The organism is Methylorubrum sp. POS3, from assembly GCF_043352485.1.
Lineage (GTDB): Bacteria > Pseudomonadota > Alphaproteobacteria > Rhizobiales > Beijerinckiaceae > Methylobacterium > Methylobacterium suomiense.
The window spans coordinates 3680692-3737326 of record NZ_JAPRBT010000001.1 but is presented as its reverse complement, the minus strand read 5'-3'; the positions used below and the strand labels follow the sequence as shown (position 1 = coordinate 3737326).

The 56635-nt window shown below is 69.9% G+C and carries 54 protein-coding genes and 1 pseudogene (1 of these 55 cut by a window edge); 33 read left to right on the top strand and 22 right to left on the bottom strand.

Annotated elements, in window-relative coordinates; all coding sequences use genetic code 11:
- Positions 1-342: the 5' portion of an Hsp20 family protein gene (locus OWC43_RS17280; protein ID WP_137829652.1), read on the bottom strand. 126 nt of this gene lie to the left of the window's left edge; only the first 342 of its 468 coding nucleotides appear in the window; it begins with the start codon at positions 340-342; the stop codon falls past the left edge of the window.
- A gap of 184 nt (positions 343-526) precedes the next feature.
- Here OWC43_RS17280 and OWC43_RS17275 point away from each other — a divergent pair, with 184 nt between their 5' ends.
- Positions 527-1513: an alpha/beta fold hydrolase gene (locus OWC43_RS17275; protein WP_393957558.1), complete on the top strand. Its 987-nt coding sequence runs from the start codon at positions 527-529 to the stop codon at positions 1511-1513.
- 53 nt (positions 1514-1566) lie between these two features.
- On the opposite strand, the gene hisN is transcribed toward OWC43_RS17275, so the two are convergent.
- The 11 genes from hisN to OWC43_RS17220 form a co-directional block, all read right to left on the bottom strand.
- The gene (gene hisN / locus OWC43_RS17270) at positions 1567-2364 is read right to left on the bottom strand and encodes a histidinol-phosphatase (RefSeq protein WP_137829654.1); all 798 of its coding nucleotides are present in this window, start codon (positions 2362-2364) and stop codon (positions 1567-1569) included.
- A 122-nt stretch (positions 2365-2486) separates the two neighbouring features.
- On the bottom strand, positions 2487-4559 hold the full coding sequence (locus OWC43_RS17265; RefSeq protein ID WP_393957557.1) for an AI-2E family transporter: 2073 nt from the start codon (positions 4557-4559) through the stop codon (positions 2487-2489).
- A 263-nt stretch (positions 4560-4822) separates the two neighbouring features.
- On the bottom strand, positions 4823-5590 hold the full coding sequence (locus tag OWC43_RS17260; protein ID WP_137829656.1) for a LamB/YcsF family protein: 768 nt from the start codon (positions 5588-5590) through the stop codon (positions 4823-4825).
- Positions 5587-5823 carry a hypothetical protein gene (locus OWC43_RS17255; RefSeq protein ID WP_393957556.1) on the bottom strand — a complete coding sequence of 79 codons (237 nt, stop codon included), beginning with the start codon at positions 5821-5823 and terminating at the stop codon, positions 5587-5589. The genes OWC43_RS17260 and OWC43_RS17255 overlap by 4 nt, the downstream gene beginning before the upstream one ends.
- Positions 5824-6065: 242 nt before the next feature.
- Entirely contained in the window at positions 6066-6527 is a 462-nt protein-coding gene (locus OWC43_RS17250; RefSeq protein ID WP_137829657.1) for a peptidylprolyl isomerase, read from the bottom strand.
- A gap of 3 nt (positions 6528-6530) precedes the next feature.
- Positions 6531-6962, bottom strand: a complete 432-nt coding sequence (locus OWC43_RS17245; RefSeq protein ID WP_393957555.1) for a hypothetical protein — start codon at positions 6960-6962, stop codon at positions 6531-6533.
- Between the two features lie 79 nt (positions 6963-7041).
- Positions 7042-7578, bottom strand: a complete 537-nt coding sequence (locus OWC43_RS17240; RefSeq protein WP_137829659.1) for a peptidylprolyl isomerase — start codon at positions 7576-7578, stop codon at positions 7042-7044.
- 26 nt (positions 7579-7604) lie between these two features.
- Positions 7605-8108: a pantetheine-phosphate adenylyltransferase gene (gene coaD / locus OWC43_RS17235; RefSeq protein WP_137829660.1), complete on the bottom strand. Its 504-nt coding sequence runs from the start codon at positions 8106-8108 to the stop codon at positions 7605-7607.
- Between the two features lie 198 nt (positions 8109-8306).
- Complete coding sequence (gyrA, locus tag OWC43_RS17230) at positions 8307-11033, bottom strand: DNA gyrase subunit A (protein ID WP_137829661.1); 2727 nt, start codon at positions 11031-11033, stop codon at positions 8307-8309.
- A gap of 315 nt (positions 11034-11348) precedes the next feature.
- On the bottom strand, positions 11349-11951 hold the full coding sequence (gene mobA / locus OWC43_RS17225; protein ID WP_393957553.1) for a molybdenum cofactor guanylyltransferase MobA: 603 nt from the start codon (positions 11949-11951) through the stop codon (positions 11349-11351).
- A 7-nt stretch (positions 11952-11958) separates the two neighbouring features.
- Positions 11959-13080, bottom strand: coding sequence for an Mrp/NBP35 family ATP-binding protein (locus tag OWC43_RS17220; RefSeq protein WP_238308116.1), 1122 nt, complete (start codon positions 13078-13080; stop codon positions 11959-11961).
- Positions 13081-13445: 365 nt separating this feature from the next.
- On the opposite strand from OWC43_RS17220, the gene OWC43_RS17215 reads away from it, so the two are divergent.
- Complete coding sequence (locus OWC43_RS17215) at positions 13446-13949, top strand: pyridoxamine 5'-phosphate oxidase family protein (protein ID WP_137831150.1); 504 nt, start codon at positions 13446-13448, stop codon at positions 13947-13949.
- 191 nt (positions 13950-14140) lie between these two features.
- The gene (pncB, locus tag OWC43_RS17210; protein WP_393957552.1) at positions 14141-15439 is read left to right on the top strand and encodes a nicotinate phosphoribosyltransferase; all 1299 of its coding nucleotides are present in this window, start codon (positions 14141-14143) and stop codon (positions 15437-15439) included.
- A 66-nt stretch (positions 15440-15505) separates the two neighbouring features.
- Here the strand turns inward: pncB and OWC43_RS17205 are convergent, their stop codons facing one another.
- On the bottom strand, positions 15506-15913 hold the full coding sequence (locus OWC43_RS17205; RefSeq protein WP_137831148.1) for a response regulator: 408 nt from the start codon (positions 15911-15913) through the stop codon (positions 15506-15508).
- Between the two features lie 374 nt (positions 15914-16287).
- On the opposite strand from OWC43_RS17205, the gene OWC43_RS17200 reads away from it, so the two are divergent.
- The 3 genes from OWC43_RS17200 to OWC43_RS17190 are packed head-to-tail and all read left to right on the top strand — an operon-like array spanning position 16288 to position 21699.
- On the top strand, positions 16288-17067 hold the full coding sequence (locus OWC43_RS17200; protein WP_393957551.1) for an ImuA family protein: 780 nt from the start codon (positions 16288-16290) through the stop codon (positions 17065-17067).
- Positions 16976-18490 carry a DUF6504 family protein gene (locus tag OWC43_RS17195; RefSeq protein ID WP_393957550.1) on the top strand — a complete coding sequence of 505 codons (1515 nt, stop codon included), beginning with the start codon at positions 16976-16978 and terminating at the stop codon, positions 18488-18490. The genes OWC43_RS17200 and OWC43_RS17195 overlap by 92 nt, the downstream gene beginning before the upstream one ends.
- Positions 18487-21699, top strand: coding sequence for an error-prone DNA polymerase (locus tag OWC43_RS17190; protein ID WP_393957549.1), 3213 nt, complete (start codon positions 18487-18489; stop codon positions 21697-21699). Before OWC43_RS17195 ends, OWC43_RS17190 begins: the two co-directional genes overlap by 4 nt.
- Positions 21700-21809: 110 nt before the next feature.
- Here the strand turns inward: OWC43_RS17190 and OWC43_RS17185 are convergent, their stop codons facing one another.
- Positions 21810-22736, bottom strand: a complete 927-nt coding sequence (locus OWC43_RS17185) for a LysR family transcriptional regulator (protein ID WP_393957548.1) — start codon at positions 22734-22736, stop codon at positions 21810-21812.
- Between the two features lie 310 nt (positions 22737-23046).
- On the opposite strand from OWC43_RS17185, the gene moxJ reads away from it, so the two are divergent.
- The 15 genes from moxJ to OWC43_RS17110 all read left to right on the top strand — a co-directional run bounded on the left by moxJ (position 23047) and on the right by OWC43_RS17110 (position 35541).
- Positions 23047-23928, top strand: a complete 882-nt coding sequence (gene moxJ, locus OWC43_RS17180) for a methanol oxidation system protein MoxJ (protein WP_393957547.1) — start codon at positions 23047-23049, stop codon at positions 23926-23928.
- A 99-nt stretch (positions 23929-24027) separates the two neighbouring features.
- Positions 24028-24624, top strand: coding sequence for a cytochrome c(L), periplasmic (moxG, locus tag OWC43_RS17175; protein ID WP_137831518.1), 597 nt, complete (start codon positions 24028-24030; stop codon positions 24622-24624).
- A gap of 91 nt (positions 24625-24715) precedes the next feature.
- The gene (locus OWC43_RS17170) at positions 24716-25009 is read left to right on the top strand and encodes a methanol dehydrogenase [cytochrome c] subunit (protein ID WP_137831517.1); all 294 of its coding nucleotides are present in this window, start codon (positions 24716-24718) and stop codon (positions 25007-25009) included.
- A gap of 83 nt (positions 25010-25092) precedes the next feature.
- Positions 25093-26124: an AAA family ATPase gene (locus tag OWC43_RS17165; protein WP_393957546.1), complete on the top strand. Its 1032-nt coding sequence runs from the start codon at positions 25093-25095 to the stop codon at positions 26122-26124.
- Positions 26121-26978 carry a DUF58 domain-containing protein gene (locus OWC43_RS17160; protein ID WP_393957545.1) on the top strand — a complete coding sequence of 286 codons (858 nt, stop codon included), beginning with the start codon at positions 26121-26123 and terminating at the stop codon, positions 26976-26978. Before OWC43_RS17165 ends, OWC43_RS17160 begins: the two co-directional genes overlap by 4 nt.
- Before the next feature lie 2 nt (positions 26979-26980).
- Positions 26981-27907, top strand: a complete 927-nt coding sequence (locus OWC43_RS17155; RefSeq protein ID WP_393957544.1) for a nonribosomal peptide synthetase MxaA — start codon at positions 26981-26983, stop codon at positions 27905-27907.
- Complete coding sequence (locus OWC43_RS17150) at positions 27908-28975, top strand: vWA domain-containing protein (protein ID WP_393957543.1); 1068 nt, start codon at positions 27908-27910, stop codon at positions 28973-28975. It abuts the gene before it with no gap.
- Positions 28972-29613, top strand: coding sequence for an MxaK protein (locus OWC43_RS17145; RefSeq protein ID WP_393957542.1), 642 nt, complete (start codon positions 28972-28974; stop codon positions 29611-29613). Before OWC43_RS17150 ends, OWC43_RS17145 begins: the two co-directional genes overlap by 4 nt.
- Positions 29614-29639: 26 nt before the next feature.
- Complete coding sequence (locus OWC43_RS17140; RefSeq protein ID WP_393957540.1) at positions 29640-30629, top strand: vWA domain-containing protein; 990 nt, start codon at positions 29640-29642, stop codon at positions 30627-30629.
- Between the two features lie 3 nt (positions 30630-30632).
- A complete protein-coding gene (locus tag OWC43_RS17135; protein ID WP_393957539.1) occupies positions 30633-31184 on the top strand; it encodes an SRPBCC family protein in 552 nt (183 codons plus the stop codon).
- Positions 31181-32158: a YncE family protein gene (locus OWC43_RS17130; protein WP_393957538.1), complete on the top strand. Its 978-nt coding sequence runs from the start codon at positions 31181-31183 to the stop codon at positions 32156-32158. Before OWC43_RS17135 ends, OWC43_RS17130 begins: the two co-directional genes overlap by 4 nt.
- A complete protein-coding gene (locus OWC43_RS17125) occupies positions 32155-32646 on the top strand; it encodes an MxaH protein (protein WP_393957537.1) in 492 nt (163 codons plus the stop codon). Before OWC43_RS17130 ends, OWC43_RS17125 begins: the two co-directional genes overlap by 4 nt.
- Positions 32647-32831: 185 nt before the next feature.
- A complete protein-coding gene (locus OWC43_RS17120) occupies positions 32832-33497 on the top strand; it encodes a response regulator (RefSeq protein ID WP_393958582.1) in 666 nt (221 codons plus the stop codon).
- A gap of 167 nt (positions 33498-33664) precedes the next feature.
- On the top strand, positions 33665-34213 hold the full coding sequence (locus OWC43_RS17115) for a hypothetical protein (protein ID WP_393957536.1): 549 nt from the start codon (positions 33665-33667) through the stop codon (positions 34211-34213).
- Between the two features lie 95 nt (positions 34214-34308).
- Entirely contained in the window at positions 34309-35541 is a 1233-nt protein-coding gene (locus OWC43_RS17110) for an MFS transporter (protein ID WP_393958581.1), read from the top strand.
- 201 nt (positions 35542-35742) lie between these two features.
- Here the strand turns inward: OWC43_RS17110 and OWC43_RS17105 are convergent, their stop codons facing one another.
- The 7 genes from OWC43_RS17105 to mdcA form a co-directional block, all read right to left on the bottom strand.
- Positions 35743-36660 carry an acyltransferase domain-containing protein gene (locus OWC43_RS17105; RefSeq protein WP_393957535.1) on the bottom strand — a complete coding sequence of 306 codons (918 nt, stop codon included), beginning with the start codon at positions 36658-36660 and terminating at the stop codon, positions 35743-35745.
- Positions 36657-37514 carry a triphosphoribosyl-dephospho-CoA synthase MdcB gene (gene mdcB, locus OWC43_RS17100; protein ID WP_393957534.1) on the bottom strand — a complete coding sequence of 286 codons (858 nt, stop codon included), beginning with the start codon at positions 37512-37514 and terminating at the stop codon, positions 36657-36659. The genes OWC43_RS17105 and mdcB overlap by 4 nt, the downstream gene beginning before the upstream one ends.
- Positions 37511-38497 carry a malonate decarboxylase holo-[acyl-carrier-protein] synthase gene (mdcG, locus tag OWC43_RS17095; protein WP_393957533.1) on the bottom strand — a complete coding sequence of 329 codons (987 nt, stop codon included), beginning with the start codon at positions 38495-38497 and terminating at the stop codon, positions 37511-37513. Before mdcG ends, mdcB begins: the two co-directional genes overlap by 4 nt.
- 4 nt (positions 38498-38501) lie before the next feature.
- Positions 38502-39230 carry a biotin-independent malonate decarboxylase subunit gamma gene (gene mdcE, locus OWC43_RS17090; protein ID WP_393958580.1) on the bottom strand — a complete coding sequence of 243 codons (729 nt, stop codon included), beginning with the start codon at positions 39228-39230 and terminating at the stop codon, positions 38502-38504.
- 1 nt (position 39231) lies between these two features.
- The gene (locus tag OWC43_RS17085; protein ID WP_393957532.1) at positions 39232-40158 is read right to left on the bottom strand and encodes a biotin-independent malonate decarboxylase subunit beta; all 927 of its coding nucleotides are present in this window, start codon (positions 40156-40158) and stop codon (positions 39232-39234) included.
- Between the two features lies 1 nt (position 40159).
- Positions 40160-40468: a malonate decarboxylase acyl carrier protein gene (mdcC, locus tag OWC43_RS17080; protein ID WP_393957531.1), complete on the bottom strand. Its 309-nt coding sequence runs from the start codon at positions 40466-40468 to the stop codon at positions 40160-40162.
- A gap of 182 nt (positions 40469-40650) precedes the next feature.
- Complete coding sequence (gene mdcA / locus OWC43_RS17075; protein WP_393957530.1) at positions 40651-42297, bottom strand: malonate decarboxylase subunit alpha; 1647 nt, start codon at positions 42295-42297, stop codon at positions 40651-40653.
- Between the two features lie 151 nt (positions 42298-42448).
- Here mdcA and OWC43_RS17070 point away from each other — a divergent pair, with 151 nt between their 5' ends.
- From OWC43_RS17070 to OWC43_RS17040, 7 genes are all read left to right on the top strand, one after another.
- Positions 42449-43132: a GntR family transcriptional regulator gene (locus OWC43_RS17070; protein WP_137831807.1), complete on the top strand. Its 684-nt coding sequence runs from the start codon at positions 42449-42451 to the stop codon at positions 43130-43132.
- 349 nt (positions 43133-43481) lie between these two features.
- Entirely contained in the window at positions 43482-45134 is a 1653-nt protein-coding gene (locus tag OWC43_RS17065; RefSeq protein ID WP_393958579.1) for a porin, read from the top strand.
- A 195-nt stretch (positions 45135-45329) separates the two neighbouring features.
- Complete coding sequence (locus OWC43_RS17060) at positions 45330-46241, top strand: amino acid ABC transporter substrate-binding protein (RefSeq protein WP_137828601.1); 912 nt, start codon at positions 45330-45332, stop codon at positions 46239-46241.
- 27 nt (positions 46242-46268) lie between these two features.
- A complete protein-coding gene (locus OWC43_RS17055) occupies positions 46269-46991 on the top strand; it encodes an amino acid ABC transporter permease (protein ID WP_393957529.1) in 723 nt (240 codons plus the stop codon).
- Positions 46992-47684, top strand: a complete 693-nt coding sequence (locus OWC43_RS17050) for an amino acid ABC transporter permease (RefSeq protein WP_393957528.1) — start codon at positions 46992-46994, stop codon at positions 47682-47684.
- A 145-nt stretch (positions 47685-47829) separates the two neighbouring features.
- Positions 47830-48558, top strand: coding sequence for an amino acid ABC transporter ATP-binding protein (locus OWC43_RS17045; protein ID WP_393958578.1), 729 nt, complete (start codon positions 47830-47832; stop codon positions 48556-48558).
- Positions 48559-48729: 171 nt separating this feature from the next.
- Positions 48730-48960, top strand: a complete 231-nt coding sequence (locus OWC43_RS17040) for a DUF6894 family protein (protein ID WP_137828604.1) — start codon at positions 48730-48732, stop codon at positions 48958-48960.
- A 74-nt stretch (positions 48961-49034) separates the two neighbouring features.
- Here the strand turns inward: OWC43_RS17040 and OWC43_RS17035 are convergent, their stop codons facing one another.
- Positions 49035-49658, bottom strand: coding sequence for a TetR/AcrR family transcriptional regulator (locus OWC43_RS17035; protein WP_393957526.1), 624 nt, complete (start codon positions 49656-49658; stop codon positions 49035-49037).
- A 178-nt stretch (positions 49659-49836) separates the two neighbouring features.
- On the opposite strand from OWC43_RS17035, the gene OWC43_RS17030 reads away from it, so the two are divergent.
- From OWC43_RS17030 to OWC43_RS17010, 5 genes and pseudogenes are all read left to right on the top strand, one after another.
- Positions 49837-50988 (top strand): efflux RND transporter periplasmic adaptor subunit, encoded by a 1152-nt coding sequence (locus tag OWC43_RS17030; RefSeq protein WP_393957525.1) that lies wholly within the window; start codon positions 49837-49839, stop codon positions 50986-50988.
- Positions 50989-51026: 38 nt separating this feature from the next.
- A complete protein-coding gene (locus OWC43_RS17025) occupies positions 51027-52163 on the top strand; it encodes an efflux RND transporter periplasmic adaptor subunit (RefSeq protein ID WP_393958577.1) in 1137 nt (378 codons plus the stop codon).
- Positions 52164-52267: 104 nt separating this feature from the next.
- Complete coding sequence (locus OWC43_RS17020; RefSeq protein ID WP_393957524.1) at positions 52268-55324, top strand: efflux RND transporter permease subunit; 3057 nt, start codon at positions 52268-52270, stop codon at positions 55322-55324.
- A gap of 193 nt (positions 55325-55517) precedes the next feature.
- Positions 55518-56213: a DUF2490 domain-containing protein gene (locus OWC43_RS17015; protein WP_393957523.1), complete on the top strand. Its 696-nt coding sequence runs from the start codon at positions 55518-55520 to the stop codon at positions 56211-56213.
- Between the two features lie 246 nt (positions 56214-56459).
- Positions 56460-56635, top strand: a pseudogene (locus tag OWC43_RS17010) (MFS transporter); the annotation flags it as partial.

Here is a 56635-nt window from a genome sequence, read left to right as displayed (position 1 = left end):
CTCCAGCGAAGCACCCGTGACCTGCACGTGGTCGGCGAGTTGGAACCGGCGCTCGAAGGCGCGGGCGGCGATGCCCTGATGAAGGACTTCCGCCTTGCTCTCGCTCGGCTGACGCTCGCCCTTGATGGTGAGGGCGTTCTCCTTCACCTCGATCGAGAGGTCGGCCTCGGTGAAGCCGGCCACCGCGACCGTCACGCGATAGACGTTCTCGGCCGTGCGCTCGATATTGTAGGGCGGGTAGGTGGGGGCCTGCTCGGCGCTGACGAAACCGTCGAGAGCCGCGAACAAACGGTCGAAACCGACGGTGGAACGGTACAGGGGAGCCAGATCGAACTGACGCATCACATATCCTCCGAAAGAAGCAACATGCTGTGTATGGTCTGGTCCGCCCGAGGGCCGGACCTTCGCGCCGCCGTATCGGCCGGCGCATCCATGATATTGGGGGGTGCGCGGGGTCGTGCAAGAGCGTCGACCCGGCCATTTTGCGTCCCAAACGTCACGAAGACAGAGCGGGGATGAGCCGGCCGTGCTGACGCTGCGACCCACGCCCGACAATCCGGTTCCGCCCGGCGCGCGGCTCGTCCCGGTCGAAACCGCCGACGGCATCCCCCTGCGGGCGGCGACCTGGCGCCCCACCAGCCGCACCGTGAAGGGCACGGTCTGCCTGCTCCAGGGACGGGCCGAGTTCATCGAGAAGTATTACGAGACCATCGCCGAGCTGCGCGCCCGCGGCTTCTGCGTCGTGGCCTTCGATTGGCGTGGCCAGGGCGATTCCGGGCGTCAGGTGCGCGACGCCCACAAGGGCCATGTCCGCCGCTTCGACGATTACCGCCTCGATCTCGCGGCGGTCACTGAGCAGATCCTGGTTCCCTCCATGCCCGAGCCGCATTTCGGGCTTGCCCATTCCATGGGCGGCACGGTGGCGCTCACGGGAGCGGCGGAAGGCTGGCTGCCGTTCCGCCGCCTCGTGACCGTCGCGCCGATGCTGAAGATCCGGATGGTCCGCTGGCCGGCGGCCGCGTCGGTCCTGGCGCGCACCCTGCACCGGCTCGGGCTCGGACGCTGCTACACCCCGTTCGGCAAACCGACCTCGATCGCGACCATGCCGTTTGCCGGAAACCGCCTCTCGACCGATCCGTCCCGCTACGAGCGCAATGCCCAGGCGGCCCGCGTCGTCGGCGCGGGGGCGGTCGGCGGACCGACCATCGCATGGCTCGCCTCGGCCTTCCGGGCGATGCGCACCCTCAATCGGCCCGCCACGGTGCGACGCATCCGCTTACCCTGCCTCATCATCGCCGCCGGCGCCGACCCCGTGTGCAGCACGCCGGCCGTCGAGCGCTTCGCGGCCCGCCTCAAGACCGGACACCTCATCGTCCTGCCCGGTGCGCGACACGAGATCCTGACGGAATGCGACGCCCTGCGCACCGATTTCTGGGCCGCCTTCGACGCCTTCATTCCCGGACAGGCCGCGCCGACGGAAACGGCTGCGGAGCCGACCCGCGCGATGGCTTGAGGCAGGGCGCGACGCGACCACGGTGCTGATCGGGCGAGCGCGTCGCGAAAGGGTCAGGCGCTCGGGTTCAGGTGCTTCAAGGCGGCCTCGTGCAGGCGTGGGCTGCCCGCCGCCACGATCCGTCCCCCAGAGGTGGCCGGGCCGCCGTCCCAGGCGGTAACGACGCCGCCCGCCCCCTCGACGATGGGGATCAGCGCGACGATGTCGTAGGGCTTCAATCCGGCCTCCACCACGAGGTCGATCTGGCCCGCCGCCAGCATGCAATAGGCGTAGCAATCGGCACCGTAGCGCGACATGCGCACGCTGCCCTCGATCGACCGGTAGCGCTCGGATTCCTCCCCCTCGGCGAACAGGCGAGGATCGGTCGTGGCCAGGATCGCCGCCGACAGCGCGTCGCAGCGGCGCGTGTGGAGGGGACGCTCGCCGCGGGGGCTCCGCACGCTCGCGGTCTTGCCGTCGCCGAGGAAACGCTCGCCGAGATAGGGCTGGTGCATCAGGCCGCGCACCGCCGCGCCGTGATGGGTGAGGCCGATCAGGGTGCCCCAGGTCGGGAGGCCGGCGATGAAGGCGCGGGTGCCGTCGATGGGGTCGAGCACCCAGACGCATTCCGCATCCGTGCGCTCCGCGCCGAACTCCTCCCCCAGGATCCCATGGCTCGGCAGCTGATCCTTGATCATCCGACGCATCACCGCTTCCGCGGCCCGATCAGCCTCGGTGACGGGATCGAAGGCGTGGCCGGTGCCGTGGGACTTGTCGTCCAGTCCGAAATGCGCCCGGAAGAACGGCAGGATCGCCGCTCCGGACTGGGTGGCGAGGTCTTCCATGAACCGGGCGAGATCGACGACGCTCATCGAAGGGACAGCCTCCTGTTGCCCGATCCACGAAGCCGCCGGGAGGCGGCCCCGTCAACCCGGTGGCAGGGGCAAAGGCCGGGATCGGCGTCAAACGTGAAGCGTTCCGATCCCGCGCCCTGTCACGCCGGCTCCGGCATCGCCTGACGCGGCGGCGTGGCGGCCTCGCGACGCTCCGGCTCCCGCGTATCGCCGGCGTTGCGCGCCATGGTCAGGACCGTCTCGATGAGGTCGCGCAGGGAGGTGACGTGATCGTCGGCGCCGAGCTTGGCCCGCAGACTCTCGTCCGACAGAACCGGCTCGTCCAGGCGCCACAGCCCCGCCACCACCGGCACGGTGTCGAGCTTACGCCGCAGCCGGCTGACGAGGCGGCTCAGATGCGTCGGCTCACCCGAAAGGGCCAACGAGATCACGCAGACGGCCTGAGGCTCGCCGGGATCCCATGCGCCCAACCGCACGCGGGCGACCTCGGCGAAGGGCACTTGCCGGGTGCCGAAGCCGCGCTTGCGCAGGAGCTGGTCGGCGATGGCGGTGGCCGCACCGTCGAGGAAGCCGCGGCCCGAGACGAGGAGCACGGCCCCTTCGCGCCGCCACGCCTCGGGCAGATCGTCCGGGGACGGGTCGGGGATCGGCTCGGACGAGCAGGCGCTGTCCGCCTCCGCCGCCGGGATCAGCTTGGCGGATTTGGAAGCCGGCTCGGGCAGCCCGTCTTCCCGATCCTCGAGATCCTCGACCAGAGCGGTGATCGAGGCACGGATATCGGCCTTCTGGTCGGGGGTGAGCACACCGCGGGCGGCGTCGCGGGCGGCGAGTTCCAGGCCGCGGAGCACCACGTCGTCGTAATAGGCCGACAGCGAGCATTCCTGCAGGATCATCTCCGCATGCTCCTGCGCCTCTTCGGGATCGTCTGCGAGCATGCGCTGGTAGAAGTTCTCGACCGGCGTCAGCGCCGGACGGTTGCTGAACAGCACGTCGAGGAATTCGAGCCGGTCGACATGGCGACCGAGCACGACGAGACAGACGGTGAGCGGCGTCGAGAGCAGCAGGCCGACCGGCCCCCACAACCATGCCCAGAACAATGCCGAGATCAGCACCGAGAAGGGCGAGAGCCCAGTCGAGTGCCCGTAGACCAGGGGCTCGATCACGTGGCCGACGAGGGGCTCGATCACCGCGAACAGGATGAAGGTCGCCAGCACCATGCTCCAGCCGGGATCGACCGCGGCGGCCAGCGCCAGCGGCAGGATCGCCGAGAGGACTGCACCGATATACGGTACGAACCGCATCATCGCCGAGAAGATCGCCCACAGGACCGGGTTCGGCACCCCGATGATCCAGAGCCCGAGACCGATGACGACGCCGAAGGCGGTGTTGAGGGCGAGCTGGCCGAGGAAGTAGCGCGACAGGCGCCGCGCCGCATCGTCCATCGCCACCGTGGTGCGATGCAGGTCGCTCGATCCGGCGAGACGGATCAGGCGGTCGCGCAGATCCTCGCGCTGCATCAGGATGAAGAGCAGCACCACCACGACGATGCCGGCGGTGGCAAGCGGCTGCACCACCGGCGAGAGAACGGTGGAGGCGATCTCCAACGGGCTCGGCCGCCGTTCCTCGACCTGCACCAGCATGGGCTTGGCCGGTTCCGCCTCGGGCTGTCCGGTGCGGGCCGCCGGATCCTTGCGGGCCTGTTCACGGGCCTGCCGCTCGCGTGACTCCTGGGCGGCCTTGGCCCGGTCGGCCTCGTCCTTGCCCTCGTCCGAGCCACCCTGGTGGATCGCCCGGTTCATGTTGGCGATGTAATCCATCGTCCGGCCGAGCGAGCCCTCGCGCAGACCCTGGATCTTGCGCTCGATGGTGGTCTGGTAGCGCGGCACGTCCTGTACGAGTTCGGCGACCTGAACGCCGATCACGGTGGAGAGCGCCCCGATGATGCCGGTGGCGAACAGAACCGCCGCGAGCACGGCGACGACGCGACCGAGGCGCAGCCGGCGCAACAGGTTCACCAGCGGCCCGAGCACGAAGGACAGGAGCATCGCGATCGCGATGGGGATCAGCACCTCGCGGCCGAGATAGAGACCGGCGACGATGATCGCGACGACGACCATGGAGGCGGCGAGGGACGCTTGCGGCGTCTCCGCGGCGGCGACCCGCGTGGGACGCGGCGGAACGACGAAGCCGTCGCCGGAGGTAAGCTTCTTCATTTCGGCCCGGATGTCCCGACGCTGCTACGCTCGGCGACCTCCCGTGGGACGTCGCCGCTCAAGAAACCGTGATCAAGACGGTTTCGATCCCACGACCATGGCTTGCCGCGACGGTCTTCAGTCCCGTGTAGCCTCGATGGACAACGACCGCCTCGACCGCAAAAGTCCATGGGTCTCGCGAAGACTGTCGGTGGACGCTTCCGCGGGTGTCGTGCCGGATGCCCCGAACGTGCCTCGCCGCCAACCGGTGAGGTCGCGAAGCGTCACGTCACGGCGAAGGGTTTCAGAGAGAGGCCGGCCGCCTCGAGCGCGGTGCGCACGGCCCGCGCCATGACCATCGCCGCCGGATTGTCGCCGTGGACGCAGACGGTGTCGATTGCCACCGAAAACGCCCGGCCATCGGCCGCGAACACCGCCCCCTCCCCGACCATGCGGGCGACGCGGGCGGCAGCCGCCTCGGCATCGTGGATCACCGCCCCCGGCATCGCGCGGGGCAACAGGGTGCCGTCGGCCGCGTAGCCCCGGTCGGCGTAGATCTCGCGGGCGAGCCGCAGGCCGGCGCGCTCGCCGGCCCGCTCGGCGGGCAAGCCCGGCATCACGACGAGGATGAGGTCGCGATCAACGCCCCGGACGGCGCGGGCGAGGGCCTCGGCGACCGCGTCCTCCTCATTCGAGAGGTTGGCGAGCGCCCCATGCGCCTTCACGTGGGTGACGCGGGCCCCAGCGAGAGCCGCGCAGGCCTGGAAGGCACCGATCTGATAGGCGATGTCGCGCTCGATGCGGCGCGGGCTGTCCTGGATGCGCAGGCGGCCGAAGCCGCGCAGATCCCAGAAGCCCGGATGGGCCCCGATGGCGACACCGCGCGCCCGCGCCGCCGCCGCGGTCTCGACCATAATGTCGGGATCGCCCGCGTGGAAGCCGCAGGCGACGTTGGCCGAGGTGACGATGTCGAGGAGGCCCGCATCGTCGCCCATGCGCCAGGGCCCGAAACCCTCGCCGAGATCGGCGTTGAGGTCGATGCGGCCGTTCATTCGGCCACCCGCATGGATCTCGACGTCGATCCTGTGTCGGGAGCCCCGTCGCGCCGATCCTCAGAGCGCGTCGGATTCGCGGGACGGATCTTCAGCCGCATCACGACCCCAAAGCCCTCGCTCTCGTTGCCGATGTCGCGAGGGCGCTTCGCTTCCGACACCGAGCGGATCGAGGCCGGAGTCCGCTTCCGCGGGGCGATCCGATCGCTTTCGATCATGTTCAGCGTCACCACCGAAATTCTGGCCCGGTTTGCGAGCCCTCCTTGCGTCCATTCGCGGAGACCGCGGCCGGCGCGGATCTGGACGGGGGTGATCACAGTCGAGAGGTCCACGGATCGGAGATGCGCGAGACTGTCAGAATTATCACGTCCGCGATTGGCGACGAGAGGGTTTGGCGCGGCAGGCGACACAGGCCGCCGAACGAAAGAAAACGGCGCCGGGCAAGGGCCCGGCGCCGCTATCGCCGTAGGGGAAATCAGGCCGCCGCGACGGTGGCCTTCACGATCCGGTCGGGATCGCGAACGGGCTCGCCGCGCTTGATCGTGTCGACCACGTCCATGCCCTCGATCACCTTGCCCCACACGGTGTACTGGCGGTCGAGGAAGCGGGCGTCCGAGAAGCAGATGAAGAACTGCGAGTTCGCCGAATGCGGGAAGTTGGTGCGCGCCATCGAGCAGGTGCCGCGCACATGCGGCTCGGCATTGAACTCGGCGTTGAGGTCCGGCAGCTCCGAACCGCCCGAGCCGGTACCGGTCGGGTCGCCGGTCTGGGCCATGAAGCCGTCGATGACCCGGTGGAACGGCACGCCGTCGTAGAAGCCCTGGGCGGCGAGCGTCTTGATCCGCTCGACATGGTTCGGGGCGAGGTCGGGGCGCAGCCCGATCACGACGCGGCCCTTGGTCGTCTCCAGGACGATGGTCTCGTTGGTGTCTGCCATTGGTTAGATTCCCTGTCCTCTGGGTCCGTCGTAAATGAAGCGCAGCGCCAGGGGGCGCCCCGCGATGGCTCCGCCCAGAGCGGGCGTGAGCCGGACCGGCGTGCATCGGGCGATCGCGTCGAGCGTCGCCCGCACCAGGATGTCCCGGGCTCTCGTATCGCCCGGAATCTGCGAGAAGGTGATCCGCGGCGTGCCGATCACCGAGCCGTCCCGGCGGAGCGCGAGGCGCGCCGTGATCTCGGTGCGCTCGAACTTGGCCAAGCCCTCCGGCGCTTCCCAGCAGGCGGCGAGCGCCGGAAACAGATCCTTGAGGGTATCGACCGGCCTCGGCCCGGTCTCGCCCGCCAGCAGCGGCACCCGCAGCGTCCCCCGCAAGGTTTGCGGGAGGGTGCGCCAGGGTTCAAGCGTCCCGAACGCATCGGCCCCGCCCGGCACGAGCAGGAGAAGCGCCGCGACAGCCGGGGCGGCACGGCGTCTCTGGGCTCGGGCCGCTATCGCTCGCCTCCGATCTGGATCATTTGGCGAGCGTCATCTTCACGATCTTGTCCGGGTCCTGCACCGAGCCGTTGTTCGACTTGGAGCCCTTCTTGATCTTGTCGATCACGTCCATGCCGGAGGTGACGACGCCGACCACGGTGTAGTTGTTGTTGAGGAACTCGGCATCGCCCAGGCAGATGAAGAACTGCGAGTTGGCCGAGTTCGGATCGCCCGAACGGGCCATGCCGACGGTGCCGCGCTTGAACGGGGCGGAGGAGAACTCGGCCGGAATGTTGGGCAGGCTCGAGCCGCCGGTGCCGTTGCCCTTCGGGTCGCCGGTCTGCACCATGAAGCCGTCGATGACGCGGTGGAACTTCAAGCCGTCGTAGAAGCCCTGGGAGATCAGCGTCTTGAGCTGCTTCACGTGCTTGGGCGCAATCTCCGGGCGCAGCTCGATCGTGACCTTCCCATCCTTCGTCTCGAGGTTGACGGTGTTCTCGCCCGCCCGCGCGGGGGCGGCGAAGGCGAGGGTCGCGCTCAAGGCGAGGCCGAGGACGGCGTGGCGGCGGTTCATGCTGGGCTCAAGCTCCGTGGTCGGAATCAGGCTTTGGCGAAGCGGGCGGAGAGCCGCGCGGCGACGGCCGGCGGCACGAAAGGGGTCACGTCGCCACCCATAGCGGCAATCTGGCGGACCAGGGTGGCGGTGATCGGCCGCACGCCGGTGGAGGCGGGCAAGAAGACGGTCTGGACCTCGGGGGCCATGGCACCGTTCATGCCGGCGAGCTGCATCTCGTAGTCGAGATCGGTGCCGTCGCGGAGCCCCCGGATGAAGAGGCTCGCACCGTGGCGGCGCGCCGCCGAGACGGCGAGATCGTCGAAGGTGACGACCTCGAGTTCGGCGCCCTCGGCGGCTGCCAGAGGCCCGCAGCTCTCGCGCAGCAAACCGGCGCGCTCCTCGGCCGTGAACAGCGGCGCCTTGCCGGGATGCACGCCGATGGCGAGCACGAGGCGCGGCACCAGCCGACAGGCTTGGCGCACCACGTCGAGGTGGCCGTTGGTGACCGGATCGAAGGAGCCGGCATAAAGCGCGGTGCGGGTCGTCACGGGAAGGGGCCTAGAGCATTTTGCCCGCGAACGGAACCCGATGCCTCCTCGCGCTCCGTCATTCCGGGGCGCCGGAGGCGAACCCGGAACCTACGACTGGGCGCCCCGTCGTCGCCACCGCGCATCACGGGTGGCTCCCGGGTTCCGCTCCGCGGCCCCGGGATGACGACGCGTGAGGTGCGCCGAGAAGGATGCGGCTTACGCCCCCTCCTCGCCCCCTTCCTCTTCACCCTCGATATGCTCGACCGATACCACGCGCTCGGCCTTGTCGGTGTTGAACACCGTCACGCCCTGCGAGGCACGGCCGACGATGCGGATGTCGTCCACCGGCACGCGGATGAGCTGGCCGGCATTGGTCACCAGCATGATCTGATCGGAGGCCTCGACGGGGAAGGAGGCGACGAGGTTGCCGTTGCGGGCATTGACCCGCATCGCGGTGATCCCCTTTCCGCCGCGGCCCGAGGTCCGGTACTCGTAGGAGGACGAGCGCTTGCCGAAGCCGCGTTCGGAGAGGGTCAGCACGAATTGCTCGTGGGCGCTCATCTCGGTGTAGCGCTCCTGCGAGATCGCGGCCTCGGCCGTCGTCTCCTCGGCCTCGCTCGCCTCCTCGGCCTCGCCCGCATCGCCGATGACGGCGCGGCGCATCTTCAGGTAGCCGGCCCGCTCCTCCGGGCTCGCCTCGAAGGCGTTGAGGATCGCCATCGAGATGACGGTATCGTCCTTGGCCAAGTTGATGCCGCGCACGCCGGTCGAATCGCGGCCCTTGAAGACGCGGACGTCCTCGACCGGGAAGCGGATGCACTGACCGAGCGCGGTGGTAAGCAGAACGTTCTGCTCGGGCCGGCAGATCTCGACATGGACGATGTGATCGCCCGGATCGAGCTTCATGGCGATCTTGCCGTTGCGGTTCACGGTCGTGAAGTCCGACAGCTTGTTGCGGCGGACATTGCCGCTGGCCGTGGCGAACATCACGTCGAGGGTCTCCCAGGACGCCTCGTCCTCGGGCAGCGGCATGATGGTGGAAATGCGCTCGCCCTGGTTCTGCAGGTGCAGGATGTTGACGAGGGCCTTTCCGCGGGCGTTCGGCGCGGCGATGGGCAGGCGCCAGACCTTCTCCTTGTAGGCCTGACCCTGGTCGGAGAAGAACAGCACCGGGGTGTGCGTGTTCGCGACGAACAGGCGGGTGACGAAATCCTCGTCGCGGGTCGCCATGCCGCTGCGCCCTTTGCCGCCGCGCTTCTGCGAGCGGTAGGTCGAGAGCGGCACGCGCTTGACGTAGCCGGCATGGGACACGGTCACGACCATGTCCTCGCGGGCGATCAGATCCTCGTCCTCGACGCTCGAGTCGGAATCGACGATCTCGGTCTTGCGCGGCGTCGCGAACAGCTCGCGGACTTCGGCCAGCTCGCCCTTCACGATCGCCTGGATGCGGGCGCGGGAGCGCAGGATGTCGAGATAGTCGGCGATCTCGTCGGCGAGTTTCTTCAGTTCGTCGCCGATCTCGTCACGGCCGAGCGCGGTGAGGCGCTGCAGGCGCAGGTCGAGGATGGCGCGGGCCTGCGTCTCGGAGAGGCGGTAGGTCCCGTCCTCGGCCACGCGGTGGCGCGGATCGTCCACCAGCGCGATCAGCGGGGCGATGTCGTGGGCGGGCCAGTCGCGGGCCATCAGGGCCTCGCGCGCGGTGTTCGGGTCGGGCGAGGTGCGGATCAGCCGGATCACCTCGTCGATATTGGCGACCGCGATGGCGAGGCCGCACAAGACGTGGGCCCGCTCGCGGGCCTTGTTCAGCAGGAACTTGGTGCGCCGGGAGACGACCTCCTCGCGGAAGTCGTTGAAGGCCTGGAGCAGGTCCTTCAGGTTCATCAATTCGGGGCGCCCGCCGTTCAGCGCCACCATGTTGGCGCCGAACGAGGTCTGGAGCGGGGTGTAGCGGTAGAGCTGGTTCAGAACGACGTCGGCGATGGCGTCGCGTTTGAGCTCCACCACGATGCGCATGCCGTCGCGGTCGGATTCGTCGCGCAGGTCGGAGATGCCCTCCAGGCGCTTCTCCTTCACCAGTTCGGCGATCTTCTCGATGAGCGTGGCCTTGTTCACCTGATACGGGATCTCGGTGAAGATCAGCGCCTCGCGCTCCTTGCGCAGCTCTTCCACGTGCGAGCGGGCCCGCATGATGATCGAGCCGCGTCCGGTGGTGTAGGCCTGCCGCGTGCCGGAGCGCCCCAGGATCAGGCCGCCGGTCGGGAAATCCGGGCCGGGGACGATCTCGTTCAGGCCCTCGATGGTGAGGGCCGGATCGTCCATGAGCGCGATGCAGGCATCGATCAGCTCACCGAGGTTGTGCGGCGGGATGTTGGTCGCCATGCCGACGGCGATGCCGCCCGCGCCGTTGACCAGAAGGTTCGGGAATCGCGCGGGGAGGACCGACGGTTCTTCGCGGGAATCGTCGTAGTTGGGACCGAAATCGACGGTGTTCTTGTCGATGTCGGAGAGGAGCGAAATCGCGGGCTTGGCGAGACGCGACTCGGTGTACCGCATGGCCGCGGCCGGATCGCCGTCGACCGAGCCGAAATTGCCCTGCCCGTCGATGAGCATGAGGCGCATGGAGAAATCCTGCGCCATGCGCACCAGCGCATCGTAGATCGATTGGTCGCCGTGCGGATGGTAGAGACCGATTACGTCGCCGACGATGCGGGCCGACTTGACGTATTTGCGCTCCGGCAGGTGCCCGGATTCGAAGGCCGAGTAGAGGATGCGCCGATGCACCGGCTTCAGGCCGTCGCGCGCGTCCGGCAAGGCCCGGCTCACGATCACGCTCATGGCGTAATCGAGATAGGATCGGCGCATCTCGTCGGTGATGGAGACGGGCTTGATGTCGGTGGCCGGGGGCGGCGCGCCCGCGCCGGTCGGATCGTTGTCGTCTGCCAACGTCGCTCTCTCAGTTCTCGTTCAGTGGCCAGCGGGCGGGGGCAATGCCCTGGCCCGTCGTACCCGGTGTCCGCGCATCCCACCCGCGCCCTCATCCTGAGGCGCTGAGCGTCAGCTCAGCCTCGAAAGAGGGCTCCAGAACTCTCAGTGCTCCCTGGAGCCCTCCTTCGAGGCTGCTGCGCAGCACCTCAGGATGAGGGTGTGGGATAGGAGCGATCGACCGGTCTAAAGGCCGTCGTTTCAGTTACTTAAATATGAAGTGCGAGCCTTCCGCACAACAGCGGACCGGCCTCCGTCCCCGGTTTGACCGGTCGGTCACGACTGCGTGCCCAGAAACCGCTCCGCCGCCGCCAGATCGTCCGGCGCATTGAGGTTCAGGAACGGGTCGACCGGCTCGACCGGCCAGGAGACCACATCCGCCCCGTGGCGGTCGATGAAGCCGCCGACGCGCCGCTCGCCCGACACCAACCAGGCCCGCAGATCGTCGCGCAAGCGCACCGGCCAGAGCGCGCTGGTGAAGTGCCGCCGCTCTCCCGAAGCCGCGAGGGCGATCGGCCGTTCGCCGGCACGGATCAGGCGCGCCACGAAGTCGAGCGGCAGGAACGGCGCGTCGCCGGGTACGCTGACGACATGGGTCCGCCCCATCGCCGCCGCGGCATCGAGTCCGGCGAGGATGCCGGCGAGGGGCCCAGGATTGTCCGGAACCGTGTCGGGCAGGACCGGGCCGGCATAGGCGTGGCGGAACCGTACCGGATCACCGTTGGCGCTGAGGGCGAGGCCCCCGGGGCATTGCGGCCCCAACCGCTCGGCCACGCGCTCCAGCAGGGTTCGGCCGGCCAGCACTCTCAACGGCTTGTCGCCGCCGCCCATGCGCCGCGACAGGCCACCCGCGAGGATCAGCCCGAGGACATGGGTCACGCTTCGATCACTCGATGACGATCTTGGGCGCCGCGCGGCCGGCGGGCGCGCCGTTGAGGCCGGCCCAGAGCTTGTCCGCGATGGCGCGGTAGATCTTCGCCTGCGGCCCGTCCGGATCGGTCGCGACGACGGGACGTCCGGCATCGGAGGTCTCGCGGATCGCCATGGTGAGCGGGATCTCGCCGAGGAACGGCACCTCCAGGCGCTCCGCTTCCTGACGGGCACCGCCATGACCGAAGATCGCGGAGGCCGTGCCGCAATGCGGGCAGATGAAGGTCGCCATGTTCTCGATCACGCCGAGGATCGGCACCGACACCTTGCGGAACATCGTCACGCCGCGCCGCGCGTCGATCAGGGCGAGATCCTGCGGCGTCGAGACGATCACGGCGCCGGACAGGGGCGTTGCCTGGGCCATGGTGAGCTGTGCGTCGCCGGTGCCCGGCGGCATGTCGACCACCAGGATGTCGAGATCGCCCCAAGCCACATCCCGCAGCATCTGGGTGATCGCCGATTGTACCATCGGCCCGCGCCAGATCATCGCCGATTCCGGCTCGATCAGGAAGCCGATCGACATCGCCTTGAGCCCGAAGGCCTGCATCGGTTCGAGCACCCGCCCCTCGATCACCCGCGGCTTGCCCGACAGGCCCAGAAGCTTCGGCACGGAAGGGCCGTAGATGTCGGCATCGAGCAGACCGACCTTGAGCCCCTGGGCCCGCAGGGCGAGCGCAAGGTTGCAGGCGGTGGTGGACTTGCCGACCCCGCCCTTGCCCGAGGCCACCGCCACGATGTGGCGCACGCCCGGCAGGGAATTGCCCTGACGCGGCGGCACCGGGGCGGGGCCGGGCGAACGGGGTGCGCCGGGGCCGGGGGTGTTGGGGCCGCGCTCGGAGGTGAGGCTCGCCAGCACGCTCGACACGCCGGGAATGGCGAGCACCCGCCCCTCCGCCTCGCGGCGGACCGGCTCGAACCGTTCGGCCTCGCTCGGATCGATCGAGATCGAGAACATCACCCGGTTGCCGCCATCGATCACCACCTGGGAGAGGCGGCCGGAACCGGGAAGGGTGGTGGCGCCGTCATCGACCGCGACGGTCGAGAGCGCACTGAGCACGTCGTCGCGGGTGATGGCCAAGATTCGATGCTCCATCGGGCGGCGGTTTGTCGTAACCGTCCGTCCATCTAACCGCGCAATTCTGAAACACCAGCCCGAAGACGACCGGCGCCCTGCCCTCATCCGCCCGATTGGGTGTTTCCTCGGCACCAAGCGAGACACCCTGCCCGGCGATCCGCCGCCCGGGCTCGGACCCGATCGCAGGGGAAGTCGCCCCCGCCGCCGAGGCGGGCGCGATGCGTGAGCGTGGCGCAAGCCTCCTCGGCATCTCCCGCAAAGCCTGAACCAACACCGGCCTCGCTCGTTGTCGAGGCAATCGCCGGGACCGCGCGACGCCCGCGCCGTCTCGAAGCGCATCCTATTGTCTGAGTTGGAGAAGGCCACCCATGCACCAGGGCAACCATCGCGACCACGAGGGCGCGAAGAAGCTCTTCGAGCTGACCAAGGACGTCAAGGTCGCGATGCTGACCACAGCCGATCAGGACGGGACGTTGAACAGCCGCCCGATGTGGAACAACGACATCGACGAGAACGGCGACATCTGGTTCTTCACCAAGCTGCACTCGCCCAAGACGGCCGAGATCGGCCGGGACAATCAGGTCAACCTCGCCTACTCGGATCCGTCGAGCCAAACCTACGTCTCGATCGCCGGCAAGGCCGAGGTGATCCGCGACCAAGCGCTGATCGACGAGAAGTGGAAGGAGAGCCTCAAGACGTGGTTCCCCAACGGCAAGGACGATCCCGAGGTCGGCCTGATCCGCATCCATCCGGAACAGGGCGAGTATTGGGACAGCCCGTCCTCGACCATGGTCCACCTCTACGGCTACGTGAAGGCGACGCTTACCGGCGAGAGCCCGAAGACCGAGACCAAGAAGGTCAACCTCGCCTGATCTCTTCGATCGAGTGATCGACGCATCGCACGCCTCCGCCTCACGGCGGGGGCGTTCTCGTTTGAGAGACCGTGCGGTTCGGGCCCCGCGCGCGGCGTCGGAATGCCGGCAATGTGGGCTCGGCCGTTGATCGCCCCCCCGATCCGACCCAAGCTTGACTGATCGAATCAGACAGAAGACGGCCAAGATCCATGCTCGACCTCGCGACGCGGGTCTATAATCACAATTTCCGCATCGATCCGATCGTCCGCTCGCTCCTCGACACGGACTTTTACAAGCTCCTGATGGCGCAGATGATCTTCCGCCGTCACCGGGACGTGCGGACGAGCTTCGCGATCCAGAACCGGTCCGTGCGGGTGCGCGTCGCCGAGGAGATCGATCTCGGCGCCCTGCGCGAGCAGCTCGACCATGCCCGCACCCTGCGTCTGAGCCGCGGCGAATCCACCTGGCTGCGCGGCAACACCTTCTACGGCAAGCGCCAGATCCTCTCCTCGGAATTCATGGCGTGGTTCGAGGATTTCCGGCTACCCGAATACGAACTGGAATTGCGGGACGGCCAGGTGGCCCTGACCTTCCACGGCCCCTGGGTCGAGACAACGATGTGGGAGGTGCCCGCGCTCGCGATCCTCAATGAGATGCGCTCGCGGGCGGTCCTTCGCGATCTCGGCCGGTTCGAGCTGCAAGTGCTCTATGCCCGCGCCATGACCCGCGTCTGGGAGAAGATCGAGCGGCTGAAGCGCCTGCCCGACCTGTCCATCGCCGATTTCGGCACCCGGCGGCGCCACGGCTTCCTGTGGCAGGATTGGTGCGTCCAGGCCATGAACGAGGGCCTGGGCGATCAACGCTTCCTCGGCACCTCGAACTGTCTGATCGCCCAAAGGCGGGAGGTCGAAGCGGTCGGCACCAACGCCCACGAATTGCCCATGGTCTACGCGGCCCTCGCCGGCGACGACGACGACGCCTTGGCGCAGTCGCCCTATGCCGTTCTGGCGGACTGGCAGCAGGACTATGAGGGCAATCTGCTCGTCGTCCTGCCCGACACCTACGGGACGTCCGGCTTTCTCAAGAACGCCCCCGACTGGCTCACCGCCTGGACCGGCATCCGGATCGATTCGAAGGATCCGATCGAAGGGGGCGAGGAAGCCCTGGCCTTCTGGCGCGACAGGGGCTGCGACCCGCGCGAGAAGCTCGCGATCTTCTCGGACGGGCTCGATATCGACGAGATCGAGCGCATCCACGCCCATTTCCACGGCCGGATGCGGATCGGCTATGGCTGGGGCACGCGACTCACCAACGATTTCCGCGGTCTGGTGCCGGAGGGGCGGCTCGATCCGATTTCGGTGGTCTGCAAGGTCGCCTCGGTCGAGGGGCGCCCGACCGTGAAGCTCTCCGACAATCCGACCAAGGCGCAGGGACCGGCCGCGGAGGTCGCCCGCTACAAGCGCGTCTTCGGCGTGGGCGAGCAGGCGGCCCTGCCCGTCTCGGTGTGACCGCGTCAGCCCGCCAGCGGGAGGATGGGCGGGCGGGCGAACGCGGCAGGGATGATTCCGAGGTGACTACGCCTCACCCGACCGTTCGCGCAGGCCCGCGGCCTCCTCCAGCCAGGTCAGGATCTCGGGTGCGCGCCAGGGCTTCGGCATGAAGGTCGCGGTGACGCGCAGGTCGCTCGGCTGATCGCCCGCGTCGCCCGAGGTCAGCAGCATGCGGATGCGCGGCCAGGTCACGCCGATGATCCGGGCGAGTTCGAAACCGCCGATCGTGCCCGGCGTGCGCACATCGGAGAACACCACGTCGATCCTGTCGCCGCGCTGGCGCAGGATCTCGAGCGCGCGCTCGGCCGTCTCGGCCTCGATCACCTCGAAGCCCTTCTCCTCTAGGAGTTCGGCCGCGAGGAAGCGCTCGTCGGGCTCATCCTCGACGACGAGAATGACGGGCTTGGGGCCCGTGGGTCGTGCGTCACTCATGGCCCTGGCACAGTTGTGAGCCCGAACGGAGGCGCGGGACCGTCCCCGCACTGTTAGACTCCCCCGACCGGATCTCCGGCACCACGTTACGATAGATCGACGCGCGCGAAGATCTGTCGTTCAACGGCAACAGCAGGCAGATTTGTTGCACCTGCACTCCGCCCACATGCGTATTTGATGGGTGCATGCGTCGATTGCCCGCGCCGCGCGCAGGGCTTCGGGCGAGTCAGAAGACTGGCGACAAAGGTCAAGCCTGCGGCCGGAATAAAATCCGCATTTTCAACAGGGAGCATCGCGGCGGGACGGTTGACGGAGAACGGCTGCGCTGTGTTCACTGTTTGTTCTGAACACAGCTCCTTCCGCAGCCCCGGTCCATGCCCCCTCCCCGCTCCTCCGACCCGCCGGCTCCCGCGAAGAACGTCCTGGCCGAGCTGCGGCGGCTCACCGAGCCCGCCGTGGAGGCTCGGACGACGGATTCCGTGCTGCCGTTCGGAGCCGGAACCCTCGACCGGGCTTTGCCGGGGGGCGGCCTCGCGCTCGGCGCCCTCCATCAGATCCACGAGGGTGGGCCGCGGGGACGCTACGCCGCTTCCGCGGTGCTGTTCGCGGGCGGCATCCTGGCCCGGCTCGACGGGCCGGTTCTGTGGTGCCTGCACAGCCGCGACCTGTTCGCCCCGGCTCTCGCCCGCGTCGGGCTCCATCCCGACCGGGTGGTCTATTGCGAGACGTGGCGGGACACGGAGGTGCTGCCGGCCATGGAGGAGGGCCTGCGCCACCGAGGGCTGGCCGGCGTCGTCGGCGAGTTGACCCGCATGGCCCTCACCCCCTCCCGCCGCCTGCAGCTCGCCGCGGAAGGCTCGGGCGTCACCGCCCTGGTGCTGCACCGGGTCTGCGCGGGCGAGACGGTGGAGCCCGAACCCTCCGCCGCCCGCACCCGATGGCGGGTGAGCCCCGCTCCCTCCGGCTCCGGGGGAGATCGACATATGGGCCGCCCGCGGTGGCGGCTCGATCTGCAGCGCTGCCGCGGCGGCGCACCGGGCTCATGGATCGTGGAGGCCTGCGATGCGCAGGGTCGTCTCGCTGTGCCTACCGTCCTGGCCGACCGACAGGCTGCGCCGGAGCGCCCCGCCCTGCGACGCGCCGGCGGTCGATGAGCCCCTGGCGACGGTGCGGCAGGATGGCCCTCGGCGGGTGCTGGCCGGGATCGACGCGACCGCCCGTCGCCTGGGCTTGAGGCCCGGCATGGCCGCCGCTCAAGCCATGGCGATGGTGCCGGGCCTGCGCCTCGTCCCCGCCGAGCCGGAGGCCGACGCGGCGGGGCTGGTGCGGCTGGGGATCTGGTGCCTGCGCTACGCCCCTCTCGTCGCCCTCGATCCGCCCGACGGCATCCTGATCGACATCGCGGGTGCAGCCCATCTGCAGGGGGGCGAGGCGAATCTGCTCGCCGATCTCGCCGCACGTCTGGAGCGGACGGGGATGTCAGCCTGCCTCGCCCTCGCCGACACGCCCGGCGCTGCCTGGGCGGTCGCCCGGTTCGGGCCAGGCGGGATCGTGCCGCCCGGCGGAACCTCCGTTGCCCTGTTGGATCTGCCCGTCGCGGCCCTGCGCCTGCCGCCGGAGATCGTGGCGGCGCTCGCCGAGGTCGGCATCCTGCGGATCGGCGGGCTCATGGCCGCGCCCCGTGCGCCCCTGCGCCGGCGGTTCGGCCCGGAGCCGCTGCTGCGGCTCGACCGGGCGACCGGGGCCGAGCCGGAGCCCCTCGCGATCCTGGCCGCGCCCGAAGCGCCGCGGGCCGCCCTCCGCTTTCCCGACCCCGTCGGCAGCCCGGAGGTGCTGGGGCGGGTGGTCGGGGATCTCTGTACCCGGATCGTGCCCGATCTGGAGCGGATGGGCCTCGGCGCCCGACGCCTCGACCTCGTGTTCCGCCGGATCGACCGCCTCGATCAGGCGATCCGGATCGGCACCGCACGGCCGAGCCGCGACGCGGCCCACCTCGCTCGGCTCCTCACGGAGCGACTGCCGCAGATCGATCCCGGCTTCGGCATCGAGGAGATGACGCTGACGGCCTCGCGGGTCGAGCCTCTGGCCGAGCGGCAGCTCAGCGGCGCCGTCCTCGGGGGCGAACCGGAGGCCGTGGACCTCGCGGCTCTCGTCGACACGCTCCGCCTCCGCCTCGGCGCGGAGCGGATCTACCGGCTGGCCCCGGTCGAGAGCGACTGGCCCGAACGCGCGGTTCGGCGGGTACCGGCCCTGGCCGCGCCGCTCGGCGCCCTCTGGCCCGTCGACCTGCCCCGGCCCGCCCGCCTGCTCGCCGCGCCGGAGCCCGTGGCGGCGATGGCCGAGATACCCGACGCGCCGCCCCTGTTCTTCGTCTGGCGCGGCGCCCGCCACAAGATCACCCGAGCCGACGGTCCGGAGCGCATCCTCGGAGAATGGTGGATCGCCGACGGCGAGGCGGAGCGGATGCGCGACTATTACCGGGTCGAGACGGAGGCGGGCGAGCGCTTCTGGCTGTTTCGCGACGGGCCGATGGAGGCGAACGGACGCTGGTGGCTGCACGGGCTCGGCGAAGCGTGAGCATTCCCGAGCTTCAGGTCACGACCCATTTCTCGTTCCTGCGGGGGGCGTCGAGCCCGGAGGAACTCTTCGCCGCCGCCGCCCTGCTGGGGATCCCGGCCCTGGGCATCACCGATCACGGCTCCCTCGCCGGCATGGTCCGGGCCCATCAAGCGGCGCGGGCGACGGGCGTGCGCCTCGTCGTCGGCTGCCGGATCGATCTTGAGGATGCGCCCCCGCTTCTCGTCTATCCCGCCGACCGGGCGGCCTACGGACGGCTGTGCCGGTTGCTCAGCCTCGGCAAAACGCGGGGCGGCAAGGGCCGCTGCGTCCTGACCTGGCGCGACCTCGAAGAGTGGCAGGGGGAACCGCAAAGAGGGCTACAAGGGGGATTGCAAGGAGGACTCTTCGCGATCCTCCTCGCCGAGGCGCCGGGCCCGGGCCTGGCGCAAGACCTCGCGCGGCTCAAGGACCTGTTCGGCGGGCGCGCCTCCTGCGCCCTCACCCGCCGCTTCCGGCCCGACGACGCGGCGCGGCTCGACGCACTGGCCGCGGCGGCCCGGCAGGCGCGCATGCCCGTCGTCGTCACCGGCGACATCCTCTACCATGTCGCCGGGCGGCGGCGGCTTCAGGACGTGGCGACCTGTATCCGGCGCGGGGTCACGATCGAGCGGGCGGGCTTCCTCAAGGAACGGCACGCCGACCGCTTCCTCAAGGCGCCCCAAGAGACGGCGCGCCTCTTCGCCCGTTTTCCCGAGGCGCTCGCCCGCGCCGGAGAGATCGCCGAGGCCTGTCGCTTCTCCCTGGATGAGCTCAGCTACGAATACCCGACGGAGATCGGGCCGGATGGCCGATCCGCGCAGGAGCGGCTGGAATCCCTGACCTGGGCCGGTGCCGGGCGGCGCTGGCCGGAGGGAGTTCCGGCGGCCGTGGCGCGGCTGTTGCGCCACGAACTCGGACTGATCGATCGGCTCGGCTACGCCCCCTACTTCCTCACGGTCGAGTCGATCGTCGCCTTCGCCCAGTCCCGGCAGATCCTCTGTCAGGGGCGCGGCTCGGCGGCCAATTCGGCGGTCTGCTACTGTCTCGGGATCACCTCCATCGATCCGGTCCAGCAGAATCTGCTGTTCGAGCGCTTCGTCTCGGAGGCTCGGCGCGAGCCGCCCGACATCGATGTCGATTTCGAGCATGAGCGGCGCGAGGAGGTGATCCAGTGGATTTTCGCCACCTATGGCCGTCACCGCGCCGCGCTCACGGCGGTCGTCAGCCGTTTCCGCGCCCGCGGGGCTTTGCGCGAGGTCGGCAAAGTCCTGGGCCTGCCGGAAGAGGTGACCGGCGCCCTCAACCGCCTGACCTGGCCCTGGGGCGGCGAGGGCGCGGGCGAACGGGAATTGCAGGCGCTCGGCCTCGATCCGGGCGACCGGCGCCTGCGCCTGACCCTCGACATCGCCCGCGAGCTGATGGGCACGCCGCGCCATCTCTCGCAGCATCCCGGCGGCTTCGTCCTGACCCTCGACCGCCTCGACGAATTGGTGCCGGTCGAGCCCGCCGCGATGGAGAACCGGCAGGTCATCGAGTGGGACAAGGACGACATCGACGCCCTCAAGTTCATGAAGGTCGATGTCCTGGGCCTCGGCATGCTCGGCTGCCTGCGCCGCGCCTTCGATCTCCTGAAGACCGCCAAGGAGATTTCCCTCGACCTCGCCACGATCCCGCAGGACGATCCCGCCACCTACGCGATGATCCGGCGGGCCGACACGGTCGGCGTCTTCCAGATCGAGAGCCGTGCGCAGATGGCGATGCTGCCGCGCATGAAGCCGAGACAATTCTACGACCTCGTCATCGAGGTGGCCCTGGTGCGTCCCGGCCCGATCCAGGGCGACATGGTCCATCCCTATTTGCGCCGACGCGAGGGCCACGAGGCCGTCAGCTATCCGACCCCCGAACTGAAGGCGGTTCTCGGCAAGACGCTCGGCGTACCGCTGTTCCAGGAGCAGGCGATGCAGGTCGCCATGGTCGGAGCGGGGTTCTCGGCGGCCGAGGCCGACGAACTGCGCCGCTCGATGGCGACCTTCAAGATGACGGGGGGCGTCCACCGCTTCCAGGCGCGGCTGATCGAGGGGATGGTGGCCAACGGCTATGCCCGCGACTACGCCGAGCGGACCTTCCGCCAGCTCGAAGGCTTCGGCTCCTACGGCTTCCCGGAGAGCCACGCCGCCTCCTTCGCGCTGTTGGCCTACGCCTCGTCCTACCTGAAGTGCCATCACCCCGACGTGTTCTGTGCGGCGCTGCTCAACGCGCAGCCGATGGGCTTCTACGCCCCCGCCCAGATCGTCCGCGATGCCCGCGCCCACGGCGTCGCGATCCGGCCGGTCGACGTGAATGCCTCGGCCTGGGACTGCACCCTGGAGCGGGACGGTCCCGGCACCGAGCGGCGCGCGGTGCGGCTGGGTCTGCGCCTCGTGAGCGGCCTACCCGAACGCGACGGCGCGCGGCTCGTCGAGGCACGCGGCGGACAGCGCTTCGGCACCCTCGCCGAAGTGGCGGAGCGGACCGGATTGCCCACCGCCACGCTCGCCTGCCTCGTGCGGGCGGACGCGTTCCGCTCCCTCGGCCTCGGCCGGCGCGAAGCCGCCTGGGCGGTGCGCGCCCTTGTCCCGGCTCCACTGCCGCTCTTCGCCGCCCTGCGCGCGGAGACCGGCACCGCCGAGCCCGTGATCGCGGAGCCTCAGGTGGTGCTGGCACCGATGAGCGCGGGCGGCGAGGTCGTCGCCGATTATCGCTCCAAGGGCCTCAGCCTGAGAGCGCATCCGCTGAGCTTCCTGCGGACCGAATTGACCGCCTTCGGCGACCGGCCCTGCAACCGGCTCGACCACGCCCGGGACGGGTCCCGCCTCACGGTCGCCGGCCTCGTGCTGATGCGCCAGCGACCCGGCTCGGCCAAGGGCACGATGTTCCTGACGCTGGAAGACGAGACCGGCATCGCCAACCTGATCGTGCGGCCGGACCTGTTCGAACGCTGCCGCCGGACCGTGCTCGCCGCCCGGCTGATGGCCTGCCGTGGCCGGGTCCAGCGGGTCGGTGAGGTCGTCCACCTGATCGCCAGCGATCTCGCCGACCGGTCCGGCCTGCTCGATCGGATCGGCCAGGAACACCAGCCCGCCCCGCCGGAGCCGGTGCGTGGGGCCGGTCAGCGGGCGCTGCGGGTGCAGGCGCGCAACTTCCGTTGACACGCGGCATGACGATGACCGCCCGTTCCCTTCAGTCACAGGCGGTCACGCGCGATCGCGGTGCCTTCGGACCCGTGCTGCCGTGTACCGGCTCGCGCAGGGAGCCGCGCCTATCGAGCCGCCTCACGCCTCGGCATCTCTTCCGCCTCGGAGGAGCCGGTGAGACGCTTGACCGCGAACTCGATGAAGCTGCGCACTTTGGCCGGAAGCAACCGTGACGTCGTCACGATGTAGACCGGCGTCGGTCGAAGCGTCCAATCCGTCATGACTTGCTCGAGGACCCCGTTGGCGATGTCGGACTCGACGCAGGCGAGGCTTGCCGAGAACAGCCCATGCCCGGCCAGAGCGAAGGAGCGCATCAAGCTCGGGGAATTGCAGGCGATCTGGCCGGACACCGTGACGGAGCCCGTCTGATCCCCTCGGGTGAAGGCCCAGTTCGTCGGCGGCCCTGGGACGAGAACGTTGTGCTCGGTGAGGTCCTGCGGCCGCATCGGGCGGCCCCAATCTTCCAGGTAGCTGGGGGCTCCGAAGACGCCGTTCTCCAACTCCACCACCTTGCGCACGATCAACGAGGTCTCGCGGGGTGTCTCGACCGCAATGGCCAGGTCGTAGCGCTCCTCCATCAGGTCGACAGGCCCGTATCCCAGCCCGACCTGCAAACGGACATGTTCGTTGCCGTTGGCAAAATCGGAGATGATGCTGGCGAGATGTTGCTGCACCCAGAGGTCGGACGGCACGGCGATCCGGAGAAGGCCGCTCGGCCCCTTCGCCTCCGCCATGATGTCGTCGTAAGCCTGCTGCGCCTCATCGACGAGGCGCATGGCTTGGGCGAAATAGGCCTCGCCATAGGTGGTCAGCGTCAGCCGCCGCGTCGTGCGATCGAGCAGACGCAATCCGATGGCCGTCTCGAACACGGTGATGCGCCGCGACAGCGAGGAGACCGGCATACCCAGAACGAGTGCGGCTTGGCTAAAACTTCGCCTTTTGGCCACTTCGACGAAGAGGGCCATGTCCCGCAAGACTTGGGGATGGGGCATGCTTGAGCCATCCGCTCGGCGTGATCGTGTTCTCGCTCGACGGCAAGAGTCCCTACGACGATCCGAATGTCGGCGAGTGGAAGTCGGCCGCCAAGTAAGGCGAGCGACGCCCCCTCCCTCTCTCCTTCGGGGGAGAGGGACCTTCCCAGGACGGCGCGGCTCTCGTTCCCCCTCGGCGCCGCGCCGTTCCGGCCTCGCCTCCGACCATCGGGGGAACGGCCGAACGAGACCGGATCGCGGCAGCATAAGCCGGCACCGGAACCGTCCTTCGGGACGACGACCCCAAGAAGAATCCCAGAGGAAACGAACGATGCCGCTCGCGAACGGACGCCGCCGCGCGACCGCCCACGCTGTCGCCCTGGCCGCCCTCCTGGGTCTCGCCGGCCCCGCCCTGGCCCAGGATCAGAAGGCCGCCCAAACCCCCGCGAAATCCGATCCCGGCTCGCTGCGCATCTGCGCCGCCGAGCAGCCGCCGCTCTCGATGAAGGACGGGTCGGGCCTGGAGAACAAGATCGCCACCGCCGTCGCCGAGGCGATGGACCGCAAGGCCCAGTTCGTCTGGATCGGCAAGCCCGCGATCTACCTCGTACGCGACGGCCTGGAGAAGAACGCCTGCGACGTGGTGGTGGGGTTGGACGCCGACGACGAGCGCGTGCTGACCACCAAGCCCTATTACCGCTCCGGCTACGTCTTCATCACCCGCGCCGACCGCGACCTCGACATCAAGTCCTGGAGCGATCCGCGGCTGAAGGAGATCGACCACATGGTGGTCGGCTTCGGCACGCCCGGCGAGGCGATGCTCAAGGATATCGGCCGCTACGAGGAGGACATGGCCTACCTCTACTCGCTGGTGAATTTCCGCGCGCCCCGGAACCAGTACACCCAGATCGATCCCGGCCGGATGGTCAGCGAGGTGGCGACCGGCAAGGCCGATGTCGCCGTCGCCTTCGGGCCCGACATCGCCCGCTACGTGCGCGATTCCTCGACCAAGCTGCGCGTGACGCCGGTGCCGGACGACACCCTCCGCAGCGACGGCCGGAAGATGCCGCAGAGCTTCGACCAGGCCATGGGCGTGCGCCGCGCCGACACCGCCCTCAAGGACGCGCTCGACGCCGCGATCGCCAAGGCGAAGCCCCGCATCGAGGCGATCCTGAAGGAGGAGGGCGTTCCGGTCCTCCCCGTCTCGAACTGACCGGCGCGGCCGTCGGCCCTGCGGGGCCGGTGGGCCGAGCCGAGCGACGACATCAAGAAACACCAAAAAACTCCCTCTCAGGAAACGACGAACAGCCCGATGATGCGAAAGACGACGACCGCAACCGCGTTTGCCGCCCTGTTCACCCTCGGCGCCGCAGGCTTGACCGCCCTCGCGCAACCGCAATCGGCCCCGCAATCGGGTGTCGTGTTCCGCAATACGGTGACCGGGGAAAGCCTCGACGTCAGCCAGGGCAAGGAAGGTGGCCGCGATACCCCGGCGGTGAAGAAGTTCCTCGAGACCGGCGAGAACCTCTACATCGACGACAAGTCCTGCCTGAGGAATGGCGAGAGCCTGTTCGCGACCTCTTGTTCCGGCTGCCACGGGCACTTGGCCGAGGGCAAGCTCGGGCCGGGCCTCAACGACAATTACTGGACCTACCCGTCCAACACGACCGATGTCGGCCTGTTCGCCACGATCTTCGGCGGCGCCAACGGCATGATGGGTCCGCACAACGAGAACCTGACGCCGGACGAGATGCTCCAGACCATCGCCTGGATCCGGCACCTCTACACGGGGCCGAAGCAGGACGCGCTCTGGCTCAACGACCAGCAGAAGGCGAACTACACGCCCTACAAGCAGGGCGAAGTCATCCCGAAGGACGCCAAGGGCCAGTGCAAGCCGCTGGAGGAGTGATCCGTTCGGGGTTCGGGGCCGGCTCTCGACCGGCGCGATCGAGGGGGCGGGTCACCGCTCGCGACACACGCATCAAAAAACGGAGGAAACCATGAAGACCGTGCTCATCGCCGCCGCGACCGTCATCGCCGCCGCCGGCTTCGTCGCCCCGGCCGCCGCCTATGACGGCACCAAGTGCAAGGCCCCGGGCAATTGCTGGGAGCCGAAGCCCGGCTTCCCCGAAAAGATCGCCGGCTCGAAGTACGATCCGAAGCACGACCCCAAGGAGCTGAACAAGCAGGCCGATTCGATCAAGCAGATGGAAGAGCGCAACAAGAAGCGCGTCGAGGCCTTCAAGAAGACCGGCAAGTGGGAATACGACGTCAGCAAGATTTCGTCGAACTGATCCGCCGCTTCTGAACCCTCCCCCCGTTGCGGGGGAGGGGATGCGCGCAGCGCTCGAAAGAACGAAAAAGGCCCATCCGGCGAATGAACACCCTGCGCCCCGGCGACGCGATGCTCACCGATTGGCGGGAGGCCGCCACGCGCTTCGAGCGCGAGATCGCCAAGGCGGTGGTCGGGCAGGAGCGGGCGATCCGCCTCGTCACCATCGCGATCTTCGCCCGCGGCCACGTCATGCTCGAAGGCGATGTCGGCGTCGGCAAGACCACGCTGCTGCGCGCCGTCGCCCGGGGCCTGGGCGGTGCCTACGAGCGCGTCGAGGGCACGGTCGACATGATGCCCACCGACCTGATCTACCACACCTATCTCGGCGAGGACGGGCGCCCGCGGGTCGAGCCCGGCCCGGTGCTGCGGCAGGCCGAGGATCTGTCGGTCTTCTTCTTCAACGAGATCAACCGGGCGCGCCCCCAAGTGCACGCCCTGCTCCTGCGCCTCATGGCCGAGCGGAGCGTCGCGGCGTTCAACCGGGAATACCGCTTCCCCAATCTCCAGGTCTTCGCCGACCGCAACCGGGTCGAGCGCGAGGAGACCTTCGAGTTGCCGGCCGCCGCCCGCGACCGCTTCCTCATGGAGATCGGCATGGAGGCCCCGCGCGACGTCGAAGCCCGCCGCGCCCTGGTGTTCGATCCCCGCTTCCACGACACCGACCGCCTCACCGAGGAAGTCGCCGCCGGTGTCCTCGACCACACGCGCATCGGCGCCATCGCCCGGGCGATCCAGCACGCCGTACGGGCGGAACCCCCGATCGAGCGCTACGTCGTCGACCTGTGGGAGGCGCTGGTTCGCCCCGCCGCAGCGGGAATCCGCCTGTCCGGGATCGATATGGAGCGGCTGGTCCAGGGCGGCGCCTCGCCCCGCGGCGTCGCCTTCCTGGTTCGCGCCGCGCGCGTCCGGGCCTGGCTCGAAGGGCGCGACTGGTTGGTGCCGGAGGATATCCGCGCGGCCTTTCCCGAGGTGATGGCGCACCGCGTCTTCCTCGAACCCGTCTACGAGATGCGGCGCTCGGAGATCGTGCCGGAGCTGATCCGGGCCGTGTTCGACACGGTGCCGGCCCCGTGAGCGGATCCGGAGACGGAGCCGACATCGTTTATCGGCCGCGCTGGCGGCCGGGCGGCCACCGGATCGGCGCCCATCGCGGACGCGACGCCGGGGGCCTCGGCACGTTTCGCGACACCGTGAATTTCCTGCGCCTGCCGGACGCCCGGCGCATCGACATCCGCGCCTCCCTGCGGGATCCGTTCGAGGGCGTGGCGGTGCGCCGGTTCGAGGCGCGCAGCCCGGTCGAGACCTACGCGCTGATCGACCTCTCCGCCTCCATGCGCTTCCGCGGCCGGGCCGATCGGCTCGGCCTCGCCGCCGCGCTCTGCACGGGTCTGGCCCGCTCGGCCACGCGGATCGGCGACGGCTTCGGTGTCATGGCCGCCGATGGCGCCTTTCGCGACGAGCTGTACCTGCCCGCCACCCGCCATCGTGCCGCGGCGACGCTCGCCGCCGCCCGGATCGGCGACGCCGCTTGTGCGGGGACGAGCGCCGAGGGGATGATGGAGGTCGCGCGCCGCCTCGCGGGCCGGCCGAAGCTGGTCTTCCTCGTGTCGGATTTCCGCTGGCCCGAGGCGCTGGTCACGCAGGTCTTCTCCGCCCTGGCGCTCCACGACGTGACGCCGGTGCTGCTCGCCGACACGGCCGAGGAGGACGGGCTGCCGGCCTTCGGCCTCGTCGAGCTCGACGATCTGGAGGGCGCCGGCCGCCGGCTCGTTTTCCTGCGTCCCTCCCTCCGGCGCCGCTGGCGCGAGCGCGAGGCCGCCCGGATCGAGACCCTGCGCAGCCTGTGCGCGCCCTTCACCCGTCCCCCGTTCCGGCTCGCCGACCGCTTCGATGCGGAGGCGCTGACCCGTCACCTGCTGACGACGTGACGATGCGCGCGCTCCTCCTCGCCCTCCTGCTCTCGGCCGTTTCGGCGGTGATGCCCGCGCTCGCGCAGGTGCGCGGCGTCGAGCTGCGGGTGCCCCGCGCCTTCGGCTACTTCCTCGGCGATCTCGTTCCGGTGCAGGCCGACATCCGGGTGGATCCCGGTTTCACGCTGCAGCGCCCCTCGCTGCCGAAGCCCGGCCCGGTCACCTACTGGCTCGATCTGCGCTCGGTCGCGGTCGAGGAGCGGCGCGAGGGCGACGCGACCCTGATCCGCCTGCGCCTGACCTATCAGAGCTTCTACGCGGCGCTGGATTCCCGCACCCTCGAAGTGCCGGGCTTCCCTGTGACGATCCAGAGCGACGGCCAAGAGGGGCTCACCACCGCGACCGTACAAGTGCCCGCCTGGAAGCTCGGCGTCTCCCCCCTGCGCGAGGTGCAGCCCGAACGGCGCGACGATCCGGCCGAGTACCTGCTCCCGGACGGACGCGCCCCGCGCCTCGATCCAACCCCCGCGACCGCCGCCGCCCTGACCCTCCTGGCGCTCGCCGCCCTCGCCCTGGTGCCGCTCGCCCGCGACCGGGCATGGGGGATCTTCGCGCCCCGGCGCGGGCGGCCCTTCGCCCTCGGCCTCAAGGCCCTGCGCCGGATGCGGCGGAAGACGGCGGGCGATGCGCGCGATCGCGAGGCGCTCCTCGTCCTGCACCGCGCCGTCGACGCCACCGCCGGCCGCCGGGTGCTCGCCGACGATCTGCCGCTGTTCCTCGACCGGCACCCCGCCTTCCGGGGTCAGGCGGACGACCTTGCCCGCTTCTTCGCGGCGTCGCGGCGCGCGTTCTTCGGCCGGGAGACGGAGGCCGCCGCCCGGACCCTGCCGCTGCCCGAGATCGAGACCCTGCTCGCCCGCCTCGCCGCCGCGGAACGGAGCGCCTGAATGGGCGGGATCCTGCCGCCTCTCGGCGTGGCGACGCCCTGGCTCCTCTGGCTGCTGCCGCTGGCGCTGCTGCCGCTGCTGCGCTCGACCACCCGGCGCAGCGCGATCTCGGCGGTCTCGGCCGCCCCCGCCGACCCGCTCTCGGCGGCCTTGAACGCCGTGTTGACGGGCGCGGGCATCCTGGCGCTCGCCGGCCTCGTCCTCGCTCTCGCCGGCCCCTACCGAGCCGGCGAGAGCGTGACCCGCACCGGCATCGGAGCCCAGATCTCGATGCTGATCGACCGCTCGGGCAGCATGAACGAGACCTTCGCCGGCCGGCAGCCCTCGGGCGCGGAGGAATCGAAGGCGGCGGCCTCGCGCCGCATTCTCGGGGCCTTCGTCGGCGAGCGCGCCCACGATCTCTTCGCCGTCACCGCCTTCTCCACGGCGCCGATGCTGGTGATGCCGATGACCGACCGGCGCGACGCCGTGCGCGCGGCGATCGCGGCGATCGACCGTCCGGGACTCGACTACACCAACGTCGCGCGCGGGCTCGGTATGGCGCTGTCGCAGTTCGGCCCCTCCGCGCCCGGCGTGTCCCGCGCGCTGTTGCTGGTCTCGGACGGGGCGGCGGTGATCGATCCGCGCATCCAGGCGCAGCTCCGGGCCGAGTTCGCCAAGGTACGCCCGAACCTCTACTGGCTGTTCCTGCGCACCAAGGGCTCCCCCTCGATCCACGACAAACCGGCGGGGGAGGACACGCCCCAGGCCGCGCCGGAGCGCCATCTCGACCTGTTCTTCAAGAGCCTCGGCGTGCCCTATCGCGCCTTCGAGGCGGAGGGCGCCGAGGCCGTGGCCGGCGCCGTCCGCCAGATCGAGGCGCTGGAACGCGATCCGATCCCCTACACCGAGATCCGACCCCGCCGGGATCTCACCGGCCCCGCCTACGCGCTCGCCGCCTTCGGACTGTTCCTGCTCGTTCTCGCCAAGCTCGCCGAGGCCGATTTCCGGACGGTCGCGCCGCGCGGCGACAGCGCGCGGGCCCGGCCGACGGAGCGAGACCCGGTGGAGCGGAGGAACGCCGCATGACGCCGCTCGCCCGCTCGCAACCGATCCCCCTGCAAGCCGCCCCCTCCCGGCGCGGAGGCCTGACCGCGATTCTCGGCACCGGATGGCGGGCGATCCGGCCATACCTGCTCGTCCTCCTGCCGATCCTGCTGTTGGCGGGCGCGGTCGCGATGGGCGTCTCGGCCTGGAACGCCGCACGGACCAACACGCGGATCGCGGCGTTGGAAGCGGGGCGTGACGAGATCGTATCGCCGGACGATCCCACCGCGCTTCTGGTCGCGCGAGCGACGTTCCTGGCGGCGCGCGACCGGCTGGACGAGGCCGAGCCGCTGCTGGACAGCCTCGACCGGCGCGGCGCCACCGACGCCGCTTCCCGGGCGCGGTACGTGCTCGCCAACGCCCGCCTGCGCAAAGCCTTCGACCTGATCGGGCGGGGCGATCTCGACAAGGCCGGCCCGCAGGTGACGCTAGCGCGCCAGGATTACCGCCGGGCGCTCCAGGCCCGGCCGGATTTCTGGGACGCGAAGTTCAATTTCGACGTGGCCTCGCGGCTGATCCGCGACTTCCCGGAATTCGATCGCAAGTTCGGCGACGAGCTGAAGGCCGAGCCGAAGCAGATCTGGACCGACATCCCCGGCCAGCCCAGGGGTGGACCATGACATCGCGGCCCGAGACATCGCGGCCGATGAACCCGCTGCACCACCTGCCGCTCCGAAGGAACCTGCGCGACCGCCGCTTCCAGGCGCTCGCCGCCGCCCTCGCGCTCGCGCTCGCCGCCGCCCTCGCCGGACCCGTGGCGCTGACCCGATCGGGGGTCGCGGTGCTCGCGGTCGTCGACATCACCGGCAGCATGAACGTGCGCGACTACGCGCTCGAGGGGAAACCGGCGAGTCGGCTCGACATCGCCAAGGCTGCCCTGCGCCGGATGGTGGCGGAACTGCCCTGCGGCTCGCGCCTCGCCCTCGCTCTGTTCACCGAGAGGCGCCCGTTCTTGCTGTTCGCGCCGATCGAGGTCTGCGCCGATTTCGCCCCCCTCGACGGGGCGCTGGCCGGCCTCGACTGGCGCATGGCCTGGGAGGGCGACAGCCGCGTCAGCGCCGGGCTGCACCGGGCCATCGCCATGGCGGGCGAACTCGACACCGACCTCCTCTTCATCACCGACGGGCAGGAGACGCCGCCGCTGCCCTCGACCGGTCTGCCCCCCTTCGACGGGCGGCCGGGCGCCGTGCGCGGCCTCATCGTCGGTGCCGGGGGATACGGGCTGTCGCCGATCCCGAAATACAACGATCGCGGTCGCGAAGCCGGCTTCTTCGGCGAAACCGACGTCAGCCAGGAGAACCGCTTCGGCCCTCCTCCGGCGGATGCGGAATCGCGCGAGGGCTACAATCCGCGCAACGCACCGTTCGGTGCCTCCGCGGCCAAGGGCACCGAGCACCTCTCGTCCGTACGCGAGCCGCATCTCAAGGCCCTCGCCGCCCAGACCGGGCTGACCTACGCCCATCTCGACGGGCCGGACAGCCTCGCCGCCGCGCTCGGCCCAGCCGCGACGCCCCGGCCGCTCCCCGGTCAGATCGACCCGCGGCCCCTTCTCGGCGGGCTCGCCCTGGCGCTGGCGCTGTCGGCCTTCCTGGCGGGCCTGGTTCCGGCCCGCTTCCTTCGCCCCAGCAGGATGTAACGCATGCGTCTCTCCCACCTCGCTCGTCCAGCGGCCTTTGCTCTGGCGCTCGCTGCCACAATGGCGCTCGCCCACGGCCCGACCCCGCAGAAGGTGAGCCAATCGATCGCGATCAAGGCGAGCCCCGACGCGGTCTGGAAGGTCGCGGGCGATTTCGCCGGCATCGGCCGGTGGCACCCGGGCGTCGCCAAGGCCACGGGCGAGGGCGGCAACAAGGAGGGCGCCGGCCGCACCCTGACGCTGAAGACCGGCGGCACGCTGAAGGAGGGCTTGGACGAGTGGAAAGGGGAGGCGCGGAGCTATTCCTATCGCATGTCGGGCGAGCCGGATCTGAAGGCGCTGCCGGTCTCCTCCTACTCGGCCACCCTCACGGTCTCACCCGACGGCGACGGCGCCAAGGTCGAGTGGATGGGCCGGTTCTACCGCGGCGACACCGGCAACGAGCCACCGGACACGCTCAGCGACGAGGCCGGCCGCGAGGCGATGAACCGCTTCTTCGCGGAAGGGCTCAAGGGCCTCAAGGCCGCCGCGGAGGGGGGCAAGGCCACGCAATGACCGGGCCGGCGCAGCTTCTCGTCGCGCTTCTTCTCCTCGGCGGCAGCGGACCCGCCTGGGCCGGCACGGTCTGGGTCGTGAGCCAGCAGGGCGCCCGGCTGTCGCGGATCGAGGCGGGCGCCGGGACGGTCGCCGACCCGACCCCCGTGTCGGCGGCCCCGGCCACGGTCGCGGCGGGCGGGGGATTTCTGTTCCTCAGCCATCCCGACGGGCACGCGATCACGGTGGCCGAGGCCGCGTCGGGCCGCGTGCTGCGGCGCCTGCCCTATGCCGGCCAAGTCTTCGGCCTCGCGGCCGCACCGGACGGCAGGACCGTGTTCGCCACCGACTGGTCGGGCCACCGGGTCGACCGGATCGCCGCCGCCGATGGCCGGGTCGAGGCTTCGGCCCCCACCGGGCGCGATCCGGCCCATCTCGTCCTCGACCGGGCCGGGCGCCTGTTCGTCGCCGACCGGGAGAGCCGGCAGGTCAGCGTGATCGATGCCGCCCGGATGGAGCGCGTCGCGACGATTCCCGTCGGCGAGGCACCCTTCGCCCTGGCGCTCGACCCGGCGGAAAGCCGCCTCTACGTCGGCAACGTGCGCAGCAACGATCTCACGGTGATCGACACCGCTGGGCTGAAACCGATCGCGACGGTGCCGGCGGGCGCCATGCCCTACGGTGTCGCCGTGAGCCCCGACGGGGCACGGGTGCTGGTGACCAACCAGGGCGCCGGGACCGTGACCGTGCTCGACGCGGCGTCCCTGACGATTACGGCGACGGTCGGCGTCGGGCGCTATCCCGAGGGAATCGTGGCGACGGAGACAGGCGCAGCACCGAGGGCCTACGTGGCCAACTGGTTCTCCGACGACGTGACGGTGATCGACCTCGCCACGCTCCAGGCGGTCGCCCGGGTTCCCGTGGCCGAGGGGCCGCGCAGTCTCGTCACCGTCAAAGATGCCCCGGGACATCCGTCGGGGGAGGGCGGCCGATGAGGCGCGCTTTCCTCCTCACGACCTTGCTGCTCGCCGCCTGCGGCAGCGAGGAGCCCCGCGAGGAGAGCCAATCGGTGGTCGCCCGCACCGCCGAGAACGACCTCCCCGGTTGGCTCACCCCGACCGACGGCACCGATCCGGCCCGCTGGCTCGCCGGCCGCGAAGCGGGGCATCCGCTCCCCGACGACGCCCCCGAGGTCGCGGCAATGCGCGCCTCGCTCAAAACGGCCCGGACCGGCTTCGTCGAGGATCCGCGCATGATGGCCAATCGCACCGTTCAGCTCGGCCAGATGCTCGCCGAGATCGGCAAGACCGAATCCTATCGCAGCCTGATCGACGGCCTCGGCGGCATCGCGTTGCCGCGGGGACGCCACAAGAGCCTCTACGGCGAGATGGTTCAGCACTATTACAACGCCCGTGCCCAGGGGGCCGACCATGACGGCGCCCTGGCCCAGCTTGCCTCCCGCGAGAAGCCAGCCGCTCCGTGACCCTCCGCAAACCCGTCGCCGCCGCTCCCTCCTCCGAACCTGCCGCCCAGTTCGCTCCGATGGATGTCGCCCTCTCCGCCGCCCATGCCGCGATCCGCCCCGCCCTCGGGCCTGCCACGCCGGCCGCCGTGACGGGTGCCCTCGGGCGTGCGGCCGCCAATACCGGCGCTTCCGTCACCGGCCGTATCAATGCTGTGGCGCGCGAGCCCGATGCTCTGCTGATCGCCGACGACCATCCGATCGTGCTGAGCGGCCTGCGCCGGCTCGCCGAGACCGCCGGTTTCTCGACGGTCCACGAGGCGAGCGACGTCGTCTCGGCCTATCGGCTGTTCCACCGCCACCGGCCCGGCCTCGTCGTGGCCGATCTCAGCTTCGAGGGCAGCGGTTTGTCCGGCCTGTCGCTGATCCGCCGCATCAAGGCCCTGGAGCCGGAGGCGCGCATCCTCGCTTTCAGCATGCATGCCGATCCCGTCGTCGTCGCCCGCGCGCTGGAAGGCGGCGCCCTGGGTTTCGCGCTGAAGGATGCGGGCAGCGCGACGTTCCTGGAGGCGTTGGCGTCGGTGCGCGCCGGGCGCAGCTCGCTTCCGCACGCCCTCGCCACGGAAGTGGCGATGCTCGACCGCAGCGCACGGCCGGCGCCCCTCGCTACCCTGAGCGCCCGCGAATTGCAGATCCTCTCGCTGATGAGCCAGGGCAAGTCCTACGAGGCCATCGCCCGCGCCCTCTCGGTGAGCTACCGCACCATCGTCAATGCCAGCGCGACCATGCGGGCGAAGCTCGGCGTCGGCTCACGGGCTGGCCTGATCCAGATCGCCGTCGGCCAGCGGGCGGGCGGCGCGTTCTTCGACTGACGTTCCGTGTCCCGGCCGCGAGCGGCGATGAGCCGAGCCGGCGGTGCCCATCGATTCCAGATCGGCACCGGAGCGAGAGGTTGTCCGCCGTCCCCTCTCGGCGGAGAATTGACGCCGGTCGCTTTATGGGTGAGAGGAACAGATTATAACAGAGGTTAATTTCTCCGATGATCGAAGGGGACATGCTCGCGGCCACGCTGACGGACATCCGTCGTCGCTTGGCCGATCTTCAGAGCCAGTCCGATCGGATCTCGGAGGAGTTGAGCAAGTTGCGTCTCGCCGAGCGCTCCTTGGCCGCCATCGTCGAGGGCACGCCCCCGAGTGAGCCCATCGCGGCGATGCCGCAGGCCGACTCCGGCGGCGGTGACGACGCTCCCCGCGACGAGGCGCCCCGCGAGGCCCGAACCGGACGGGTGAGTCGCATTCCGCGCGCGAATTCCGCCAAGGGGCGCCTGAGAACGGTCCTGGAGAATGCGGGCCCGCAGGGTCTGTCGCAGGCCGAGATCGCCCGACGCCTGCCCGACATCGCCCCGAACACCCTCGCTTCCTATCTCAGCATGATGGTGTCGAGCGGCGAGGCCCTGCGCAAGGGTGACTTCATCACCGCCCGTCCGGGTCCGCGCCCGAAGGCTCAGACCGATTCGGACGCGCCGCAGGACGGCACCGTCGCGGACGAGGCACCGACCCGGCGATCGAAACGCGTCAGAACGGCGTGAAGCCCGTCCCGCTGCAAGCAGGGTCGGCCGCCGCCGGCACGGACACGGCCGGTGCGGCGTCCCGCAAGGCGGCGCGCCGGCTGCTGCCGTTCCTGATGCTGTGCTACTTCTGCGCCTATCTCGACCGGGTGAACGTGAGCTTCGCCGCGCTCACGATGAACCGCGACCTCGGCCTGTCGGCCTCCGCCTACGGCTTCGGCGCGGGGTTGTTCTTTCTCGGCTACGTCGCCTTCGAGATTCCGAGCAATCTGATCCTGGAGCGGGTGGGGGCGCGGCTCTGGATCGCGCGGATCATGGTGACGTGGTCGCTCATCTCGGGGGCCACCGCCTTCGTCACGGGCGAGACCACGTTCTCTCTCGCGCGCCTCGCGCTGGGCTTGGCGGAAGCCGGGTTCTTCCCCGGCATCATTCTCTATCTCACCCTGTGGTTTCCCGCGGAGCAGCGGGGGCGGATCATCGGGACCTTCATGGTGGCGGTGCCGCTCTCGGCGGCGGTCGGCGGCCCGGTCTCGGGCCTGATCCTCACCGCGACCGACGGCGCGCTCGGGCTTGCCGGCTGGCAATGGCTCTACCTGATCGAGGCGGCGCCGAGCCTCGTCCTCGGCGTCTTGACGCTCACCGTGCTGACCGACCGGCCGGCGGATGCCGCATGGCTGACGCCGGCCGAGCGGACCGCGCTCGCGGCGCGCCTCGCCGCGGATGCGCGACCGGATGCGGCCGAGCCCCGGGATCATCGGCGGGGATCGCGATTGTCAGCGCTGCGGCAGCCGCGCCTGCTGGGCTTGGCGCTGGTCTATTTTGGGCTCAGCACCGGGCTCTACGCCGTCGGCCTCTGGCTCCCGCAGATCGTCGCGGGATTCGGCCTCGCCCCCCTCGCCACCGGCCTCGTCAGCGCGCTGCCCTATTGCGCCGCCGCCGTCGTGATGGTGCCCTGGACCCGGCGTTCGGACGCGACCGGCGAACGGGCGTGGCACACCGGCGGGCCGGCGATCCTGGCCGGGATCGCCCTCGTGATGGCGAGCCAAGCACCGGGCCCTCTGGTCTCGATTCTGGCGCTCAGCGCGGCGAGCATGGGCGTGTTCGCCGCGCTTCCGACCTTCTGGACGTTGCCGACCACGCTTCTCGATGCCCGGGCGGCAGCCGGCGGCATCGCCCTCGTCAACGCGGTGGGCGGGCTCGGCGGCTTCGTCGGCCCCGCCCTGATGGGCTGGATCCGGGACGCGACCGGCCGGTTCGACCATGCCCTCGCCGCGGTGGGTCTGTTGCTCGTCGCCACCGGCCTCTTCGCGGCCCGGCTCGGGCGCGGGTTGAGGAAACCCGCGGGCTGAAGGCGGCGCTCGGGCCGAGTGAAGCGCCCTGGGTTTCGGATCCAGGACGGTTCTCCAAGATCCGGTGCCGCATCGGCTTCGTTGAAGAGCCGGCCGATGCCTAGAGCATCGGCCCGAAAGGTGGGAGCCGGCTTTCGAAAAAAGCCGATGCGTCACAATAACCGAGAGCATCGTTCCGGATCCGATATCCGACACGATGCTCTAGCCGATCCAAGCGAGCAACCCGTCGGCCGTCCGAAAATCCTCCAGGGCATGGACCCGCGCATCCGGCAGGGCCGCGCGGGCCATGGTGGCGAGGGCGTGGCCGGGACCGAGTTCGATCACGCGCTCGGCGCCGAACTCGCGGCAGGCGTCGAGGCAGGCGGCCCAGTCGATGGTCTGCGCGATCTGGCGCGCCAGCTTGTCGAGGCCCCGCCCCGCATCGAACACGGGCGCCCCGTCGAGGCCGCTCAGCAGGCGCGGCGCGCCGGGGGGCGGGCGCTGCAGGCTCTCCCCAGCGAGCGCGGCGGCGAACGCCTCGGCGGCGGCCGCGAGGCGCGGCGTGTGCGAGGGCGTGTGCACCGGCAGCACCACGGCGCGCTGGGCGCCGGCGGCGAGGGCCTCCGCGCAGAGTGCGTCGAGGGCGGCGCGCGGGCCGCCGACGACCCCGCTCTCCGGCGCGTTGCGGATGGCGAGATCGGCGCCATGGCGCTCCGCCAGGGTCCGGATCGTCTCGAGGGGCAGGCCGCGAATGCCCGCGAGGCCGAAGCCCTCGCCGGAGGCCGCATCCATCGCCTCGGCGCGGCGGGCGGAGAGGCGCAACACGGCCTCCGGCGCGAGACGCCCGGCGACGCCCCAGGCGGCGAGATCGCCGATGCTGTAGCCCGCCACGATCGAGCGCCCCGCGCGCGGCGCGATCACCGCCCAGGCGGCGAGCGCGGCGGTGCAGCACAGGATCTGCCCGGTGCGGTTCTCGTGCAGGCGCCCTCCGCCGGTCGCGGCGAGATCGCGCGGATCCTCGCCCCCGAGCAGCGGCCGGGCCGCCGCGAACACCGCCTGCGCCTCCGGACGCACCTGCGTGAGGTCGAACATCGCCGGATGCTGTCCGCCCTGGCCGGAGAGGAGGAGCGCGAGGGTCACGCCGGACGCTCCAGCCGATCGACGAACAGGGTCATGGCCAGGAGGTCGGCGGCGCCGCCGGGGCTGAGGCGACGGGCGACGAAGGCGCGGTGCAAGGCCTCCGCGCGGGTCTTCCAATCGCCGCGGGCCACACCGCCGGCCTCGATGAAGGCGGCGGCCTCCGCGCGGGCGAAGCGGGCGCCGGCCTCGCCGCCGCGATGGAGCAAATTGGTGTCGTCGAGCGCGGCGATGAGGGCCAGGCAGGCCTCGACCCGGGCGGCCTCGTCGTCGCCGGGCCGGACGCGACGCCCGCGGCGCAGGGCCGGCAGGCCGACGCGGTAGAGGGTCGGGAAGCCGGCGGCGGCTTCCGCCGGCGCTCCGCCGACGCCGTACCGGCGGCGCACCCGGGCACCGGGGGCGTGCAGGAGCACCGGCCCGTCGAGGATGGCGCGGGCGTGGCGGGTGCGCACATGGGCGCCGAGCGCCTCCGGGGTGAGGGGGTGCCCCGGCGTCCCGAGGGCCCCCGCCGCCGCGACCAGCAGGCCGAGGCCGAAGATCGCGCCCCGATGGGTGTTCACGCCGCCGGTCGCCCGTCGCATCGCGGCCTCCGCGTCGAGACCGATGCGGCGCAGGCCCTCCATGCCGACGCCCCGCGCTCCGGCCTGGGCGAGGGCGGCGAAATGCGGTTCGAGCGCCGCCGCGCTCGCCGCGAAGGTGGCGGCGTCCATGTCGGTGTGACTGCCGCTATCGACAGGGCTGACGAGACCCGGTTTCGGATAGGTGTCGAGTTCGAGCCGCAGGGATTCGACCGCGAAGCGGGCGAGCGCGGCCGGATCGCAGAGGGCGGGTTCGGGGTGGGCGGGGAGGGCGCTCATGGTGGCGTGCCCTCTGGCGAAGCGACCTCGCACAGAAGCGATGCTTCGATCTCTCCCATCCCCGCCCTCATCCTGAGGTGCTCCGCGAAGCGAAGCCCCGAAGGAGGACTCCCGATGTCTCCGTGATCTCTGGAGCCCTCCTTCGAGGCTGCTTCGCAGCACCTCGGGATGAGGGGGTTTGATGGGACGAGCCCTTCGGGCAGGCTCAGAGACAGCCCCGCGGACCGCATCTCCAGCCGATCGCAATATTTGACCAGCACGGATCCGGCGCCGGCCCCATGCCACTCCCGCCACTGCACCCCACCGCCATCGGCCAGGACGATCTCCCCGTCGATGACCATCGGTGCCGCCGCAGCCAGGGTGGCGAGCGCATCGAGGAATGTGTCCGGCAGCAGTCCCGCGAGCGGCCAGAGCAAGTCGAGATCCGAGGTCGACGTGAGGTAGGGGAGGCCGGTCAGCGCCTGCCACAGCAGGGCGCCGAAGGGGCGCGGGACGAGGCCGTGGCGGGCGCCGAGGGCGACCAGCGCGTCGAGGGTCGAGTGCCACGCAAGCGGGGCGGCGGTGCGGGCTTCGGCCAGACTCGGCGCCGGGCACGGGGCGAGAACGTCCACGGGCAGAAGGACACCGACGCGGCGCTTGCCGAGGGCCGGCGGCAGCGGCAGGCCGAGCGGCACCCGCGCCCGATCCTCGCCGGGCGAGAAGCGGCGCACGATCAACGGCCACCCGGCCTCGGCCCAACCGGCAAGGATCGGCACGCCCGCGAGATCGGGGCGATCGGCGAGGAGAGTGGCCCAAGCGGCGGGATCGACCCGGACGAGAGCGTGTCGACGAAGGCCCAGGACGTCGATCCGTTCCGCACCCTCATCCTGAGATGCGAAGCGAAGCGTCGCCTTGAAGGAGGGCTCCGGCAGATCGCGCGAACCCTGGAGGCCTCCTTCGAGGCTGCGTTGCGGCTCCTCAAGGTGAGGGTGCGAGTTGGACATGCGGTCAGGTACCGCGAGCCTGCGACACCACCCGCTCGGCGATGACCTGCGCCACCGGGCGCCCGCCGCGCTCGCGGCCGAGGCGGTCGCGGATATCCCCCGGAGGCAGATCGGCGATCAGGGCGCGCAGCTGCGCATCGAGGGGCTGCCCGGGGTCGAGCACGGCGTGCACCGCCCCCGTCGCCACCATGTTGTCGAGACCCGGCGCGAAGACCGGGGTCGAGGCCGCCATGGCCTCCAGTTTCTCCAGCGGCAGCTTGGTGACGCGGGCGACCGAGGGCAGATCCATCACGCTCGGATCCGCCCCCGGCAGGGCGGCGAGCACGCGGGTCGCGAGGGCCGTCGCGATGAAGGCGCCGGCCGCCGAGTGGCCGTAGATCAATCCCACGGTCGGGTGGCCGAGGTGATCGGCGAGCAGCAGCGCCTTCGCCAGATGCGCGAGACACTCGTTCAATCCCAGCAGTTCGTCGCGCCGGCTCATCCGCTGGCTGTCGGAATCGACCGCGACCAGGATCGGCGCCCGGGAACCCGAGCTTTCGCCGGCCTTCACCGCGTCGAGCACGGCGCGGGAGAGCGCCAGCGCGCCCTCGACGCCGAGCGCGGTGTCGCCGTCGATCCCGACGACGACGAGGCGGCCGTCGCCGAACGGACCCTCTCCGGTGATCAGGCCCTCCGCCACCGTCACGGCATGGCCGGCGGGGAACAGGGCGGCGAGGATGGCGTCGAGCGGCATCTTAGCGGGCATCGTGCGAAGCCTCCGGCACGCCGGCCACCGTCTCGGCGAAGGCGGCATCGGTCATGGCGGGGACGGCGTCGGGGTCGTTGACCCCGAGCCGCGCCCAGATCTCGACTCCGTCCCGGCACGCACCGAAACGGGCGAGGCGTGCTTCGAGCCGCGCCTGCTCGGCCTCCAGCGTCGCCAGCTCGAAGGCGGGCGCCCGGTCGATCAGAGCGAGGGCGGCCTGACGGAACGCCGCGACCGTGTCGGCGACATAGGCATCGGCGCCGCCGGTGAGGCGACGGTGCTTCCCGCCCATGGTGCGCCACACGAGCGCCCGGTCGCGGGAATCGAACTCCTCCGCGCCCTTGTTGGTCTCGATCACCTCCGGGCCCGAGACCGAGATGCGGCCCCCTTCCGAGACGGCGAGCCGGGCGCAGGTGCCGGCGATGAGGCCACCGCCACCATAGGCCCCGGCCCGCCCGCCGATCAGGCCGATCACCGGAATCCCGGCGGCGCGGACCTCCGCGATCGCCCGCATCGCCTCGGCGATGGCGGTCTCGCCGGCATTGGCCTCCTGCAGCCGCACGCCGCCGGTGTCGAACAGGATCAGGACGGCCGCGGGCGTCACCGCCCCGGCGGCGCGCAGCAAGCCGACGAGCTTGGCGCCGTGCACCTCGCCGAAGGCCCCGCCCATGAAGCGGCCCTCCTGCGCGGCGACCAGAACCGGCCTGCCGTCGAGGCGCCCCCGGCCGACGATGATGCCGTCGTCGAAGGCGCGCGGCAGCTCGAACAGCGGCAGGTGCGGACTCATCGCCCGTTCGGCCGGACCGACGAATTCCTGGAACGTGTCCGCGTCGAGAAGGGCGGCGACGCGCTGGCGGGCGGAGGCCTCGTACCAGCTCAGCCGCGTCGGGTCGGCAGAAGCCGAAGTCACGGCCATCTCAGTCCTCCATCAGGCGCACGCCCTGGAGCAGGCGCAGGGACACGGTGTCGGGGCGGGCGCCGCCGTCGTTGATGCTGATGCGCAGCCCCCCCGGCTGGGCGCGGGCGACGAAATCGGCCACCACCGCCTCCCAGACGTCGCCATACCCGTTGATTGCGGTCTCGATCGCGATCTCGCAGGCATCCGGCGCCAGGACGCGCTCCAGCAACACTTCGAGATTGCCCGAGGCCACGACGCCGGTGATCGCCTCGCGCTTCGTGCCGGCGAGGGCCTTCTGGGTCGTGTGGCGGAAGGTCAGGGATTCCATCGGGGCTCCGAGAGAACGTTGTTCGATCCGAACAGATCACCTCATCCTGAGGTGCGTAGCCAAAGGCGGAGCCTCGAAGGAGGACTCCAGTGCGCTCGACGATCCCTGGAGCCCTCCTTCGAGGCCGCTTCGCGGCACCTCAGGATGAGGGGGGAGGGTGGGGCCAGGGGCGGCACGGGTGCTCACCAGTTCCGGAACTTCGCGGGCGGCTCGTAGAGGCCGCCCGACCAGTGGACCAGGTCCTTGATCGAGCGCGCGGCGAGCATGGAACGGTCGGCGTCGAGCGGCGAGATGCCGAGATCCTCCGGCCGCCGGATCACGCCGCGGGCGCGCAGCGCCTCGACCTTGGCCCGATCGCGGCCCCGGCCGATCTCGGTGTAACCGGCGATGCCGCGGATCGCCTGCTCGCGCTCGTCGGCGTCGCGGCAGAGGAGAAGGTTGGCGATGCCCTCTTCCGTGACGATGTGGGTCACGTCGTCGGCGTAGATCATGACGGGGGCGAGTTCGAGACCGGTCTTGCGCGCCAGCTCCATCGCGTCGAGCCGCTCGACGAAGGTCGGCACCAATCCCTCGCCGAAGGTCTCGACGAGTTGCACCACGAGTTTGCGCCCGCGCATGAGCGCCGGATCGCCCACGATCTGCGCCTCCCGCCCGGCCTTCATCCAGGTCTCGGACGGGTGGCGGCGCCCGTGCGGGTCCGAGCCCATATTCGGCGCACCGCCGAAGCCCGCCACCCGCGACTGCGTCACGGTGGAGGAATGGCCCATCAGGTCGATCTGCAGCGTCGCGCCGATGAACATGTCGCAGGCATAGAGTCCGGCCGTCTGGCAGAAGGCGCGGTTCGAGCGCAGGGACCCGTCGGAGCCCGTGAAGAACACGTCGGGCCGCTCGCGGATGTAGCGGTCCATGCCAACTTCCGAACCGAAGCAGTGGACCTGCGTCACCCAGCCCGACTCGATCGCCGGGATCAGGGTCGGATGCGGGTTGAGCGCCCAATGGGTCGCGATCTGACCCTTGAGCCCCAACCGCTCGCCATAGGTCGGCAACAGCAGCTCGATCGCCGCCGTGCCGAAGCCGATGCCGTGATTGAGGCGGCGCACGCCGTACTCGGCATAGATGCCCTTGATCGCCATCATGGCGATGAGGATCTGCGTCTCCGTCATCGCCGCCGGATCGCGGGTGAAGAGCGGCTCGACGTAGAACGGTTTGTCGGCCTCCACCACGAAATCGATGCGGTCGCCGGGGATGTCGACACGGGGCACCCGTTCGACGATCTCGTTGACCTGGGCGATGACGAGCCCGTTCTTGAAATGGGTCGCCTCGACGACGGTGGGCGTGTCCTCGGTGTTGGGGCCGGTATAGAGGTTGCCGTCGCGGTCCGCCGAGACGCCCGCGATCAGCGCGACATGCGGCGTCAGATCGACGAAGTAGCGGGCGAAGAGCTCGAGATAGGTGTGCACCGCGCCGAGCGCGATCTGGCCGCCGTAGAGCATGCGGGCGATGCGCGCCCCTTGCGGGCCCGAATACGAGTAGTCGAGGCGGCGCGCCACGCCGGTCTCGAACACATCGAGATGCTCGGGCAGCACGATGCCCGACTGGACCATGTGCAGATCGTGGATACGGGCCGGGTCACAGGCCGCCAGGCCGCGAGCGAGACAATCGGCCTGCTTCTGGTTGTCGCCCTCCAGGCAGACCCGGTCGCCGGGGCGCAGAACCGCTTCGAGCAGGTCGGTGACGGATCCGGCCGCGACGACCTTGCCGTCGGCGAAGGCCCGGCCCGCCTCAAGGCGGGCATCCCGCGCCGCCCGCTCGTTCCGCCACGCCACCATCGGCCTCGCCTCGCGTATACAGAACCGGCGATGATTGCCCTTTTTGGGGTTGATCACCGTGATCGACCGTCAAACTGTATCTCGTGTTGCGGCCTGTCAATCGTCATGCATACTGAATGCGAAACAGAATGCGCCCGGCGGAGGGATGTGCATGGACGCGGGGGAGGGTGCGGAAGCGCGCGGTCTGATCTCGGATCGCATCCGCACGGCTTTGGCCGACGCCATCACGGGCGGCATCCTGTCCGCCGGTACGGCGCTCGACGAGCAGGAACTCGCCGACCGCTTCGGCGCCTCGCGCACCCCCGTGCGGGAAGCCCTGCGCCAACTCGCCTTCGCCGGCCTCGTCGAGCTGCGCCCGCGCCGGGGCGGGGTGGTGGCTCGCACGACGCCCGAACGCATCGCCGAGATGTTCGAGACGACCGCCGAGATCGAGGCGATGTGCGCCCGGCTCGCGACCTACCGGATCACGCCGCTGGAGCGCAGCCGCCTGATCGACCTGCACGAGGCCTCCGCCGCGATGGTCGCGGCGGGGGATGTCGAGGCCTATGACGGGTTCAACCGCGCCTTCCACGAGACGCTCTACGCGGCAACCCATAACGGCTTCCTCGCCGAACAGGCCCTCGCCATCCGCGAGCGGCTCGCCGCGTTCCGCCGCACGCAGCTGCGCCAGCCGAACCGCATCGACGCGTCGCGCGCCGAGCATGGCGCGATCCTCGCGGCCATGGCCGAGGGCGACGGCGAGGCCGCCGCCCGGCGGATGCGGGCGCATATGCTCAACGCTTCCAGCGCGCTCGGTCGTTACATCGCGGGGCAGGGCGAGCCGCGGGACGGCTGAATGAGAGCGCGCAGCCCCTGCACCCGCACGACCCAGCCGGTCGTCTCATCCCGGACATCGCCCTGAGACGGCCCAACCCATCGCGATACCGGCAAAAAAGTCACACCGATGTTTTGGCACCTGTGGACGGCAAGACGAGGCTTGTCTTCGTCAATCGCTCCATCCACGCTCCCATCATTGGATCGTATTCTAGCCCTGCATCGACAGCAAACATCTTGCACTTTCGCTGTGCAGATATCCCCTGGATCGCTCGAATGCCGCGCAAGCCGGTGGATCGGGCAGCCGGGTACGCTGTGGCACGGGCGCGCTCGGGGCGGCGGGGATGCCGAACCCGAATGGGGGCGGGCGGATGGGCCGGATCGCGAAGTCGCTTCTCTCGGGCACGGCGCTGCTCGCCGTCGTCGCCCCCCCGGCGCGGGCCGCCGACCTACCGGTGAAGCAGGCGGTTCCGATCGAGTATGTCCGCGTCTGCACCGCCTACGGCGCGGGCTTCTTCTATATTCCCGGCACCGATACCTGCCTGCGGGTCTCGGGCCGGGCCCGCTTCGAGGCGGGCTACATCCCGGTCCAGAACCGCAACAACAGCGGCGGTGACCTGTCGCAATATCGCGGGCTGATGCGCATGAACTTCGATGCGCGCACCCAGACCGGTTACGGTTCGCTCCGGGCCTTCCTGCGCGTGGAGGCGGCGAGCCGCACCGGCGTCTTCATGGCCTCGGGCACGCAGCAGCGCATCGGCAACGCGTTCCCGGCGGTCGGCCAGGATCAGCTCGGCCGGGTCCAGAACTTCATCGTCACCGACAAGGCTTTCGTCCAGTTCGCCGGACTGACGGCGGGCCGCGCCTCCTCGTTCTTCGACTTCTACGCCCACGATTACGAGTTGATCGGCTCGACCGCCGGCTCCGACGTCCCCTCGACCAATCTCCTCGCCTTCACCAAGACGTTCGGCGAGGGTTGGTCCGCGACCCTGTCGATGGAAGATCCGAACTTCCGCAAGAACCCGTTCTACGCCGCCTCGTTCAGCGCCCCCGCGACGGGGCCCGGCCAGAGCGGCGTGAACAACGTCTTCAACACGGCCCCGAGCCCGGTGATCCTCGGCACCAATGCCGACGGCACCGCCAACACCGTCGTCTTCGTCGACACGGTCCAGCGCTCGCGCATGCCCGACTTCGTGGGCGCCCTGCGCTACGACGCGCCCTGGGGCTCGGCCCAGCTCTCGGCGGCGGTCAAGGACGTGAACATCGGCGGCTTCATCGCCAATTCCGCCGTCTCGACCCTGACGCCGGTGGCGGGGGCCGCCGGGCCGGTCGGCCCGGGCACCGCCGCGGCACTGCTGGCAGCCCGCAACCTGCGCTCCGGCGCGCAGACGGAGTATGGCTGGGCGGTGCAGGGCGGCCTCAAGCTCAACATGCCGTGGATCGCCCCCGGCGACGGTCTCTACCTGCAGGGCGCCTACGGCGAGGGCGCGCTGATCTATACCGGCTTCTCGATCTTCACCGGCACCTATGCCAGCCAGCTCACCCCCGTGCAGGGCGCACCGTTCGCGCACGTGCTCGCCGACGCGGTGGTCAACCCGCTCACCGGCCGGATCGATCTCTCGAAGAGCTTCACCGCCACCGCGTCCTTCCTCCATTACTGGACGCCCGAATGGCGCTCGGCCTTCTTCGGCAGCTACGGTGAGGTCAGCTTCGCGCGCGGCACCCGCGAAGCGTTCAGCCTCGTCAACAGCCTCGTCGGAACCTCGGCCCCGCCGACCGGCGCGGGCTTCGCGGTGAGCCCGATCCTGCGGGACAATTATCAGATCATCGCCGGGACGAGCCTGATCTGGTCGCCGGTGAAGGACCTCGATATCGGCATCGAAGGCACCTACATCGGCACCGGTCCGCTGAGCGGCCGCATCACCGATTCGACCCGCCCCGTCACGGTGAACGGATTGCCGGCCTTCACCGAGAAGCGCTACGACACGACGCAGATCCGCATGCGGGTCCAGCGCGATTTCTGATCGGCTCGGTCGGCTCCGAAATGTCGGCCGCCCTCTCCAATCTCACACATCTGTCGCCATCAACCGTGGACGGCATACGCCTTGCCAAGGCACCGGCGCCGGTCGATGGATGACAAGTCCAGCGGCCGGCCTCACTATGAGTTTCATTGATGACATCCGGCCGCCATCGGCCGTCCACGGAAGAAGGTCCGCCGCATGCGCCTGAGAGACGCGTTCCTCCTCGCCGCCGTTGCCGCCCTGGCCTCGGGCGCGCCCGCGCGGGGGCAGGAGCTGACCGGCACACTCAAGAAGGTGAAGGATGCGGGCGCGATCACCATCGGCTATCGCGATTCCTCGGTGCCCTTCTCCTATCTCGACGGCAACCAGAAGCCGGTGGGTTACGCCTACGAGATCTGTCTCAAGGTCGCCGATGCGGTGAAGGCCCACCTGAAGCTCGACAAGATGGAGGTGAAGCTCAATCCCGTGACCTCGGCGACGCGCATTCCGCTGATCGCCAACGGCACGATCGACCTCGAATGCGGCTCGACCACCAACAATCCCGACCGGCAGAAGCAGGCCGCCTTCACCAACACCCACTTCCTCACCGCGACGCGGTTCGTCGCCAAGAAGGACAAGGGGCTCGACAAGACCGACGACCTGAAGGGCCGCACCGTGGTCTCGACCTCGGGCACCACCAACATCCGCCAGATCAACGAGATCAACACCGCCCGCTCCCTCGGTATGAAGATCCTCCCGGCCAAGGATCACGCGGAGGCCTTCCTGATGGTCGAGACCGGGCGCGCCGACGCCTTCGTGATGGACGACGTGCTGCTCGCCTCGCTCGTGGCCGGCTCCAAGACGCCGGACGCCTACACGATTTCCTCCGAGGCCCAGTCGAAGCCCGAGCCCTACGGCATCATGCTGCGCAAGGACGACGCCCCGTTCAAGGCCGTGGTCGATGAGGCGACCGCCGCGCTCTACAAGAGCCCGGAGGGCAAGGCGCTCTACGAGAAATGGTTCACCCAGGCGATCCCGCCGCGGGGCATCAACCTCAAGCTTCCGATGAGCGAAGCCATGCAGAAGGCCTTCGCCAACCCGAGCGACAGCCCGGACCCGGCCGCCTATTGAGGCGTCGGGCGGGGGGGCTGAAGCGCGATGAACTACACCTGGAACTGGGGCATCTTCCTCGAGCCCTCGCCCGAGGGCGTCGGCACCTATGCCGACATGCTGCTCTCCGGCCTCGGCTGGACGGTGGCCACGGCGCTCTCGTCCTGGGTGATCGCCTTCACCCTCGGCTCGGTGATCGGCGTGCTGCGCACCCTGCCTTCCAAGGCGGCCAACGCCGTCGGCACGGCCTATGTCGAGCTGTTCCGCAACGTGCCGCTGCTGGTGCAGATGTTCCTGTGGTATTTCGTGCTGCCGGAAGTCCTGCCCGTCGGCCTCGGCACGGCGGTCAAGCAAATGCCCGACGCGCCGTTCTACACGGCGGTCCTGTGCCTCGGCTTCTTCACCGCCTCGCGGGTGGCCGAACAGGTGCGGGCGGGCATCCAGTCGCTGCCACGGGGGCAGCGCATGGCGGGCACGGCGCTCGGCTTCACCACGGCGCAGACCTATCGCCACGTGCTTCTGCCCAATGCCTACCGCATCATCCTGCCCCCGCTCACCTCCGAATTCCTGAACAATCTCAAGAACACCTCGGTGGCGCTCACCATCGGCCTCCTCGAACTGACGGCCCGCGCCCGCTCGATGCAGGAATTCTCGTTCCAGGTGTTCGAGGCCTTCACCGCCGCCACGGTCCTCTACGTGCTGATCAACCTCGTGGTGATCCTGGGCGCGACCCTCTTGGAGCGGTTCGTCGCCGTGCCGGGGGGGCGGTAGATGTTCGCGAATTTCGACTTCTCGGTCATCGCCGCGTCGCTGCCCTACCTGTTCGGACAGGGCATGGTGTTCACCGTGACCCTGACGGCGCTGGCGGCGAGCGGCGGCATCGTGTTCGGCACGGCGCTCGCGATGATGCGCCTGTCGGGCATTCCCGGCGTCACGCACGCGGCCAAGCTCTATGTCGAGCTGATGCGCTCGCTGCCGCTGGTGCTCGTCATCTTCTGGTTCTATTTCCTCGTGCCCTATATCGGCGCCTGGGTGACGGCCTCCACCACGCCGATCCAGGTCGGTGCCTTCGCCTCCGCGCTCGTCACCTTCACGCTGTTCGAGGCAGCCTATTTCGCCGAGATCATGCGGGCGGGCATCCAATCGATTCCCAAGGGGCAGACCGCCGCGGCGTCCGCGCTCGGCATGAGCTACTGGCAGACGATGCGGCTGGTGGTGCTGCCGCAGGCACTGCGCAACATGCTGCCGCTGCTGCTGACCCAGACCATCGTGCTGTTCCAGGACACCTCGCTCGTCTACGTCCTCTCGCTGACCGACTTCCTGGGCGCGGCGTCGAAGGTCGCGCAGCGCGACGGGCGCCTCGTCGAGATGTACCTGTTCGCGGCCGTCGTCTACTTCGCCGTCTGCTTCACGGCTTCGCTCCTGGTGCGCCGCCTGCAGGCCCGCGTCGCCATCATCCGCTGAGGTGAGTGCAACGATGACCTCGACTTCGATGCCGGCACCCACGACCGGAACACAGGCGGCCTCCGCGAGCGAGGCGCCCGCCGATGAGGGCCTGCGCGCCGGTCCGCTCGTGACACCTCCGCCCGCCACCGCGACCGGTCAGCCGATGATCGCCATCGACCGGGTGTCGAAATGGTACGGCGAGTTCCGCGTGCTCACCGACTGCTCCACGAGCGTGGCCCGCGGCGAGGTGGTGGTGGTCTGCGGACCTTCGGGCTCGGGCAAGTCGACGCTGATCAAGTGCGTGAATGCCCTGGAGCCGTTTCGGGAGGGACAGATCACCGTCGACGGCACCCGGGTGAAGGAGCGGGGCACCAACCTGCCGAAGCTGCGCGCGCGGGTCGGCATGGTGTTCCAGCATTTCGAGCTGTTCCCGCACCTGTCGATCACCGACAATCTCACCATCGCCCAGCGCAAGGTGCTCGGGCGGCCCGGCGCGGAGGCGAAGAAGCGCGGCCTCGACCTGCTCGACCGCGTCGGCCTGTCCGCCCATGCGCAGAAATATCCGGGCCAGCTGTCGGGCGGGCAGCAGCAGCGGGTGGCGATTGCCCGGGCGCTCGCCATGAATCCGGTGGTGATGCTGTTCGACGAGCCGACCTCGGCGCTCGACCCCGAGATGGTCGGCGAGGTGCTCGACGTGATGGTGGAACTCGCCCGCGACGGCATGACCATGATGGTCGTCACCCACGAGATGGGATTCGCCCGCAAGGTCGCCGACCGGGTCATCTTCATGGATCGCGGCGAGATCGTCGAGGACGCCACCAAGGATGCCTTCTTCGGCCAACCGCGGAGCGAGCGGGCCCAGCAATTCCTGTCGAAGATCCTCGCCCACTGAGAGCGGTGCGACCGGGGCGCCCCTCGCCATCGCAAACTCGATTGCATACAACATTCATAAATATTCCGTCCGATACCGTACCAATCCTTCCGATATGCGTTCATTTTGGGCGCATGCGGCGCCGATCGAAGGAAGTTGGCGCCGAACATTCGTTAAGAAGTTTTCAGACCGATGCCGCGCTTCTTTTTCGATATCCACGATGGTGCGGACCTGCGCGACGAGGTGGGCCGCGAGATCAGTGAGCCCCTCGCGCTGCGCCGCGAGGCGTTGCGGGTGATGACCACGCTGATGGCGGCAGAGGCCGAGGACAGCCAGGATTGCGCGTTGACGCTCAGCGTGCGCAACGAGAACGGCGATTGCGTCATGACGATTCGCCTGGTGTGCCAGATCGATGATCGGTGAGGGATGGCCTTCCGCTCGGATGCTGCAGCCCGGGGCCACCGCCGCCGTAACCTGAGGGGGCCCGGCCCGATGCCTCAGGATGACCGGGCGGGCGCATCGCGTCCCGCGCCGCCGGCGGTGGAACGATCGAGGGGCGGTCCGGCGTCCAGCGCGCAAGCGGCGCGCTCCAGCGCGCCGAACAATTCTTCGGCCTGCGCGCCGCCGAGATCGTGAAAGCCCAGCGTGCGGCCCATGACGAGGCCGAGAATCGCGAAGAACAGCATCGCGCCCGCGCCCGGCGGCTCCGCGTCCGCCAGCCGCTCCAACCGCTCCGCGACGAAGGCGCGGTAGCCCGCGAGCGCTTCCGGATTCTCGGCCGCGGCGATCAGCAGGGCGCGTGAGAAGTCGTCGTCCTCGCAATACGCCTCGCGCAGATGCGCCACCATGGCGAGCGCCAGTCCGGACGGCCCCGGCTGCGACAGCGCCTCGCAGGCGGCGATGCCCTCGCGCAGCTCGGCGAGCTTGCGGGCGACGAGGGCCAGGATCAGTGCGTCCTTCGAGGCGTAATGGTGCAGCACGCCGCCCTTGCTGAGCCCCGCCTGGGCCGCCACGGCGTCGATGGTGAGCGCCCGCCCGCCGCCCCGGCGCAGTACCGCGCCGGCCGCGTCGAGGATCGTCTCCGCCCGGTCGTCGCGGCGGCTGCGCGTCCTCTCCCCCATCGCTCCCTCGAACCCATGTCTCGGAGCATCGCCCCGCATGCCGGCGATCGCCGGCTCGATGCTCAATAAAAACCGTCTGGACGGTCGGTAAGATACACGGTAAGCCTGCGCCGCGATAGCGTCCTATCCCGCCCGTCCCCGCGACGCCGCCGGGACCGGCGCTCGGAAGGCTCCGCCGATGTCTCCTAACGCATCTCTTCTGGTTTCCGTTCGACGCGCGCTTCCGGTGGTCCTCGTCCTCCTGCTCGCATCGCCGGAAGCGCATGCCGTGGGGGAGGCTCGGGAAACGGAAGCGAGCGAGGATCCGACCGTCGCCCTGGTCCGGATCGTGTCGGCGCAGAAGAGCCAAGTCGCGACCGACGTGGCCCTGACCGGCGACATCCAGGCTCAGGCGCAGACCAACGTCGCGTTCCGGACCAACGGCAAGGTTTCCGAGCGGCGGGTGGAGGTCGGCGACCATGTCGCCGCCGATCAGGTGCTCGCCGTGCTGGAGCCGCTGGTGCAGCGGGCCAATCTCGACAATGCCCGCGCCGCCCTGGTCTCGGCGGAGGCGCAGCTGACCCAGGCCCGGGTGACCTTCGACCGCCAGAAGCAGCTCCTGGCCGGCGGCTACACCACCCGGCCGAGCTACGACAATGCCGAGCAGCAGCTGCGCACGAGCCAGGCCGCGGTCGATTCGGCCAAGGCCGCCCTCGGCACGGCGGAGGAGCAGCTCTCGTATACGGAGCTGCGCGCGGGCGTCGCCGGCATCGTGCTGAGCCGCACCTTCGAGGTCGGGCAGGTGGTGCAGGCCGGGCAGGCCGTGATGGTGCTGGCCCAGGATGGACCGCGCGACGCGGTGTTCAACGTCTACGAGGCGCTCACCGCCCACCCGCCGGACGAGAAGGCGATCGAGGTCATCCTGCAATCGGATCCGACTGTGACCGCGATCGGGCGGGTGCGGGAGATCTCGCCGACCGTCGATCCGCAGAGCGGCACGGTGCGGGTCAAGATGGGCCTCGTGTCCACGCCCCCGGCGATGACCCTCGGCGCCGTGGTGATCGGGCGCGGGCGCTTCGCCGCGCGCGACGCCGTGGTGCTGCCCTGGTCGGCCCTCTACCGCTTCGACAACCGGCCCGCGGTCTGGATCTACGATCCCGCCACGGCGGCGGTCTCGGTGCGCCCGGTGGAGATCGAGCGCTACGGCGGCGCCGATATCGTGCTCAAGACCGGCGTCGAGCCGGGCGAATCGGTGGTGGTCGCCGGGATCCAGTTCCTGCGCCCCGGCCAGCGTGTCGCGGTGGCGCCACCGGCGACCGCGGCCTCTGCCGGCGCGGAGGGCGGACGATGACGCGCGGGCCGCTCTTCTCGACATCGTCGGCGGCGATCATGCCCCCCGTCCCGAGGCCGCGTGCGAGCGTCGGACTGTCACGCGGAACGGCGCGCTTCGCCTCGCTCGCCCTTCTGCCTCTCGCCCTCGCCGCCTGCCAGCCCTCGCAGGAGGAGCCCGGCCCGCCGCCGGTGCGGCCGGTGCTGACGGCTCTCGCCGAACCCACCGAGAGCGTTCTCTTCGGGCCCTTCGCCGGCACGGTGGAGCCGCGCTACCAATCGCAGCTCGGCTTCCAGATCGGCGGGCGGGTGGTGGCCCGCGACGTGACCGTCGGGGACGTGGTGAAGAAGGGGCAGCGCTTGGCCGCCCTCGACCCGATCGTCTCGCGCTTCGACCTGACGCGGGCGGAGGCCGAACTCGCCGATGCCCAGGCCCAGTCCGAGAATGCCGCCGCCACCGAGGCCCGTACCCGGCGCCTGACGGAGGGCGGCAACGTCACCCAGGCCCAGCTCGACGCGGCCGTGGCCCGGCGCGACACGGCCCAGGCGCGCTTGGCCCAGGCCAGCGCCAGCCTTCAGAAGGCCCGCGACCAGATCGGCTATACCGAGCTGCACGCGGATTTCGACGGCGTCGTCACGCAGCGCCTCGCCGAGATCGGCCAAGTCGTGAGCCCGGGGCAGGGGATCGTCACCCTGGCCCGCCCCGAGACCCGCGAGGCCGTGGTCGATATTCCCGAAACGCTGGTCGGGGCCATGCCGCAGGACGGCGTGTTCACGGTCGCGCTTCAATCCGCACCGGAGGTGACCGCCCGCGGCCGGGTGCGCGAGATCGCGCCCTTCGCCGATACCGGAACCCGCACCCGGCGCATCCGCATGACGCTGGAACATCCGGGCCCGGCCTTCCGGCTCGGCGCCACCATCACGGTGTCCCTGATCCGCCCGACCGCCCGCCGCTTCCTCCTGCCCGCCACCGCGCTCTTGGACGCCGATGGGCGCCGCTCGGTCTGGATCGTGTCGGAGGCGGCGGGCGGCCAGCGGCAGGTGACGCGCCGCGACGTGACGCTCGCCGCCGAGCCCGATGGAGGGCCCCGCATCGCCGTGGGCGGCGGACTGCAACCCGGCGAGCGGATCGTCGTCGCCGGCGTCCGCTCCCTGAGCGACGGGCAATCCGTCCGCCTGCCCGACGAACCGCGCTAGGGGCGGCCCAGCCCCTTAGGCCCCTTGCCAGGCGGCTCTGTTCGACGAACCGGCCCCCCGCCGCGTCGGACGGCACGCCCGCTGGCGGAAGAAGGCTCTTTGCCGTGAAGGACTTCAACCTCTCCGACTGGGCGCTCGCCCATCGCTCGCTGGTCTGGTTCCTGATGCTGGTCTGCTTGGCGGCCGGCGCGATGGCGTATGCGGGGCTCGGCCGCGAGGAGGATCCGCCCTTCGCCATCAAGACCATGGTGGTCCAGGCGACGTGGCCCGGCGCGACCATCAAGGACACCCTCGATCAGGTCACCGACCGGATCGAGAAGGAATTGCAGCAGATCAACGCGCTCGACTACGTCCGCAGCTATACCACGCCGGGCCAGTCGACCGTCTTCGTACAGTTCCGCGACACGACGAAGAAGGAGGAGATCCAGCCGGCCTTCTATCAGGTGCGCAAGCGGCTGGGGGACATCCAGCACACCTTCCCGCAAGGGGTGCAGGGTCCGGCCTTCAACGACGAGTTCGGCGACGTCTACGGCAACGTCTACGCCTTCACCGCCGACGGCCTGACCCACCGGCAACTGCGCGACTACGTCGAGGGCGTGCGCACCGAAATCCTCAAGGTGCCCAATATCGGCAAGACCCTGCTGATGGGCGTGCAGGGCGAGACGATCGACCTCGATTTCTCGACCCGCAAGCTCGCGGGCTACGGCATCGACATCCAGGCCCTGATCAAGGCGCTGCAATCGCAGAACGCGGTGGCCGCCTCGGGCGTCGTCCAGGCGGGGCCGGAGCGCGTGAGCCTGCGGGTCAGCGGGCAATTCTCGTCCGAAGACTCGCTGCGCAACGTCAACCTCCGCTTCAACGACCGCTTCTTCCGCCTCGCCGACGTGGCCGAGATCTCGCGCGGCTACGAGGACCCGCCCGCCGCCATGTTCCGCGTCGACGGCAAGCCCGCGATCGGGCTCGCCATCGCCATGCGGCCCAACGCCAACCTCCTCAAATTCGGCGAGGACCTGAAGGCGCGCATGCATGTGATCGAGGGCAAGCTGCCCATCGGCGTCGGCATCCACCTCGTCTCGGACCAGCCCAAGATCGTCGAGGAGGCAGTCGGCGGCTTCACCAAGGCCCTCGTCGAGGCGGTGGTGATCGTGCTCTTCGTCAGCTTCGTCAGCCTGGGGCTGCGCGCCGGCCTCGTGGTCGCGATCTCGATCCCGCTGGTGCTCGCGATCGTCTTCGTGATCATGCAGATCATGGGGGTGACGCTCCAGCGCATCTCGCTCGGCGCCCTCATCATCGCCCTGGGCCTCCTCGTCGACGACGCGATGATCACCGTCGAGATGATGGTCGCGCGACTCGAACTCGGCGACAACCTCAAGAAGGCCGCGACCTTCGCCTACACCTCCACGGCCTTCCCGATGCTCACCGGCACGCTGGTGACCGTGGCGGGCTTCCTGCCGATCGGCTTCAACGGCTCGTCGGCCGGCGAATACACCTACTCGCTCTTCGTCGTGATCACCGCCTCGCTCCTCGTATCCTGGGTGGTGGCGGTGCTGTTCGCGCCGCTCCTCGGCGTGACCATCCTGCCCAAGAGTGTGAAGCATCATGCCGAGAAGCAGGGGCTGTTCACCCGCCTCTTCATGGCGGTGCTGCGGGTGGCGATGCGGCTGCGCTGGATCACGGTCGCGATCTGCGTGGGGCTGATGGGTCTCGCCATCGTCGGGATGGGCCACGTCCAGCAGCAGTTCTTCCCGTCCTCGGATCGGGCCGAACTCCTGGTCGATCTGACGCTGCCGCAGAACGCCACCATCCGCGAGACGAAGGCGCAGCTCGACCGGTTCGAGGCCAACCTGAAGGGCGATCCCGATATCGAGCGCTGGAGCTCCTATGTCGGGCAGGGCGCGGTGCGCTTCTACCTGCCGCTCGATCAGCAGCTGGCGAACGCCTTCTACGGCCAGATCGTGATCGTGACGAAATCCCTCGAACTGCGCGACAAGGTCATGGCGCGCCTGCAGAAGGTCGGCCGGCGCGACTTCGTCGGCACCGACGTGCTGGTGCAGCCGCTCAATCTCGGACCACCAGTGGGCCGACCGATCCAGTACCGCTTGTCCGGGCCGGACATCCAGGAGGTGCGCCGCCTCGCCCTCAAGCTCGCCGACGTGGTGGCGAGCGACAAGCGGCTCGCCGTGCCGACCTTCGACTGGAACGAGCCCGGCAAGGTGCTGCGGGTCGAGATCCTGCAGGACAAGGCGCGTCAGCTCGGCGTGACCAGCCAGGACATCGCCGGCATCCTCAACGGGGTCGTCGGCGGTCAGGCGATCACGCAGGTGCGCGACTCGATCTACCTCGTGAACGTGATCGGCCGGGCGCGCGCCATCGAGCGCACTTCCCTCGACACGCTCCAGAGCCTGCAGGTCACCCTCTCGAACGGCTCCGTCGTGCCGATCCTGGCCTTCGCCCGCATCGATTACGATCTGGAGCAGCCGATCGTCTGGCGCCGGGACCGGGTGCCGACGCTGACGGTGCGCGCCACCATCAACGACGCGACCCAGCCGCCCACCATCGTGACCGCGCTCCAGCCGGCCATCGACGCCTACGTGAAGGCGCTGCCGGAGGGCTACACGCTGGCGATCGGGGGCGCCGTCGAGGAGGCCGGCAAGGGTCAGGGACCGATCGCGGCGGTCGTGCCGGTGATGCTGCTCGCCATGGCCCTGTTCCTGATGATCCAGCTCCAAAGCTTCCAGAAGCTGTTCCTGGTGTTCTCGGTGGCGCCGCTCGGCCTGATCGGCGTGGTGCCGGCGCTCCTGCTGTTCGACAAGCCGATGGGTTTCGTGGCGATTCTCGGCATCCTGGCGCTGATCGGCATCATCGTGCGCAACGCCGTGATCCTGGTCAGCCAGATCGAGGAATGCGAGGCCGAAGGGATGAGCCCCTGGGACGCCGTGGTCGAGGCCACGCGTCACCGCATGCGCCCGATCCTGCTGACGGCGGCGGCCGCCAGTCTCGGCCTGATCCCGATCGCCCGCGAGGTGTTCTGGGGGCCAATGGCCTACGCGATGATCGGCGGCATCCTGGCCGCGACCTTCCTAACCCTCCTGTTCCTGCCCGCCCTCTATGTCGGCTGGTACCGGATCAAGCCGCCGCCGCGGGGTGCGGCACAGGGTTAGCCGATGAGGCCCCTCTCCCAGCATGCGGGGAGAGGGGATGCACCGCCCAGGCAGGAGCCTGTCACCGAAGCGTCACAGCGGCGCTGCCACGGCTCCGACGCGGCGCAAAAAGCTGGACCGCGCCGCCGCCAAGCCCGACATCTGGGCCCGTGCCGCAGACGGGTTGCGGGCCAACGCCGCGGAAAGTCCCCTCTTGCCCAGCCGGAAGCGCCTCCTCCTCGCCGCCCTGGCCCTCGCATCAGCCGGCCCGGCCGCGGCACAGACGACGCAGGACACTCAGCTCTGGCTCAACACCACGCTGTTCGGCAGCCACGGCGACTTCGTCTATTTCGCCGAAGTCCAGCCGCGTTTCGGCAGCGACATCTCCCGGCTCGATCAGCTCATCCTGCGCCCGGCCGTCGGCTGGAAGCTGAACGACGCGCTGACGGTCTATCAGGGCTACGCCCGCGTCGAGAACACGCCCGCGGGCGCGCCGAGCTTTTCCGAGAACCGCAGCTTCCAGCAGCTCAGCTGGGAGATCGGCGAGTTCGCAAAATTCAAGCTGTCCTCGCGCACCCGGTTCGAGCAGCGCTGGCAGTCCGACGGGCGCGACGTGGGTTTTCGGTTCCGCGAGATGCTGCGCGCCTCGCATCCGATTTTCGACGAGGCGAGCGGCCTCAGGGCAGTGGGCTGGAGCGAGGTTTTCGTGGCGTTGAACGACACGGATTGGGGGGCGCAGGCCGGCTTCGACCAGATCCGTACCTTCGTCGGGCTCGAGATCCCGCTCCAAGATAAGGCGCAGGGCAAGTCGACCGTCGAGGTCGGCTACCTGAACCAGACGGTGAACGCCCCGGCCGCACGGGTCGAGATCAACCACATCCTCTCGCTCAACCTATCCCTGCGCTACTGATCGCCCGGCACGGTTCGGGCGAATCACAAAGTAGTCCAATGCTAGCTTAATTATGCATGTGAGGGCTGGATTTAGGGACAAAATGCCCAATCCATGCCGTCGTTGCATGGCCGGACTGCCGGGCCTCCCGCGACGCCGAAACCTCTTTGCGGATTTTATCCCATCCGCTAGGCACGTGCCGAACGCCGCGTGAACACCGAGGACGGGCGCGGCCACAGCATGCGAGAGGCGAGCCGGCTGCCCGCGATGACCACCGAACCCGCAACGGCCAATTCCCGCCCCCTCGAGCGCGACGCCCAGGTGGCCATGAGCCACCACGACGTGAGCCCGAACGACATCGCGCTCGGCGTGGTGATCGGGCGCGCTTCCGAATACTTCGACTTCTTCGTGTTCGGCATCGCCTCGGTGCTGGTGTTCCCGAA

What these genes read in the sequence shown, in the direction of transcription:
- hisN (WP_137829654.1), bottom strand. Translation starts at nt 2,364, where the DNA reads ATGAGCGTCGTCGATCTCGCCCGGTTCATGGAAGACCTCGCCACCCAG.
- OWC43_RS17265 (WP_393957557.1), bottom strand. Translation starts at nt 4,559, where the DNA reads ATGAAGAAGCTTACCTCCGGCGACGGCTTCGTCGTTCCGCCGCGTCCC.
- OWC43_RS17260 (WP_137829656.1), bottom strand. Translation starts at nt 5,590, where the DNA reads ATGAACGGCCGCATCGACCTCAACGCCGATCTCGGCGAGGGTTTCGGG.
- OWC43_RS17250 (WP_137829657.1), bottom strand. Translation starts at nt 6,527, where the DNA reads ATGGCAGACACCAACGAGACCATCGTCCTGGAGACGACCAAGGGCCGC.
- OWC43_RS17240 (WP_137829659.1), bottom strand. Translation starts at nt 7,578, where the DNA reads ATGAACCGCCGCCACGCCGTCCTCGGCCTCGCCTTGAGCGCGACCCTC.
- OWC43_RS17215 (WP_137831150.1), top strand. Translation starts at nt 13,446, where the DNA reads ATGCACCAGGGCAACCATCGCGACCACGAGGGCGCGAAGAAGCTCTTC.
- pncB (WP_393957552.1), top strand. Translation starts at nt 14,141, where the DNA reads ATGCTCGACCTCGCGACGCGGGTCTATAATCACAATTTCCGCATCGAT.
- OWC43_RS17205 (WP_137831148.1), bottom strand. Translation starts at nt 15,913, where the DNA reads ATGAGTGACGCACGACCCACGGGCCCCAAGCCCGTCATTCTCGTCGTC.
- OWC43_RS17200 (WP_393957551.1), top strand. Translation starts at nt 16,288, where the DNA reads ATGCCCCCTCCCCGCTCCTCCGACCCGCCGGCTCCCGCGAAGAACGTC.
- OWC43_RS17195 (WP_393957550.1), top strand. Translation starts at nt 16,976, where the DNA reads ATGCGCAGGGTCGTCTCGCTGTGCCTACCGTCCTGGCCGACCGACAGG.
- OWC43_RS17185 (WP_393957548.1), bottom strand. Translation starts at nt 22,736, where the DNA reads ATGCCCCATCCCCAAGTCTTGCGGGACATGGCCCTCTTCGTCGAAGTG.
- moxJ (WP_393957547.1), top strand. Translation starts at nt 23,047, where the DNA reads ATGCCGCTCGCGAACGGACGCCGCCGCGCGACCGCCCACGCTGTCGCC.
- moxG (WP_137831518.1), top strand. Translation starts at nt 24,028, where the DNA reads ATGATGCGAAAGACGACGACCGCAACCGCGTTTGCCGCCCTGTTCACC.
- OWC43_RS17170 (WP_137831517.1), top strand. Translation starts at nt 24,716, where the DNA reads ATGAAGACCGTGCTCATCGCCGCCGCGACCGTCATCGCCGCCGCCGGC.
- OWC43_RS17165 (WP_393957546.1), top strand. Translation starts at nt 25,093, where the DNA reads ATGAACACCCTGCGCCCCGGCGACGCGATGCTCACCGATTGGCGGGAG.
- OWC43_RS17155 (WP_393957544.1), top strand. Translation starts at nt 26,981, where the DNA reads ATGCGCGCGCTCCTCCTCGCCCTCCTGCTCTCGGCCGTTTCGGCGGTG.
- OWC43_RS17150 (WP_393957543.1), top strand. Translation starts at nt 27,908, where the DNA reads ATGGGCGGGATCCTGCCGCCTCTCGGCGTGGCGACGCCCTGGCTCCTC.
- OWC43_RS17145 (WP_393957542.1), top strand. Translation starts at nt 28,972, where the DNA reads ATGACGCCGCTCGCCCGCTCGCAACCGATCCCCCTGCAAGCCGCCCCC.
- OWC43_RS17140 (WP_393957540.1), top strand. Translation starts at nt 29,640, where the DNA reads ATGAACCCGCTGCACCACCTGCCGCTCCGAAGGAACCTGCGCGACCGC.
- OWC43_RS17135 (WP_393957539.1), top strand. Translation starts at nt 30,633, where the DNA reads ATGCGTCTCTCCCACCTCGCTCGTCCAGCGGCCTTTGCTCTGGCGCTC.
- OWC43_RS17130 (WP_393957538.1), top strand. Translation starts at nt 31,181, where the DNA reads ATGACCGGGCCGGCGCAGCTTCTCGTCGCGCTTCTTCTCCTCGGCGGC.
- OWC43_RS17125 (WP_393957537.1), top strand. Translation starts at nt 32,155, where the DNA reads ATGAGGCGCGCTTTCCTCCTCACGACCTTGCTGCTCGCCGCCTGCGGC.
- OWC43_RS17115 (WP_393957536.1), top strand. Translation starts at nt 33,665, where the DNA reads ATGATCGAAGGGGACATGCTCGCGGCCACGCTGACGGACATCCGTCGT.
- OWC43_RS17110 (WP_393958581.1), top strand. Translation starts at nt 34,309, where the DNA reads ATGCTGTGCTACTTCTGCGCCTATCTCGACCGGGTGAACGTGAGCTTC.
- mdcB (WP_393957534.1), bottom strand. Translation starts at nt 37,514, where the DNA reads ATGAGCGCCCTCCCCGCCCACCCCGAACCCGCCCTCTGCGATCCGGCC.
- mdcG (WP_393957533.1), bottom strand. Translation starts at nt 38,497, where the DNA reads ATGTCCAACTCGCACCCTCACCTTGAGGAGCCGCAACGCAGCCTCGAA.
- mdcE (WP_393958580.1), bottom strand. Translation starts at nt 39,230, where the DNA reads ATGCCGCTCGACGCCATCCTCGCCGCCCTGTTCCCCGCCGGCCATGCC.
- OWC43_RS17085 (WP_393957532.1), bottom strand. Translation starts at nt 40,158, where the DNA reads ATGGCCGTGACTTCGGCTTCTGCCGACCCGACGCGGCTGAGCTGGTAC.
- mdcC (WP_393957531.1), bottom strand. Translation starts at nt 40,468, where the DNA reads ATGGAATCCCTGACCTTCCGCCACACGACCCAGAAGGCCCTCGCCGGC.
- mdcA (WP_393957530.1), bottom strand. Translation starts at nt 42,297, where the DNA reads ATGGTGGCGTGGCGGAACGAGCGGGCGGCGCGGGATGCCCGCCTTGAG.
- OWC43_RS17070 (WP_137831807.1), top strand. Translation starts at nt 42,449, where the DNA reads ATGGACGCGGGGGAGGGTGCGGAAGCGCGCGGTCTGATCTCGGATCGC.
- OWC43_RS17065 (WP_393958579.1), top strand. Translation starts at nt 43,482, where the DNA reads ATGGGCCGGATCGCGAAGTCGCTTCTCTCGGGCACGGCGCTGCTCGCC.
- OWC43_RS17060 (WP_137828601.1), top strand. Translation starts at nt 45,330, where the DNA reads ATGCGCCTGAGAGACGCGTTCCTCCTCGCCGCCGTTGCCGCCCTGGCC.
- OWC43_RS17055 (WP_393957529.1), top strand. Translation starts at nt 46,269, where the DNA reads ATGAACTACACCTGGAACTGGGGCATCTTCCTCGAGCCCTCGCCCGAG.
- OWC43_RS17050 (WP_393957528.1), top strand. Translation starts at nt 46,992, where the DNA reads ATGTTCGCGAATTTCGACTTCTCGGTCATCGCCGCGTCGCTGCCCTAC.
- OWC43_RS17045 (WP_393958578.1), top strand. Translation starts at nt 47,830, where the DNA reads ATGATCGCCATCGACCGGGTGTCGAAATGGTACGGCGAGTTCCGCGTG.
- OWC43_RS17040 (WP_137828604.1), top strand. Translation starts at nt 48,730, where the DNA reads ATGCCGCGCTTCTTTTTCGATATCCACGATGGTGCGGACCTGCGCGAC.
- OWC43_RS17035 (WP_393957526.1), bottom strand. Translation starts at nt 49,658, where the DNA reads ATGGGGGAGAGGACGCGCAGCCGCCGCGACGACCGGGCGGAGACGATC.
- OWC43_RS17030 (WP_393957525.1), top strand. Translation starts at nt 49,837, where the DNA reads ATGTCTCCTAACGCATCTCTTCTGGTTTCCGTTCGACGCGCGCTTCCG.
- OWC43_RS17025 (WP_393958577.1), top strand. Translation starts at nt 51,027, where the DNA reads ATGCCCCCCGTCCCGAGGCCGCGTGCGAGCGTCGGACTGTCACGCGGA.